52 protein-coding genes and 2 tRNA genes are annotated in these 57671 nt (G+C 54.2%); 23 read left to right on the plus strand and 31 right to left on the minus strand.

The window, feature by feature from the left end; translation table 11 throughout:
• The 5 genes from tssI to HOY33_RS17095 all read left to right on the plus strand — a co-directional run.
• On the plus strand, positions 1-1082 hold a 1082-nt coding region (gene tssI, locus HOY33_RS17075; RefSeq protein ID WP_172291346.1), incomplete at its 5' end, for a type VI secretion system tip protein TssI/VgrG.
• On the plus strand, positions 1079-1978 hold the full coding sequence (locus HOY33_RS17080) for a DUF4123 domain-containing protein (protein WP_172291347.1): 900 nt from the start codon (positions 1079-1081) through the stop codon (positions 1976-1978). The genes tssI and HOY33_RS17080, both read left to right, overlap by 4 nt.
• An 11-nt stretch (positions 1979-1989) precedes the next feature.
• On the plus strand, positions 1990-3501 hold the full coding sequence (locus HOY33_RS17085) for a hypothetical protein (RefSeq protein ID WP_172291348.1): 1512 nt from the start codon (positions 1990-1992) through the stop codon (positions 3499-3501).
• 50 nt (positions 3502-3551) lie between these two features.
• Positions 3552-4574: a hypothetical protein gene (locus HOY33_RS17090; RefSeq protein WP_172291349.1), complete on the plus strand. Its 1023-nt coding sequence runs from the start codon at positions 3552-3554 to the stop codon at positions 4572-4574.
• A 204-nt stretch (positions 4575-4778) separates the two neighbouring features.
• The gene (locus HOY33_RS17095) at positions 4779-5045 is read left to right on the plus strand and encodes a type VI secretion system PAAR protein (RefSeq protein ID WP_172291350.1); all 267 of its coding nucleotides are present in this window, start codon (positions 4779-4781) and stop codon (positions 5043-5045) included.
• Positions 5046-5151: 106 nt separating this feature from the next.
• On the opposite strand, the gene nikR is transcribed toward HOY33_RS17095, so the two are convergent.
• Both nikR and asd read right to left on the minus strand, forming a co-directional pair.
• The gene (gene nikR / locus HOY33_RS17100; protein ID WP_172291351.1) at positions 5152-5550 is read right to left on the minus strand and encodes a nickel-responsive transcriptional regulator NikR; all 399 of its coding nucleotides are present in this window, start codon (positions 5548-5550) and stop codon (positions 5152-5154) included.
• Positions 5551-5656: 106 nt separating this feature from the next.
• Positions 5657-6760 carry an aspartate-semialdehyde dehydrogenase gene (gene asd / locus HOY33_RS17105; protein WP_172291352.1) on the minus strand — a complete coding sequence of 368 codons (1104 nt, stop codon included), beginning with the start codon at positions 6758-6760 and terminating at the stop codon, positions 5657-5659.
• A 375-nt stretch (positions 6761-7135) separates the two neighbouring features.
• Here asd and HOY33_RS17110 point away from each other — a divergent pair, with 375 nt between their 5' ends.
• Entirely contained in the window at positions 7136-7729 is a 594-nt protein-coding gene (locus HOY33_RS17110) for a YhgN family NAAT transporter (RefSeq protein ID WP_172291353.1), read from the plus strand.
• 47 nt (positions 7730-7776) lie between these two features.
• On the opposite strand, the gene HOY33_RS17115 is transcribed toward HOY33_RS17110, so the two are convergent.
• Complete coding sequence (locus tag HOY33_RS17115; protein ID WP_172291354.1) at positions 7777-9153, minus strand: GntP family permease; 1377 nt, start codon at positions 9151-9153, stop codon at positions 7777-7779.
• 158 nt (positions 9154-9311) lie between these two features.
• Here HOY33_RS17115 and HOY33_RS17120 point away from each other — a divergent pair, with 158 nt between their 5' ends.
• Positions 9312-9830, plus strand: a complete 519-nt coding sequence (locus HOY33_RS17120) for a gluconokinase (protein WP_172291355.1) — start codon at positions 9312-9314, stop codon at positions 9828-9830.
• 39 nt (positions 9831-9869) lie between these two features.
• On the opposite strand, the gene gntR is transcribed toward HOY33_RS17120, so the two are convergent.
• The 5 genes from gntR to glpA form a co-directional block, all read right to left on the minus strand.
• Positions 9870-10865, minus strand: coding sequence for a gluconate operon transcriptional repressor GntR (gene gntR / locus HOY33_RS17125; RefSeq protein WP_172291433.1), 996 nt, complete (start codon positions 10863-10865; stop codon positions 9870-9872).
• A gap of 189 nt (positions 10866-11054) precedes the next feature.
• Positions 11055-11750 (minus strand): pirin family protein, encoded by a 696-nt coding sequence (locus HOY33_RS17130; RefSeq protein WP_172291356.1) that lies wholly within the window; start codon positions 11748-11750, stop codon positions 11055-11057.
• 409 nt (positions 11751-12159) lie between these two features.
• The gene (gene glpC, locus HOY33_RS17135) at positions 12160-13368 is read right to left on the minus strand and encodes an anaerobic glycerol-3-phosphate dehydrogenase subunit GlpC (RefSeq protein WP_172291357.1); all 1209 of its coding nucleotides are present in this window, start codon (positions 13366-13368) and stop codon (positions 12160-12162) included.
• Positions 13365-14627 carry a glycerol-3-phosphate dehydrogenase subunit GlpB gene (gene glpB / locus HOY33_RS17140; protein ID WP_172291358.1) on the minus strand — a complete coding sequence of 421 codons (1263 nt, stop codon included), beginning with the start codon at positions 14625-14627 and terminating at the stop codon, positions 13365-13367. The genes glpC and glpB overlap by 4 nt, the downstream gene beginning before the upstream one ends.
• Positions 14617-16284, minus strand: coding sequence for an anaerobic glycerol-3-phosphate dehydrogenase subunit A (glpA, locus tag HOY33_RS17145; RefSeq protein ID WP_172291359.1), 1668 nt, complete (start codon positions 16282-16284; stop codon positions 14617-14619). The genes glpB and glpA overlap by 11 nt, the downstream gene beginning before the upstream one ends.
• Positions 16285-16595: 311 nt before the next feature.
• On the opposite strand from glpA, the gene glpT reads away from it, so the two are divergent.
• Complete coding sequence (glpT, locus tag HOY33_RS17150) at positions 16596-17945, plus strand: glycerol-3-phosphate transporter (RefSeq protein WP_172291360.1); 1350 nt, start codon at positions 16596-16598, stop codon at positions 17943-17945.
• Between the two features lie 125 nt (positions 17946-18070).
• Here glpT and yigL read toward each other — a convergent pair whose 3' ends face one another.
• Positions 18071-18871 carry a sugar/pyridoxal phosphate phosphatase YigL gene (gene yigL / locus HOY33_RS17155; protein WP_172291434.1) on the minus strand — a complete coding sequence of 267 codons (801 nt, stop codon included), beginning with the start codon at positions 18869-18871 and terminating at the stop codon, positions 18071-18073.
• A gap of 51 nt (positions 18872-18922) precedes the next feature.
• Positions 18923-19915, minus strand: coding sequence for a lysophospholipase L2 (pldB, locus tag HOY33_RS17160; protein ID WP_172291361.1), 993 nt, complete (start codon positions 19913-19915; stop codon positions 18923-18925).
• A gap of 351 nt (positions 19916-20266) precedes the next feature.
• Here pldB and rhtB point away from each other — a divergent pair, with 351 nt between their 5' ends.
• Positions 20267-20887 carry a homoserine/homoserine lactone efflux protein gene (gene rhtB, locus HOY33_RS17165; protein WP_172291362.1) on the plus strand — a complete coding sequence of 207 codons (621 nt, stop codon included), beginning with the start codon at positions 20267-20269 and terminating at the stop codon, positions 20885-20887.
• A 77-nt stretch (positions 20888-20964) separates the two neighbouring features.
• Here the strand turns inward: rhtB and rhtC are convergent, their stop codons facing one another.
• The 3 genes from rhtC to pldA all read right to left on the minus strand — a co-directional run bounded on the left by rhtC (position 20965) and on the right by pldA (position 24525).
• The gene (rhtC, locus tag HOY33_RS17170; protein ID WP_172291363.1) at positions 20965-21588 is read right to left on the minus strand and encodes a threonine export protein RhtC; all 624 of its coding nucleotides are present in this window, start codon (positions 21586-21588) and stop codon (positions 20965-20967) included.
• Positions 21589-21639: 51 nt separating this feature from the next.
• Positions 21640-23466 (minus strand): ATP-dependent DNA helicase RecQ, encoded by a 1827-nt coding sequence (gene recQ / locus HOY33_RS17175; RefSeq protein WP_172291364.1) that lies wholly within the window; start codon positions 23464-23466, stop codon positions 21640-21642.
• A 192-nt stretch (positions 23467-23658) separates the two neighbouring features.
• On the minus strand, positions 23659-24525 hold the full coding sequence (gene pldA, locus HOY33_RS17180) for a phospholipase A (protein WP_172291365.1): 867 nt from the start codon (positions 24523-24525) through the stop codon (positions 23659-23661).
• A 208-nt stretch (positions 24526-24733) separates the two neighbouring features.
• Here pldA and HOY33_RS17185 point away from each other — a divergent pair, with 208 nt between their 5' ends.
• Positions 24734-25222 carry a thioesterase family protein gene (locus tag HOY33_RS17185; protein WP_172291366.1) on the plus strand — a complete coding sequence of 163 codons (489 nt, stop codon included), beginning with the start codon at positions 24734-24736 and terminating at the stop codon, positions 25220-25222.
• A 70-nt stretch (positions 25223-25292) separates the two neighbouring features.
• The gene (rarD, locus tag HOY33_RS17190) at positions 25293-26231 is read left to right on the plus strand and encodes an EamA family transporter RarD (RefSeq protein WP_172291367.1); all 939 of its coding nucleotides are present in this window, start codon (positions 25293-25295) and stop codon (positions 26229-26231) included.
• Between the two features lie 91 nt (positions 26232-26322).
• Here rarD and corA read toward each other — a convergent pair whose 3' ends face one another.
• The 7 genes from corA to HOY33_RS17225 all read right to left on the minus strand — a co-directional run bounded on the left by corA (position 26323) and on the right by HOY33_RS17225 (position 33322).
• Positions 26323-27273: a magnesium/cobalt transporter CorA gene (corA, locus tag HOY33_RS17195; protein ID WP_172291368.1), complete on the minus strand. Its 951-nt coding sequence runs from the start codon at positions 27271-27273 to the stop codon at positions 26323-26325.
• A 396-nt stretch (positions 27274-27669) separates the two neighbouring features.
• Positions 27670-29832 (minus strand): DNA helicase II, encoded by a 2163-nt coding sequence (uvrD, locus tag HOY33_RS17200; RefSeq protein ID WP_172291369.1) that lies wholly within the window; start codon positions 29830-29832, stop codon positions 27670-27672.
• Positions 29833-29909: 77 nt separating this feature from the next.
• Positions 29910-30626 (minus strand): 5-amino-6-(5-phospho-D-ribitylamino)uracil phosphatase YigB, encoded by a 717-nt coding sequence (yigB, locus tag HOY33_RS17205; RefSeq protein WP_172291370.1) that lies wholly within the window; start codon positions 30624-30626, stop codon positions 29910-29912.
• Positions 30626-31555 carry a tyrosine recombinase XerC gene (gene xerC / locus HOY33_RS17210; protein ID WP_172291371.1) on the minus strand — a complete coding sequence of 310 codons (930 nt, stop codon included), beginning with the start codon at positions 31553-31555 and terminating at the stop codon, positions 30626-30628. The genes yigB and xerC overlap by 1 nt, the downstream gene beginning before the upstream one ends.
• Positions 31552-32259: a DUF484 domain-containing protein gene (locus tag HOY33_RS17215; RefSeq protein ID WP_172291372.1), complete on the minus strand. Its 708-nt coding sequence runs from the start codon at positions 32257-32259 to the stop codon at positions 31552-31554. Before HOY33_RS17215 ends, xerC begins: the two co-directional genes overlap by 4 nt.
• Positions 32256-33080: a diaminopimelate epimerase gene (gene dapF / locus HOY33_RS17220; protein WP_172291373.1), complete on the minus strand. Its 825-nt coding sequence runs from the start codon at positions 33078-33080 to the stop codon at positions 32256-32258. Before dapF ends, HOY33_RS17215 begins: the two co-directional genes overlap by 4 nt.
• 74 nt (positions 33081-33154) lie before the next feature.
• Positions 33155-33322, minus strand: a complete 168-nt coding sequence (locus HOY33_RS17225) for a lipoprotein (RefSeq protein ID WP_216660559.1) — start codon at positions 33320-33322, stop codon at positions 33155-33157.
• Between the two features lie 77 nt (positions 33323-33399).
• Between HOY33_RS17225 and cyaY the strand changes: the two genes are divergently transcribed.
• Positions 33400-33720, plus strand: a complete 321-nt coding sequence (gene cyaY / locus HOY33_RS17230; RefSeq protein ID WP_172291374.1) for an iron donor protein CyaY — start codon at positions 33400-33402, stop codon at positions 33718-33720.
• A 26-nt stretch (positions 33721-33746) separates the two neighbouring features.
• Here cyaY and HOY33_RS17235 read toward each other — a convergent pair whose 3' ends face one another.
• Together HOY33_RS17235 and HOY33_RS17240 are read right to left on the minus strand one after the other, a co-directional pair.
• Positions 33747-34919 (minus strand): MFS transporter, encoded by a 1173-nt coding sequence (locus HOY33_RS17235; RefSeq protein ID WP_172291375.1) that lies wholly within the window; start codon positions 34917-34919, stop codon positions 33747-33749.
• A gap of 36 nt (positions 34920-34955) precedes the next feature.
• Positions 34956-37505, minus strand: a complete 2550-nt coding sequence (locus HOY33_RS17240; RefSeq protein ID WP_172291376.1) for a class I adenylate cyclase — start codon at positions 37503-37505, stop codon at positions 34956-34958.
• A gap of 333 nt (positions 37506-37838) precedes the next feature.
• Between HOY33_RS17240 and hemC the strand changes: the two genes are divergently transcribed.
• The 4 genes from hemC to hemY are packed head-to-tail and all read left to right on the plus strand — an operon-like array spanning position 37839 to position 41882.
• Entirely contained in the window at positions 37839-38780 is a 942-nt protein-coding gene (hemC, locus tag HOY33_RS17245) for a hydroxymethylbilane synthase (RefSeq protein ID WP_172291377.1), read from the plus strand.
• Positions 38777-39517 (plus strand): uroporphyrinogen-III synthase, encoded by a 741-nt coding sequence (gene hemD / locus HOY33_RS17250; protein ID WP_172291378.1) that lies wholly within the window; start codon positions 38777-38779, stop codon positions 39515-39517. The genes hemC and hemD overlap by 4 nt, the downstream gene beginning before the upstream one ends.
• 23 nt (positions 39518-39540) lie before the next feature.
• Positions 39541-40668, plus strand: a complete 1128-nt coding sequence (gene hemX / locus HOY33_RS17255) for a uroporphyrinogen-III C-methyltransferase (protein ID WP_172291379.1) — start codon at positions 39541-39543, stop codon at positions 40666-40668.
• Positions 40669-40670: 2 nt separating this feature from the next.
• On the plus strand, positions 40671-41882 hold the full coding sequence (hemY, locus tag HOY33_RS17260; protein WP_172291380.1) for a protoheme IX biogenesis protein HemY: 1212 nt from the start codon (positions 40671-40673) through the stop codon (positions 41880-41882).
• A gap of 528 nt (positions 41883-42410) precedes the next feature.
• Here the strand turns inward: hemY and HOY33_RS17265 are convergent.
• Positions 42411-43064 (minus strand): GntR family transcriptional regulator, encoded by a 654-nt coding sequence (locus HOY33_RS17265; protein ID WP_172291381.1) that lies wholly within the window; start codon positions 43062-43064, stop codon positions 42411-42413.
• Positions 43065-43409: 345 nt separating this feature from the next.
• Here HOY33_RS17265 and HOY33_RS17270 point away from each other — a divergent pair, with 345 nt between their 5' ends.
• The 7 genes from HOY33_RS17270 (at position 43410) to HOY33_RS17300 (ending at position 51585) form a co-directional block, all read left to right on the plus strand.
• A complete protein-coding gene (locus tag HOY33_RS17270; RefSeq protein WP_172291382.1) occupies positions 43410-44768 on the plus strand; it encodes an MmgE/PrpD family protein in 1359 nt (452 codons plus the stop codon).
• A gap of 93 nt (positions 44769-44861) precedes the next feature.
• Complete coding sequence (locus tag HOY33_RS17275; RefSeq protein ID WP_172291383.1) at positions 44862-46187, plus strand: MmgE/PrpD family protein; 1326 nt, start codon at positions 44862-44864, stop codon at positions 46185-46187.
• 102 nt (positions 46188-46289) lie between these two features.
• Positions 46290-47045: a sulfite exporter TauE/SafE family protein gene (locus tag HOY33_RS17280; RefSeq protein ID WP_172291384.1), complete on the plus strand. Its 756-nt coding sequence runs from the start codon at positions 46290-46292 to the stop codon at positions 47043-47045.
• A 264-nt stretch (positions 47046-47309) separates the two neighbouring features.
• Positions 47310-48359 (plus strand): amino acid ABC transporter substrate-binding protein, encoded by a 1050-nt coding sequence (locus HOY33_RS17285; protein WP_172291385.1) that lies wholly within the window; start codon positions 47310-47312, stop codon positions 48357-48359.
• 205 nt (positions 48360-48564) lie between these two features.
• Positions 48565-49701, plus strand: a complete 1137-nt coding sequence (locus HOY33_RS17290) for an ABC transporter permease subunit (RefSeq protein ID WP_330528068.1) — start codon at positions 48565-48567, stop codon at positions 49699-49701.
• Between the two features lie 10 nt (positions 49702-49711).
• A complete protein-coding gene (locus HOY33_RS17295; RefSeq protein ID WP_172291386.1) occupies positions 49712-50833 on the plus strand; it encodes an amino acid ABC transporter permease in 1122 nt (373 codons plus the stop codon).
• Positions 50830-51585 (plus strand): amino acid ABC transporter ATP-binding protein, encoded by a 756-nt coding sequence (locus HOY33_RS17300; protein WP_172291387.1) that lies wholly within the window; start codon positions 50830-50832, stop codon positions 51583-51585. Before HOY33_RS17295 ends, HOY33_RS17300 begins: the two co-directional genes overlap by 4 nt.
• A gap of 173 nt (positions 51586-51758) precedes the next feature.
• Here HOY33_RS17300 and HOY33_RS17305 read toward each other — a convergent pair whose 3' ends face one another.
• The 8 genes from HOY33_RS17305 to HOY33_RS17340 form a co-directional block, all read right to left on the minus strand.
• A complete protein-coding gene (locus HOY33_RS17305; protein WP_172291388.1) occupies positions 51759-52916 on the minus strand; it encodes a M20 peptidase aminoacylase family protein in 1158 nt (385 codons plus the stop codon).
• Positions 52917-52996: 80 nt separating this feature from the next.
• The gene (locus HOY33_RS17310; RefSeq protein WP_172291389.1) at positions 52997-53758 is read right to left on the minus strand and encodes an amino acid ABC transporter ATP-binding protein; all 762 of its coding nucleotides are present in this window, start codon (positions 53756-53758) and stop codon (positions 52997-52999) included.
• A 9-nt stretch (positions 53759-53767) separates the two neighbouring features.
• Positions 53768-54439 carry an amino acid ABC transporter permease gene (locus tag HOY33_RS17315; protein ID WP_172291390.1) on the minus strand — a complete coding sequence of 224 codons (672 nt, stop codon included), beginning with the start codon at positions 54437-54439 and terminating at the stop codon, positions 53768-53770.
• A 78-nt stretch (positions 54440-54517) separates the two neighbouring features.
• Positions 54518-55315: an amino acid ABC transporter substrate-binding protein gene (locus HOY33_RS17320; protein ID WP_172291391.1), complete on the minus strand. Its 798-nt coding sequence runs from the start codon at positions 55313-55315 to the stop codon at positions 54518-54520.
• An 11-nt stretch (positions 55316-55326) separates the two neighbouring features.
• Entirely contained in the window at positions 55327-55854 is a 528-nt protein-coding gene (locus HOY33_RS17325; RefSeq protein ID WP_172291392.1) for a GNAT family N-acetyltransferase, read from the minus strand.
• A gap of 13 nt (positions 55855-55867) precedes the next feature.
• On the minus strand, positions 55868-57232 hold the full coding sequence (gene purB, locus HOY33_RS17330; RefSeq protein ID WP_172291393.1) for an adenylosuccinate lyase: 1365 nt from the start codon (positions 57230-57232) through the stop codon (positions 55868-55870).
• Positions 57233-57442: 210 nt separating this feature from the next.
• A tRNA-Pro gene (locus tag HOY33_RS17335) sits at positions 57443-57519 on the minus strand.
• A gap of 46 nt (positions 57520-57565) precedes the next feature.
• A tRNA-Leu gene (locus HOY33_RS17340) sits at positions 57566-57652 on the minus strand.
• Between the last annotated feature and the right edge of the window lie 19 nt (positions 57653-57671).

Raw genomic sequence — 57671 nt, forward strand, 5'->3', positions numbered from 1 at the left:
CGGGGCTGATGCCGGGCAGCACGTTTCAGATGACGGAGCACCCGAACCCGGCGCTGAATATCGCCTGGCAGATAGTGGGGGTGACGCACAGCGGGCAACAGCCGCAGGCGCTGGAAGAGGAGAGCGGGGGCGAGCCGACGACGCTGAGCAACGGTTTCAGGGTGGTGAAAGGCAAAACCACCTGGCGGAGCGAGATGCCGTACAAGCCGAAGGTGGACGGCCCGCAGATAGCGACGGTGACAGGCCCGGCGGGGGAAGAGATTTATTGCGACCAGTATGGTCGGGTGAAAGTGCAGTTTCCGTGGGACAGGTACGGCGCCAACAATGACCAGAGCTCGTGCTGGGTACGGGTGAGTCAGGGCTGGGCGGGCGGCCAGTACGGGATGGTGGCGATACCGCGCATCGGACATGAGGTAATCGTGAGTTTTCTGGAGGGCGACCCGGACCAGCCGATAGTGACCGGGCGGACGTATCATGCCACCAATCTGTCGCCGTACCCGCTGCCGGCGCATAAGACCCGCACCACCCTGCGTTCCAAAACCCATAAGGGAAAAGGCTTTAACGAACTCAGTTTTGAGGATGCGACCGATAACGAAGAGATTTTCATCCACGCGCAGAAGAATATGGCCGTGCGGGTGCTCAATTCCAAAGACGAGCGTGTGGACTATAACCGCACCACCAGTATCGGCCATGATGAAGAGATCGTGATCGCCAACGATCGCAAGGTCACGGTGGAAGGCAATCAGGATCACAAGATCACCGGCAACAGCCTGTCGCTGACGGAAGGGGATCGGGGAATACAGGTAAAGGGCGATCTGGCGCAGAAAATCAGCGGCGCCTTCAGCGTGGACAGCAACGGCGATTTGACGTTGCAAAGCGGCAGCAAACTGACATTGCGGGTTGGCGGCAGCTTTGTCGTGTTACACGCAGGCGGCGTGGATATCAAAGGGCCGGTTATTAACCTGAACTCCGGGGGCAGCCCGGGCGATCTGGCGTTGCCGGCGGATCCGGCGATTTTGAAGGCGGCCGCGGCTCAGGGGACGATGTTCGTGGCTCATTGTCCGAAGGAAGAAAAAGCATGAGTGGATCGGTGCAATATGCCGTTATCGACGGAGCCGTTGAAGAGGGGCTACTGGATTTTCTGGCTGAACACAATCCGCCGCATTGTTGCTTATATGCAGAGCCGCTACAGCACGAATTAGCCCCTCTGGCACCTTATCTGGTCGAAGTAACCAGTGAAGTGTCATCATGGCTGATTAATAAAACCACGCCGTGGGGCATTTACTTGTTTACCTCGGCAGTAATGAAAGATTTACGACACCATTTGCGCAAGTATTTGCAGATTATTATTCCCTCGGAAGAGAAACCGGTATTTTTTCGCTTTTATGATCCACGGAATATTTGGGGTTTTTGCCAAGTCCTGACAGCATGGGAACTACACTGTTTTATGGGGCCAATTGAAAAAATGGTGACTGCCTACGATGGAATAATATGGGAGGAGCACTTTCAATCAGTTCGCGAACCGTTTCCAAAAATAGTTCAGAACAGAATGAAGCTCTTCAAAATTAATCAGTTCCAACTTAACGCAATTAATCAATGCGCTGAAGAAAGGTATATCGATGGGCTTATTTCTCAAATCAGATCGCAATACGCAGAAATAATACAACCTGTCTTAACTGATGAACGTCAATGGAAAATAAATCAGGAACATTATTTTTATAAAGAGTCATCAGATAATAACCCTGCCGATTTCTCGGCTGAAAGTATTGTCAAAGATTGTTATTATTTCTGTAAAATGAAGGGTATTGAAGATGACCGTTCCATTCGTGGATTACTTCATTTATTGATAGAAAAAAATATTTATTCATTTAAAAAAATCCCAGAATTATGGCGAAAAACATTAAGTAATGAAAGTCTGCCTGGTTATTTTCGTGTTGAATGTTTGCTCAAAGAAACCCTGGGATATATTCCCCGCTAAAGGAAACACCTATGTCTGAAGGAAAAATCTCACTCACAGCAGGAAGTGCCTGCGCGAAATGCAATAATCCAGATCCATGCCTGCATCAGATAACACTGGACGCATTCGATGATAAAACGCACATCTGGCCTGTTGAACAGAAAATTAATTTGAAAGTGTTGGATGACGGAACAGGATGTAAGGGAACCATTACGGTAGAAGGGAAATGCGATAAACCAACCTGCCCACAGGCTGCACTGGAAAGTGAGAATGAGAAAATAGCGATAAATAATGGAATAGCGGATCCTGTTACGCTGTATTATAAAAAGCAGTCGGATAAAACCAACACTGACTTTCAGATGAAATCAATATGGGCACATCTTAATAGTCTCATTTTACCCTCTGATGCAATTAATGCGCCTCATCGTTATCAACTGGTCACTCAAGGCTGTATGGGCAAAGCCGTTTATGCGCAAATTGACGTCTATCCCACGGTCGAATTACGGGCGGTAATCGGTTTCAGCTATGACCTGAAAGGGAAAGAGCGTTCTTGGAAAGAGCGGCGCAATGAACAGATTGCCGCAAGAAAAAAGATGGAGGATACCCAGCCTAAAAACGGCAATAAGTTGCGCAACGGCTGGACGTTCCAGACAGACCGGTTTCAAATCACGCAAGAGCAGGCGCTGAATATTGAGTATGGTCTTAAAATCTGTGATACCGAATATTCGAGCCAGTTTGCTGAGGTTACCCGTAAAGTCAGAACGGTCAAAACGCTGGAGCAGATCGGTAACGTTGAGCGTTTTGTGGCGAATATCAATAAATATCTCCTGCCTGATCCGGATAAAAAAGGATCGACCCGTCAATACCGCGTATTTGATTACTCCGTTGAACCGATTAATATGGGAATATCATACGCCTATCAGTGTCTGGACGGTGTTGATGAGACAACGCATTTTATGGGGCTTTATGCTGCTCCGTTCCTGAGCATGAAGATGAAAATTGACCTGATACAACTGCTGGCTGCGTATTGTAAAATTGAGCGCATAGCCGCTAAGTGCCGGGAGTATATCGCCAAAGGCGGTGATTCCATCGAATGCTATATACAATTAACGACGGCACTGCATTTGTCCATCGGCGCCGCCTATAAACAAGAAGTGTGGACATTCAGCGCAGGCGAAGACAATAAGCTGGGTTTCACGCTGGAGGGGGTGGTCAGCGTAGCATTTAAAACAGAAGTATTATTTGTTGAAGTCTCGTTGGAAGCGTCGGGAAGCATGAAAACTAAAGCGGGCTTTAAACTTGATCAGCATGATGATGGTATAGATTTGGTCGGGTATCATGATGGGATTGTGGCTGATGTGGCAGTGGTGGCTGATGCCCAGTGGGAGAAAAAAAAAGGTGGGGCTAAAGATTTAAACCATCAATACCAATACCAATCAACTACAGAACTGGCTGCACCATTAAAATCGGATAAATCAGCAATGAGGATTAATTTATTCGGTAAAGAGAGAGTCATCACTAAGCCAAAAATGATACCTGCGTAGCCCTGGGCGATTGGTTACAACACGCAACATTGATAATCCAAGGAAAGTCTATGATTGGTAAACTTGTTAAATGGAAATATGTGATCCTTTCAGGAGCAATAATGATGTCTACAGCAAATGCCGCTAATGATCCGTTAAAAATTCGTAGCATATTTGACATTCACTCCGCATTTTGCGCCATTAAGACTAACGGCGTTATCGGTATGGATAACCGTGATTCGGCGGTGGCTGGAAGAGGATTTGGCTCATCCAGCACCAACGCGTTGCTTTTTCTAGCAAATGGCGAAAATAGTATTACTGTTGAAATAGGGGCTCTAGGGTGGTTCTCACAGGAAAAAATCAGCGATGAAGCGAGAAAGACCTTTAAACCGGATGCGAGCTGTAAAGTTTCCTTAACCGCATTTAAAGGCAAACAGTCGAAAGTGTTGAGTCAGATGACTATTGGTATCGGTAAAGACGGTATTCCCTTTGCGCAATTTGTCGGAGAAGCTGGCTCTACTCAAGTTGAAAAGGTGATGCCACAGAAAATAACTGCACCGCAGGTTGAAAAGGGGCATATTCCTGATAATTATTTTTCTGATAATTATTTCCCAGTTGGTATGGAACTCTATCAGTTTACGCAAAAAGTCTATCTTAAAGGGCTTCCCGAGTGGAAATGGAGAAATGCCGTTCCTTTCTCTGGCAAACCGCAACAGATCCAAGCGCTACAGCTAGCCTATCTTGATCTCTGGCAACTTTTCGCAGAAAGAAACAATGCGGCCATAAAATCTTATCTTAGTGAGTCATTACAAGCGTGGGCAATTACTACCGGAGAGAGTACTGATAATATATATAGCAATACAAATTTTTCTGCAGATCTTAAAGATCCTTCATTCAAGATGATCCCCATTAACTGGAGCGATTATGAAATTAAGGTAATGAATAACCAAAGAATGCTTCGTCTTGTCAATAAATCCGACCCTACCTTTTCTCCCATTTCTTATTTTACAGATGATGAAAGCGGAGAGAAACTAATTGGAACTTTTTCTCCCATATTCTCTTTTATCGATGGTAGGTTTATCCCTGTCATCTAAACATAAATAAAGGATAAGTTATAAGGGAAAGATATAATAAATGGAAATGCATGGATTTCTTTGGGTTAAGCATAATGTCTGCGGCCACTGACGCCGATGAACGGTTTGATTTTCTTAGATTAGTATGGTGATTATTAATGATGACAATCTTATAATTCATTTATCACAATACGTAAACGCACAAAGTAGAAAGAGACTAAAAATATGGGTAATGCCGTTAAATTAGGGAATTCCGATACCGGCCACGGCAGTCATCCGCCTACGTCGGTCATTGCCGGCTCTCCAACCGTTAACGTGGATGGTCTGCCGCTCGCCCGGCAAGGCGATCCTCTGGCTCCTCATGGTCATAGCCGAAGCATCAGCGGCGGCTCATCCAGCGTGTTCATTGATGGTAAACCGGCGGCGCGTAGCGGTGATGCCGTTAGCTGCGGTGGGGTGTTGATCGGCGGCGGCAGCGTAAATATAGGATGAGGTTTTAAGCCATCCGGAGCTACGCTTTGGGGCGATAACCGACATGGAAGGCGTTGCCTGGTTGCTGCTGCTCGACATCCTGATAGCGCGCCGGCACAGTGGCCTTTTATAGCGGGATCAGATTCAACCGTCCGTGCCGTACGCCCGTTTGCGCCATGACGGATTCGGCGAAATGCTCAACCTGTGACGCCGTACCGCGCAAAATAATCGTTTCCACACACTCTTCATGGCTCAAATGCGTGTGCATGGTGGAAACCGTTAGATCATGATGGTCGTGTTGCATTTCCGCCAGCCTGCTGGAGAGCTGACGTTCGTGATGATCGTAGACGTAGCTCAGCACCGCCACGCATGCCCCATTTTTATCCGTTTCAAGCGTCATTTCGCCCAGTTCACGGCGCAGCATATCGCGGAAGGCTTCAGAACGGTTGGCATAACCCTTACGCCGCATCAGTTCATCAAAGTCCTGCGCCAGTCGATCATCCATTGAAATCGTCAGTCTTTGCATCAAAAGCCTCGTGGAAAATGGCAGGGGTCATGGCGTCGACAGGAAAATACCAGCGGTAAAACCATGCTGGCGCGCCCCATAAAGGAATGGCGCCAGCGCGGCAAGGTTACAGTAGGATACGCAACATACGGCGCAGCGGTTCAGCGGCCCCCCACAACAGTTGATCGCCTACCGTAAAGGCGGACAGATATTCCGGCCCCATATTCAGTTTACGCAGACGGCCAACCGGCGTGGACAGCGTACCGGTTACCGCGGCCGGCGTCAGTTCGCGCATCGTGACGTCACGATCGTTGGGCACGACTTTTACCCAGTCGTTATGGGTTGCCAGCATTTGTTCAATTTCCGGCAACGCCACATCTTTTTTCAACTTGATGGTAAATGCCTGACTATGGCAGCGCAGCGCGCCCACGCGCACGCACAGACCGTCAACCGGGATCACACGGCTACCGCCGAGGATCTTGTTGGTTTCCGCCTGCCCTTTCCACTCTTCGCGGCTCTGGCCGTTATCCAACTGCTTGTCGATCCACGGGATCAGGCTGCCAGCCAACGGCACGCCGAAATTATCGGTCGGCAACGTGCCGCTGCGGGTCAGCGCGGTCACTTTACGTTCGATATCCAGGATGGCTGAAGCCGGATCCTGAAGTTCTTTCGCCACGTCGCCATGCAACATACCCATCTGCACCAGCAGTTCGCGCATATGCCGCGCGCCGCCGCCGGAAGCCGCCTGATAAGTGGCGACGGACACCCAGTCCACCAGATCGTTGGCGAACAGACCGCCCAGCGACATCAACATCAGGCTGACGGTACAGTTGCCGCCGACAAACGTCTTAACGCCATTGTCCAGCCCCTGCTTAATCACCGCATGGTTGACCGGATCCAGAATAATAATCGCCTCATCCTGCATGCGCAGCGAGGAGGCGGCGTCGATCCAAAAACCCTGCCAGCCGCTTGCACGCAGCTTAGGATAGACTTCAGTCGTATAATCGCCACCCTGACAAGTGATAATGATATCCAGCGCGCGCAACGCGTCCAGATTGTAGGCGTCCTGCAACACGCCTTGCTGACCGCCCAACGCCGGCGCCGGTTCACCGTGCTGAGAAGTGGAAAAGAATACCGGGCGGATCATATCGAAATCGCGTTCTTCCACCATGCGCTGCATGAGAACCGAACCGACCATACCGCGCCAGCCAATAAAACCAACATTTTTCATGGTAACTGTCCTGCCTTGGGGGTGACAAAAAGAATTCTGACTACTGTCTTTTACTCGTCATACTTCAAGTTGCATGTGCGTTGGCTGGTCAAATTCGTTCCAAACGAATTTGACCTTCGTTTGCCGCCTTCCTGCAACTCGAATTATTTAGAGTATCTATACCCAATAGATTTCAAGCTCGTGGGTATTGCGTGATAAACAAGTCTTTCCACCATACAAAATGTACACAAAGTCGCAAGTGAATTTATTCGATGCCGCCGCGCTTTTTAACAGTCATTCTAATATCATCACCCTGATATAGAATGACGCACGACATCTATTTGTTTAATTACCCGTCGATTTCAGGAAATTGGGTTTCAGGAGCTAACGACCACCATGACAGAAATGATCTCGGCAACCGTGCTGTTGCTGTTAATTATGGATCCTCTCGGCAACCTGCCTATTTTTATGTCGGTGCTGAAACACCTCGATCCCAAACGCCGACGCGTGGTGCTGGTCCGTGAGATGCTTATCGCGTTGGGTCTGATGCTGATCTTTCTGTTTGCCGGCGAGCGGATCCTGGCCTTTCTTAATCTACGCACCGAAACGGTATCGATTTCCGGCGGCATCATCCTTTTCCTGATCGCTATCCGCATGATCTTTCCCTCACGGGAAGGCAACAGTACCGGCCTGCCCGCCGGGGAAGAACCGTTTCTGGTGCCGCTGGCCATTCCGCTGGTCGCCGGTCCGTCGATTCTGGCAGCGCTGATGCTGCTGTCGCATCAATATCCCAATCAACTGTCGTCCCTGACGCTGGCCTTATTTATTGCCTGGGCGATCTCGTTCATCATCCTGTTAATGTCGGATCTGTTTTTACGACTGCTGGGGGAGAAAGGCGTCAGCGCGCTGGAAAAACTGATGGGGTTGATTCTGGTTATGCTGTCGACGCAGATGTTTCTGGACGGCATTCGGGCATATATGTCGCTGTAAAAAAACAGGGGTTCGCCGCATCGCGGCCAAACCCCGTCTTATCATTATTAGAGAAACACGCTGCCTATGGCGGCGATCAGGAACGCAATGGTGCCGATCAGCGTTTCCATTACCGTCCAGGTTTTCAGCGTGGTTTTCTCGTCCATTTCAAGGAAACGCCCGACCAGCCAGAAGCCGGAGTCGTTCACGTGCGACAGCACCGTCGCGCCGCCGGCGATGGCGATCACAATAAAGCACAGATCGAACTGACTCAATCCGGTGGTCGCCGCCACGGCTGGCGCCATCAATGCCGCAGTGGTGGTCAACGCCACGGTGGCCGACCCCTGAGCGATACGCAATGCGGCGGAGACGACAAACGCGGCGACAATCACCGGCATACCGGTATCAGACAACATATCGGCCAACGCCGTACCGATGCCGCTGGCGCGTAATACGCCGCCAAACATACCGCCGGCCCCGGTGACCAGAATAATGGAACACACCGGCCCCAGCGCCCCTTCACAGGCTTTATCAAGATGGCGGCGGCTGTGTTGCCCGCTGAACATGATCAGAGAAAACAGGACGGTGATCAGCAGAGCCACCGGGGTTTTCCCCAGCATTCTCAGGAATTGCACCACGCCGCTGTCGCCGTTGATCACCCCCATGACGGTCAGCGTATTCAGTCCGGTATCAAGAAAGATCAACACCAGCGGCAGCAACAGTACGCTCAACACCACTAAAAACGACGGCGGCGTATGTTGGGGATCGGCTTTTACTTCTTCCAGGAAGGTCGAAGGCAGCGGTAGATGGAATTTCTTACCCGCCCACAGGCCAAACAGATAACTGCCCAAATACCAGGTCGGAAAAGCAATAATCAGACCGACAATCACCAGCAGACCAATATTGGCGCCGAGCAGTTCACTCGCGGCAACCGGCCCCGGATGAGGCGGCAATAGCGCATGCATGACCGCAAATGCCCCGGCGGCGGGCAGCGCATAGGTCAGGGTTGAACCGCCAAAACGCTTCGCCACGCTGAAAATGATCGGCAGCATAACGATCAAGCCCGCGTCAAAAAAGATCGGGAAACCAAACAGCAGCGATGCGATACCTAACGCGAACGGCGCATGGCGTTTGCCAAATTTAATGATCAACGTGTCGGCCAATACGTTGGCGCCACCGGTGATCTCCAGCAAACGCCCGATCATCGCCCCCAGGCCGACCAGCAACGCGACCGAGGCCAGCGTACTGCCAAAACCACTCAGTAACGTCGGTACGATATTTTCATAAGGCGTTTTTGTTACGAGCGCGGTTACCAAACTGACTAATACAAGCGCCAGAAAAGCGTGGATTTTAAAACGCATGATCAGCACGAGCAACAGTGCTACCGCGCCTACGGCGATGAGTAGTAGCACACTGGCACTATAAGCGGATGATATTTCTGTCATAGTCGTAATCTCGTTTCAGTCACCTGATGTGGACTGGTTAATTGTTTGTGAGATACATCACATCATCATTTGATACCGGTAACATGATACGGGTAACATGTTAAAGTTAGGAACTAGTAAGTTTCATTTAATTTACATTTTGGGATGGAGATCAAATTATGCCGGGTCAAAGCGTTATTCTTATGGGCGTGTCGGGTAGCGGGAAATCGTCGGTAGGGGCCGCGCTTGCCCGGGCGATCCATGCAAAATTCATTGACGGCGACGATCTGCATCCGCGTGCCAACATCCAGAAAATGGCCGGCGGCACGCCGCTGAATGACGAAGATCGCGCGCCCTGGCTGGATCGTCTGAACGACGCGGCCTACAGCCTGTATCACAAAAACGAAACCGGCATCATCGTCTGCTCGGCATTAAAGAAACGCTATCGCGACCGCTTACGCCGCGACAATGAAGGGATGACCTTTCTCTATCTGAAAGGCAGTTTTGATCTCATTCTGGCGCGCCATAAAGCCCGGGCCGGACATTTCATGCCGACGGAACTGTTAAAAAGCCAGTTTGACGCTCTGGAAGAGCCAGGCAGCGATGAACCGGACGTACTGACCGTCGACATCGACGGCAGTATGGAAGAGGTGGTTAGCCGCTGCGTTGAGGCGTTGCGCCGCTCCCGCCAAGCGTGACGTAGTGCCGGTAGGGCGGCGATGGCAACACATAATCGGCTAAAGGCTATTGCCGTCCAGCAAGGTAAAGCCCACATCGATCATCGCCGGCTTCACTGGCTCACCTCGCAAACGCGCCAGCAAGAATTCCGCGCCAATCTGCCCCATGCGCTCGCGTGGGGTAAGAACGCTGGCCAGCTTCGGCACCATCGCCTGACCGATATCGTGACCATGAAAACCAGCGATCCCCATGTCTTTCGGCACCTGTAATCCCTGACGCTGACACTCAAACATCGCGCCAACCGCCAGGTCGTCGTTAGTACAGAAAATACTGTCGATTTGCGGGTGCTCGGCCTGTGCCTGTCGCAATAGCTCGCCCCCCAGAGAATAGGAGGAAGCGTGTTCACTCATCACGCAGTAGCTCGTCAGCCCATTATCCCGCATGGCCTGTTCATAGCCGCGACACTTTATGATCGTCCGTTCATCCTGCCGCGCGCCGAGATAAACAACATGGCGGCGCCCCAGTGAAATCATATGCTGGGTCATCTGCCGGGCCGCCTCAAAATTATCGAATCCCACGGCCATATCCAGACAAGGAGACACCGAATCCATCAGTTCGACAACGGGAATGCCCGCGACGTCAATCATCTGACGGGTGCGATCCGTATGCGAACGCTCAGCCAGAATTAAGCCATCGATGTTATAGGCCAGCAACGACATCAGCCGCTGCTCTTCCTTTTCGGGGTGATAGCCATAATGCGCCAACATGGTCTGATAACCCTGCGCTTCCGTGACTCGTTCAATACCGCGCAGCACTTCGGCAAACACCTGATTGGTCAACGACGGCAACAGAACGCCGATCGCCCGGCTGGTGGCGCTGGCAAGCATATTGGGAGCATGATTGGGGATATAGCCCAGTTCATCGAGCGCGATAGCGATCTTTTCCTGCAATGCCGCAGAAACCTGGGCCGGGTTGCGTAAATAACGGCTCACCGTCATTTTCGTCACGCCAACCCGATCGGCAACATTCTGGAGAACCGGTCTTTTTTTCTTCATCATCCACGGAGAGCGCCTGAAAATATTGAGCGGAAGTCTAACAAAAAAAGCGCGCAAGGAATATGCAGAGTCAGCGTTTTGACATCGGAACAAGGTATAAAGAAAAAACCGTGAACACATCCACGGATTACCGGCAGAAATCAACGCGATTAACAGATAATCGCGGCGGTTGGCGTTACCGAATCACGCTTATACCGGAGGCAAATCAAACAACAGGATCTCACTCTCTTTGCTGGCGTGCACCGACAGCGTTTCTTCATCCCAAATGGCGAAAGCATCGCCGGTTTGTGCCGGATAGCCGTTGATTTCCACGCTGCCGCGCACAACCTGGATCCAGATCCGGCGCGCCGCCTGTACCTGATAGATCGACTGCTCCTGCGCTTTCAGCGCCCAGCGCCACAACGTCATATCCTGAAAAATCTTCAGCGAACCGTCACGAGCATCCGGCGACAGCACCAACTGGCGTCCCTGCGGGATATCAAAGCGCTTTTGTTCGTAGCGCGGCGTCAGCCCGTTTTTTTCCGGGATAATCCAAATCTGATACAGGTGAAGTAAATCATCGCTACTGGCGTTGTATTCCGAGTGACGGATCCCGGTGCCGGCGCTCATGATCTGAAACTCGCCGGTCTGGATTTGCGCTTTATTTCCCATGCTGTCCTGATGTTCCACCGTACCGTCCAGCACATAGGTCAGGATTTCCATATCTTTATGCGGGTGCGTACCGAACCCTCGCCCGCCTTCAATCCGGTCTTCATTGATAACACGCAGCGCCGAGAAACCCATGAATTCCGGTTCGTAATAATCCGCAAATGAGAAAGTATGCCAGCTATCAAGCCAGCCGTGATTTGCATGTCCGCGCTGTTGCGCTTGACGTAAATAGATCATGTCAGTTTCTCCCGCGTTTTCGATGAATAAAGTCTAACGGGTCGCTAAGAATAAGATAGCGCAAAAAACTTAACGCGCTGTTCAAAAAATCAGAACGGAGACGTAGGCGGATACCCGCAAAAATGGAGGTTAAATCATGGACAAAAAACGCCCGGAGCGTTTTTCAGCGTTGCGGAGCAACGGCTTTAAGGGGGCGGCAAGGATAGGTGGCGGGCATAAAAAAAAAAGCCAGCACCCGAGCTGGCTAAAAAAATACTGGAAGCAATGTGAGCAATGTCGTGCCTTCGCGGTAAAACCGTCATGGTTATGTGAATCTTACCCACATGAACACGAGTCGGTCTCCCCGGAACGCATGACAATAATAATCATTATCATTCTCGTCTGTAAAGTATTTTTTTCGGTTGTCCGTTTAATCCTGAATCAGCGCCCGGGCCAGCAGGGTTATCGGGTGTTCGCACGGCTTGCTGGTGGACATTTCGATTTGCCATTTGCAGGTCTCGCAGTCAGTTATCACCAGATCGGCCCCGCTTTCCTCTATCTGGCGAAACAGCGATGCGCCAATCCCCTGCGAGGTCGGGTAATTTTCCTTTTTGAAACCGTAGGTTCCGGCAATCCCGCAGCACTGCGAATCCAGCACGATCAGCTCAAGCCCGGGAATGCGTTGCAGCAGCGACAGGGTATAAGCGGTCCACCCCATTTTTTCCAGATGACAGGGCGTGTGATACGCTACCCGCAGCGGCAGGGGACGTAACGGCAATGTGCGCCCTTCTTCTTCCAGCAACCGGTACAATTGGCGGGTCGCCAGTTCAATGCCGTCGCGCACATGATCCGTATCGACGCCAAGCACATGCGGATACTCATCGCGCAGCATGAAAGTACAGCTGGAGGATGTCGCCACCACCGGCATGGAACGGCTGTTGATGGCCTCATCCAGCGATTTGATATTGACTCGCGCCTGCTTTCTTGCCCGATCGTGAAAACCATTGGCGACCAGCGGCACGCCGCAACACTTCTCCTTGCTCAACAGTTGCACGCCGATATCCATCGCGTTGAACACCCGGATAAGATCTTTCCCCAACTGAGGATGGTTATAGTTAACGTAACAACCATGAAAGTAGGCGACCTGGTCGCGGTAACGCAGTTGCTCTTGCGCCTGCTGGCGATACCAGCGGCGAAACGTGCCGAAAGAATATTTCGGCAACTGGCGGCGATGGTCGATTTTTAATGCCTTATCCAGTAGCTGACGCACCGGTTTCAGCCCGGTTGCGGTATTCACCAGCGGAGCGAATGGGGTGGCAATGGCGCCCATCAGATCGGTATGACTGAGAATGGCATCGCGCAACGTGGGCTTATGGGCGCTGTAGCTGGCTTTCGCCCGTTGGATAATATCGCCGATTTTGACGTCGGACGGACAGGCGACTTCGCAACGTTTACAGTTGGTACAATATTTCAGCGCCTCATCATACAAGGCAGGATCTTTACGCCGCAAACGTTCGCCATCCGGCCCGGCCTGTTTCGGCCCCGGATACAGAGGATTAACCCGCGATACCGGGCAATAGGTGGTGCAAACCGTACATTTGATACAGTCTTCAAAGCTGTTATCGGTTAGCAGGCTCATTGATTGCCCTCCTTCAGGATCTGCTCGGCGACATACAGCGCGCTGAGCATCGATACGCCCGCTCCGCACCCCTGGGCAATGGGATCGAACCCGGCCAGGACGGCGCCGATGGCATACAGGTTATCCGCCGTTTCGCCCCCGATAGCGGGACGCAGCGTCTCATCGGTTATCACGCCGAATTGCATATAGGGTTGGGCGGCGAACGCGTCCTGACGACTCCACGCGTCCCGCTGCGGCGCAAAGCGTACATCCAGCCCGAAGACGGGTTCAGTCACCCGATCAAATTGCGCAATCAGACCATTACTGAAGAAACTGCCGCTGGCCAGCACAACCTGATTCGCCCGCAGCGGAATATCGTGGTGATTACGGGTGTAGAGCGCCGTCTCCTGCGGTTCCAGTATGGCGCGCTCCACCCTGTCGCCCGGCATGACGATGCCCCCCTGCTGACGAAAACGGCGCAATAATGCCTGATGCAAACGCAGACCCGGCACTGAGGGCGGCAATGTCGGCAACAGCAATACCGGCTTGCCAAGCGCCTCGCGCAGCCCGGTCAGCGCCGAAGCCGCTTCCAGCCCCAGACAGGCGGGCATGATCACCGCATCATTACCACTGGCTAATAACCTCAGCTCTTCCGTCAGCTCCGCCAGATTCTCCGGCAGGTCGAGCACACGGGAGATATTCACCGCGCGGAATTCGCTGGGATTACGACGCAGCCGGTCCAGCACCGGCAGTTTCAAATCATCACTGCGGGCGGCGATCCCCTGCGCCTGAAGCGTTCCAGCCACAATACGGGACTGAAAGTCCAGAAAACCTTCAATACCGGCAATCAGCGGATTTTCCCAACGATCGGCGACCGCCAGACCACGGGTAACGCTGTCCGGCTGACTAAGCCAGCAGGGGCGGAATTTACCTAACGGCGTCATGCGCAGATGATTTTGCCGATAGTCGCCCAGCATAGACATATCGCAACGCGTCAGCAGCGCCTGAATCTGCGGCAACAACGCCGAGATCCGCTCGGCGCCCATCAGCGAATAGGGATGATGGGGCGCCTGTCGGGCCAACTCATCCAGCGCGCTTAACGGCTGGTCGATCGGCCGGCCATCCGGCAGACAGGCGAGCAGATCCAGCGCCCCGGAGGAAAAGTGCAAGGCGCTTTGCCCGGCGCTGACGATAGCGCAACGTTTTCCCTGTTCCGCCAGCCGAATGCCGCAGGTTAACCCCGCCAGCCCGCCGCCGATAATCACCACGTCATAGCGCATGCTGTTCCTCCCGAACGTCATCGGCCGTCAAGCCGCATAAGCCCTGATATACCCAACTGGTAAACTCGCTTTCGCGCAGGGTATTGCCCCAGGCCACCGGGCGAATGCCTTTCCAGCGTTCATTCAGAAACTGGCTTAGCTGGGTAATCGACTGCTTCGGCGTCGACTGTCCGAACCGGCACAGTAACCCCGCGGCCCGGCAGGCGCACAGTTCACCCTGACAGGTGCCCATTCCGACGCGGGTACGCCGACGCAAATCAATCAGGTTATTCACCTGTAGCGATTCCACCGCATAACGCACTTCACCGGCGGTGACGGCTTCGCACTCGCATACCAGGCTGCTATCGAGACGCTCGCCGGATAACAGGCGTCCGGCGCGATCGCCATGTCGATAAATAGCCGAGCCGCGCAATGGCGCGGACAGCGGCTTGTCATCAGGGCGTTTTACCGTGAAGTGAGCCGATGAGTTTCGCTCTGCGGTTGCCTCGGAACCCGGCAACGCTCTCTGGGCAGTGGTACAGGCCACGTTGTGCCCCAGCTTTTCACAAATTTTATCCGTCACCCATTCCGCCATCAGCCGGTAGGTCATCAGTTTACCGCCGGTGATGGTGATAAAGCCTTCCAGACCATCGCGGCTGGCATGGTCGAGCAGCACAATGCCGCGGCTGACGCTGCGCCCGCTTGGGTCGCTGTCATTCGCCACCAGCGGACGGACGCCGGCATAAGCACGTAGAATGCGCGTAGCCGCCAGCTGCGGCGCCAATTTGCTGCCTTCACGCATCAGCGTTTCCACTTCGGCGGGGGTGACCGTCATATTATCTATCTGATCGTAATCGATATGGGTTGAGGTGGTGCCAATCAACGAGATGGTGTCGCCCGGCACCAGAATGTCGGCATCGGCCGGTTTACGGCAGCGATTAATCACCATGTTGTTAATGCGATGCCCCAAAATCAGCAGCGCCCCTTTTGCCGGGAACATGCGTACGCGCAGATCGGCGTACTCGGCAATATGCTGCCCCCAGATCCCTGCGGCATTCACCACCACCTGCGCGTAGATTTCGCCTTCAATGGCATGTTTATGATCGAAAACGCGTACCCCGGTGATGCGATCGCCCTGACGGATCAAGCCGATGACCTCATGGTAGGTCAATACCTCGGCGCCATGCTCCTCAGCATCGATCATATTGGCCGAAGTCAAACGGAAAGGATCGATGGTGCCGTCCGGCACCCGCACCGCGCCGATCAACGTCGGATTCGCCGCAGGCTCCAGACGCAGCGCCTCCTGCGGATCAATCGCCCGCGCATCGATACCCGCCTGTTGACAGGCGGCGATAAACTGGGACTGATAGGCGAGATCATCTTCCGGCAGCGTCAGAAACAGTCCGTCGGTTGGTTCGACGCAATGACGGGCGATACGTTTGAGAATCTGGTTTTCTTCAATACACTCACGTGCCGATTCGCCGTCCGTCACCGCATAACGCGATCCGCTATGCAGCAAACCATGGTTGCGCCCGGTGGCGCCGGTAGCCATGTCATGACGTTCGAGCAACAGGCAGCGTAACCCACGCAGCGCACAATCCCGCGCGGTTCCCGCGCCCGTCGCGCCGCCGCCAATCACAATGACATCGGTTTCCCGGTATGACCCGTTATTTTGCATATGCCCTCGCCCCAACCGGATCGTTATAAGGGGCTATTGGGACACAAACAATAGGGATAATGTTTGATAAAGAACAAAAACGAGCATAAAACGAAAATAATTCGGTAATTAAAAGTTATAAATGTGATAAGAGTCACTAAACTTAATCATGGAGTTAAACTCATTCTGTTAACATGAGCGCAAAGAATGTCACAGCGTTATAAAAACATAACATTTGGGTGATGAATCACAGTTAATTATTCGCCTATTCCCTACAATCACGTTCGTAATAGAACAATAAATTGTCGTTTTCTTTCGCATTGGAGATATCTATGCTGAGTATTTTTAAACCTGCAGCTCATCAGCCGCGAATAGCAAAAGATCAAATCGATCCTGTCTATCGCCGCTTGCGCTGGCAGATTTTCATGGGGATATTTTTTGGCTACGCCGCTTACTATCTGGTACGTAAAAACTTCACGCTGGCAATGCCTTATCTGATCGAACAAGGCTTTTCCCGCGGCGACCTCGGTTTCGCGCTATCCGGTATTTCAATCGCCTACGGTTTTTCCAAGTTCATCATGGGCTCGGTATCCGACCGTTCCAATCCGCGCGTGTTCCTGGCTGCCGGTTTGATCCTATCGGCCGCCGTCATGCTGTTCATGGGCTTCGTTCCCTGGGCGACGTCAAGTATTGCGGTAATGTTCGTACTGCTGTTCTTATGCGGCTGGTTTCAGGGAATGGGTTGGCCTCCGTGCGGGCGCACCATGGTTCACTGGTGGTCCCAGAAAGAGCGCGGCGGTATCGTTTCTATCTGGAACTGCGCGCACAACGTCGGGGGCGGTCTGCCGCCGCTGTTGTTCCTGCTGGGCATGGCCTGGTTTAACGATTGGAAAGCCGCGTTATACATGCCGGCGTTTGCCGCCATTCTGGTTGCGCTGATCGCCTTTGCGCTGATGCGCGATACGCCTCAATCCTGCGGCCTGCCGCCGATTGAAGAGTATAAAGACGACTACCCGGTTGATTACAGTGAAAAAGCGGAACAAGAGCTCACCGCCAAGCAAATCTTCATGCAATACGTGTTCCCCAACAAACTGCTGTGGTACATCGCTATTGCCAACGTCTTCGTCTACCTGCTGCGTTACGGTATTCTTGACTGGTCGCCAACCTATTTGAAAGAAGTGAAACATTTCGCACTGGATAAATCATCCTGGGCGTACTTCCTCTACGAATATGCGGGTATCCCCGGCACGCTGCTGTGCGGCTGGATGTCGGACAAGGTATTCAGAGGCAACCGCGGCGCGACGGGCGTGTTCTTTATGACGTTAGTCACCATCGCCACGGTCGTGTACTGGATGAACCCGGCGGGTAATCCCCACGTCGACATGGCCTGTATGATTATCATCGGCTTCCTGATTTACGGCCCGGTCATGCTCATCGGTCTGCACGCACTGGAGTTGGCGCCGAAGAAAGCCGCAGGTACGGCGGCGGGCTTTACCGGTCTGTTCGGCTATCTTGGCGGTTCCGTTGCGGCGAGCGCCATCGTCGGTTATACCGTTGACTTCTTCGGCTGGGACGGCGGCTTCATGGTGATGATCGGCGGTAGTATCATATCGGTGATATTGCTGATTGTGGTCATGTTCAGCGAGAAAAAACATAAAGCCGAATTAGCAGCACGGTCATAATTCCGGTATATAACTCGCATCCCTCTGGCGGCGTCTATTCGACGCCGCCTTTCTATCAACAGAAAGAGGTTTGACGGCATGAACGCTCAGTGTCAGAGATCCTCACGCCAACCCGCCCGCCGCCGTTACTTCAGAAACAGATCCCGCAGGTAGTTCGGCACCGCATTTTCCACGTTGCTGCCGATCACCTCCAGTTCAGGCAACAAATTCTTTAAACGCTGATGGGCATTTTGCATGATGCAGCCTTTACCGGCCATCGACAGCATTTCGTAATCGTTCATGCCGTCGCCAAAGGCAATACACTCTTTCAGTGAGAATCCGATGATTTTCGCCACCTGCTCCAGCGCATGCCCTTTGGACACGCCTCCGGCCATCACTTCCAGGCAGGTCAGCGTCGAAAAGCTTACGTTAACGCGATCGCCCCAGCGCGCGTTGATCGCCTCTTCCAACGGCAGCAGTTGCTCATGAGAATCACAGGTGAAAAAGATCTTGCTGACGCCGTCGGTTTCCAGCAAGGCGGGTTCGAACAGTTTATATTTAAACACCGACTCTTTAAAAAACCGCTCTTCTTCCGGCCGCTGACGGTTCATAAACCACTCATCATTACGATATACATGCGTCAGCATATCCGGGTTATTGTGCACCACGCTGTAAAGATCGCGGGCAATGTCCGGATCCAGATTATGGCTGAAGATCAGATCGCCTTGCGTATTGTGCACCCGTGCGCCGTTGGAGGTGATCATAAACGCGCTGATGCCAAGACCGTCACGGATTTGCGCGACGTCCATATGGTGCCGTCCGGTGGCGAAGACAAAATGAATTCCCTTTTCGGTCAGCGACCGGAGGATCTCTTTCGCATACGGGGATAAGGTATGGTCGGCTGATAATAGGGTGCCATCTAAATCGGAAGCTACGACATGGTACATCACGGTGAGATCTAACCTCTGGTGGTGTTGTGGCGGCACTCGCCGCAAAATTTAATGATAATGAGCAAAATGCTCCAGGATCAGCGCCAATGCCTGAGCGCGAATTTTATCTTTCTCAAACAGAATTTCATGCCGCGCCCCTTTAATAACCTGAGGCCCGCCGCCCGCACAGGGATGGCCATGCCGCGCCAACGCCTGACAAAATGCATCCTGGCTGCGGTTATCCACCACCCGATCTTCTTCAGCCTGCAACAACAGGATAGGCGTGGTGATATCAGCGGCCTGCGCCAGCAATTGCTTACCCACGATTATGGCTTCGCGCACCCAATGATAGGTCGGCCCGCCAACACGCAAATCCGGGGAATCGGCATAAAATCTCACGCTGCGCTGATAACGCTCGCGGCTGTGGGTCAGCATGTTGACCATGTAAGGCAGCGGCCGCCATTGCCCGGTGCCAATCGCATAATAATCACGCACCGACGGATGCCGTTCCGCCCAGTCAACAATACGCCAGGCCAGCCAGCCAGGCATCGGCAGATGGATGCCGCACATCGGCGCGCAGAGCGCCGCCGCATCAAAGGTATCCGGCTGACGGGCCAGAAACTGCGCCAAAATGGCGCCGCCCATAGAGTGAGCCAACGCAAACCGGCGAGCATAGGCGTAAGGGGCAAGCTGCTGTTGCCACAACAGCTCGACATCGTCCACATAATCGCTAAAACGCAATACGTGCCCGCGATGACCATCTTCGAGCAACCGGCCGGATCGCCCCTGTCCCCGGTGATCCATCATCAACACATCATAGCCATTACTGAACAGATCGTAAGCGACTTCGCCGTATTTTACATAGCTCTCGATACGACCGGAAAAGACCACGACGATTTTATCGTGCTGAGGCGACGTAAAACGCACAAAGCGGATCGGCACGTTATCCACGCCGATAAACTCCCCCTCTTCGCGCTTACGCCAAAAGTCCAACAGTTCTCCGGTAGCAAACGCAGAAAACTGCGCTTCTCGCGTTAACAGGCTATCGTGATACGAAGTCATCACACATCTCCGGTGCAGGCCCGTAAAGCTATCGGAACAATTTTGCGAGCGTTTACCCAATAAATTTCAACGTTGCGGCAGACGGCAACCGAAAGATCCCCTGAGCCTGGATAACCCTGCGACCGGAACGCGGCCACCGCGGTAACCTGAAAGATGGCGGGCATATAGTACAAAGAAAACAACCGGTGTATTGTGACATAAAAAATTTCCGGGAGAAATAAACGCCGGGAGCGTTTTTTGACCATGTCAGGCATGGGTTCGTCAGGGTGGAAGCAGGCCGCCTTGCATGAGTTTTTAACGTCGCGGGCGTCCTGTCCGCCATAACAAACCGTATTCAGGGAACATTCATCGATGACCTTAAACTGGTGGCTAACCTATCTACTCACCACGCTGATACTCAGCCTTTCCCCCGGTTCAGGCGCGATAAACACCATGAGCACCGGCATCAGCCACGGATACCGCGGCGCCGTCGCCTCGATCGGCGGCTTGCAGGTTGGCTTAACGATACATATCGTGTTGGTCGGCATTGGGCTGGGTACGTTGCTGTCACAATCCCTGCTGGCCTTCGAAATCCTCAAATGGCTGGGAGCGGCTTACCTGATTTGGCTGGGTATCCAACAATGGCGCGCGGCCGGCGCCTTGGATCTGCAAGCGTTGGCAAGCGCCATGCCGCGGCGCAGGCTATTTAAACGCGCCATTCTGGTTAACCTCACCAACCCGAAAAGCATCGTATTTTTAGCCGCGCTGTTTCCGCAATTCATCATCCCCCATCAGCCTCAGGCGGCGCAATATCTGGTGCTGGGCGTCACCACCGTGGCGGTCGATATTATGGTGATGATTGGCTACGCCACGCTGGCGACACACATTGCCGGTTGGTTGAAAGGGCCGCGACAGATGCAAACGCTAAACCGGATTTTCGGTTCGCTGTTTGTATTGGTCGGCGCGCTGCTCGCCACCGCCAGAAAAGTCTAGCCACGGAGTGAGCTTGCGGGCTCCCCCACCGGCGGCAAGCGCAATCGGCGGGGGAGAACGACCGGCGTCATTAACCGTTAGCGGGAAAAAATCAGATGCAGACCGAAAGCGGTAAACAGCACGCCCGCAACGCCATCCACCCACTTGGCCAACCGCTGATAGCCACGGCGCATGGCGGGTAACGCAAACACCAGTACGACCAGGCTGAACCACAGCAGGGTTTCCACCGCAATCAACACGAACAGCCCCCAGCGCGCGCCGCTGCCGACGCTGTCGCCGACAAATAGCGAAAACACGCTGCCGAAATACACCAGCGCTTTTGGGTTCGCCAGGTTGGTCAGCAGGCCGCGCATAAAGGTTTTACCCCGCCGAGGCAGCGTAATCGCCGCCTCCTGCGTAGTTTCCAACTGCGCTTTACTGCGCGCCGAGCGCAGCATCTGCCAGCCCATCCAGCACAGGTAAGCGCCGCCGGCGAGCGTAATCGCGCGGTGTAACCAGGCCATCTGCTGCAATAACAGGTGTAACCCCAACAGCGCAATGGCCGCCCAGATGACCACCCCCAGCGAAATACCCAGCACGCCCATCATCGCTTCGCGGCGGGAACGGCTGGCCGCCGTTTGGGAAACGAAAAAGAAGTCGGGGCCGGGACTCATCAGCGCGATGAAATGAACCAGCGCAACCGTCAGAAACAGCATTAACATGATTATTTTCCTATCGCTTGAACAAACGTCGGCGCTGAAGATGAATGGCGATCATTCGTCGTCGTCATCAACATGATCGCGAATCATGGTCATAAAAGGAGAGCCGAAACGTTCAAGTTTGCGCTGCCCCACGCCATTAATATTCAACAACTCCGCGGCGGTAATCGGCATCAGTTCGGCCATCTCCAGCAGCGTCGCATCGCTGAACACCACATAGGGCGGAATATTCGCCTCATCGGCAATGGATTTGCGCAGCTTGCGCAGCTTGGCGAACAGTTTGCGATCATAATTGCCGCCGTAAGATTTCTGGCTGGCGCGCGGCTTCAGATTAATCACGCGCGGTACGGCGAGCTGCAACGGCACCTCGCCGCGCAGCACCGGGCGCGCCGACTCGGTGAGCTGTAGCGCGGAATGCATGGCGATATTCTGATTCAGCAGACCCAGGTGGATCAGTTGGCGCAGCACGCTCACCCAATGCTCTTGCGATTTATCCCGACCGATGCCATACACCGGCAGCTTATCGTGACCGAATTCGCGGATACGCTGGTTGTTCGCGCCGCGCAGCACTTCAACGACATAGCCCATGCCAAAGCGCTGCCCCACGCGATAGACGCAGGAAAGCGCTTTTTGCGCCTCTACCAGAGCGTCATAACGCTTGGGCGGATCGAGACAAATATCGCAGTTGCCGCACGACTGCTGGCGACCTTCGCCAAAATAGTTGAGCAATACCAGACGGCGGCAGGTTTGCGCTTCGGCAAACGCGCCCATGGCATTCAGCTTATGGCGTTCAATATCCAACTGTTGTCCGGCGGGTTTCTCTTCCAGACAGCGCCGCAGCCACGCCATATCCGCCGGATCGTAAAACAATGCGGCCTCTGCCGCCAAACCGTCCCGTCCGGCGCGTCCCGTTTCCTGATAGTAGGATTCAATATTGCGTGGAATATCGAAATGCACCACAAACCGGACGTTAGGTTTGTTAATCCCCATGCCAAAGGCGACGGTCGCGACCACCACCTGAAGGTCGTCGCGCTGGAAGGCTTCCTGTACCTGCGCCCGACGCTGGTTATCCAGCCCGGCGTGGTAGGCCGCCACGCTCAGCCCGCGGCTTTGCAGCCGAGCGCTGATATCTTCCACCTTCGCCCGGCTGTTACAGTAAATGATACCGCTTTTGCCGCGCTGGCCCTGCACAAACATCCACAGTTGATCGAGCGGTTTGAATTTTTCAACCAGCGTATAGCGGATATTCGGCCGGTCAAAACTGCTGACCTGAATCAGCGGAGCGCGCAGATCAAGCAGACGAACGATATCCTGTCGGGTGGTTTCATCGGCGGTGGCGGTCAACGCAATTACCGGCAAGCCGGGAAAGTGCTGTTTGATCTGCCCCAGCGCCCGGTACTCGGGACGAAAATCATGGCCCCACTGGGAAATACAGTGCGCCTCGTCCACCGCGATCAGTGACGGTCGCCATTGGATAAGATGGTCGAGGAAGCTGTCGGTGGTCAGACGCTCAGGCGCGATGTACAGCAGTTTGATCTGCCCGCTGCGGCAGCCGGCCATCACCTCAAGCTGTTGCTCGCGCGTTTGGGTCGAATTGAGGCATGCCGCCGAGACGCCGGAAGCCTGTAGTTGATCGACCTGATCCTTCATCAGCGAAATAAGCGGGGAAACCACCAGCGTCAGGCCGTCCATCACCAGCGCAGGGATCTGATAGCACAAGGATTTCCCGCCGCCGGTCGGCATGATCACCAGACAGTCCTGCCCGCCGATGGTCGCGTTGATGATTTCCTGCTGACCCGGTCGGAATTGCTGGTAGCCGAACGTATCGCGTAATACCTGAACCGCCAGCGCTTCCTTATTTAATACTTCCGCCGTAGACACGCCTTCCCCAATCCGATGAAATCCAACAGACGCTATTTTCAGCGCCGAACGGTAAAACTGCAATGTTTTAAATCGCGACGCGCCACGTTATCGCCATACTTGCGAACATCGCCGAAAAAATTTTTCGGTTGCCGTCGGTTTGCATCGGAACGCGCGAGCGGACAACGCGTCCCGGCGCCATTCCGACTAGAACTAGAACATATCGTTCAACGTCACCCCAATCCCGAAACGGGTCTGGCGGTGATTATAGTCAATCAGCGACTCACCATAGCCGCTGAATACTTTGGTATAAAAGCGTACATGGTCGGTAAGCGGATAGCTCCAGCCAAGTTCGCCGCCGCCGTAACCGCTGTTCCAGTTATAACGCCCTTCGGCGCTGAATATGCTGTCGCCCCAGACGTAGCCGACGCGCAGGCGGTAGTGCCCCATATATTTGGTGATATCCGGGTTATCGTCCTGACTATCGGATAAACGAATCCACGGCTTGAGGTCTAATTGCCAGTTGCCGTTTTGCGCCATCAGACGAACATAGGCGCGATCCCAACTGCGTGATGTCGGTTCGGAACGCCCGTTCGACTGATGATTGAACCCGACTTCAACATCCCGCAGCGTCCAACCGGCGAACGTGTAATCGGTCGCCCAGCCGAGAAAAACCTGCGGCTCGTAATCCGTTTCACGGAAGGGGGAAGATTCGCTTTTATTGGATAACTGCCACCAGGAACGCTGCGTATACGATGCGCCCAGCAACGAACTGTCGCCGAAAATACCGCGCCAAATCGGGAAACCGAGGCTGAGCTGGAAATTGACCTCATCCTTGCGTGCTTCGTCCGCCCAGTTATAGCTCTGTATCGCAGTTTTATTTATATTACTGGTGTAGGTATACAGCAGATAATTGCTCTCATACGGATAGAGAATAAACGGACTATCATGTTTCTGTAACAGACTGGCGATAATACTGCCGCGCACCGCAGGTTTGTCATGCACTGGCTCTATTTTTGCTTCTTCCGCCTGCACTTGTGTCGCCAGCAGCATAACCAACATGCCAACTATTTTACGCATTCACTTTCTCTCCTGAGCGATCATAATCACTACCTCAACCTAAGCCCGCCATTTTACACAGTTCGACGGCATTTGAATCAACGTTCGATGGTTTCTCAGTCTTTTCTGGAAAGAAACAAAATCAACGCATAAAATAAACAATTAATTAACACTTGGAGCAGCATTTAGCTCCGTCTGCTTCCGGCATTCACTCCATAGGAAGGCAACTATGCCTAACACGTCATTAACCCAAGGCGCGGTGTTGACCCGGGACACCGTTCGACAACTGGTTGCCGATATCTTTATCTATAAAATGCCGTTCAATAGTGAATTGGGCCTGGAGCTACAGCATTTTGACACCGATCGGGCAACGTTGACTTTCACGCGGCAGGACAAGCTGATCGGTAACGCCTTACAGAAAATCCTGCATGGCGGGGTGATTGCCGCAGGGTTGGATGTGGCGGCGGGTTTAGTTTGCGTGGGTAATACGCTGCTGCGTCATGAAACCATCAGCGAGCAAGAATTCCGCCAGCGTCTTTCCCGCATGGGCACCATTGATATGCGGGTCGACTACCTGCGGCCGGGACACGGGGAATATTTCACCATCACCAGTCAACTGCTGCGCGGCGGCAATAAAATCGCCGTCGCACGGGCTGAATTGCACAATCAACAGGGATCACATATCGCCAGCGCAACGGCGACTTACATTGTTGGCTAATAGTAAGGGTGAAAGCGAACGCCGTTTTGGGTAAACTTCCCTTTTCCCGCCGTTTTTTATCGAGTCATCAATGGATGCACAACAAACTCGTCAGGGTATTGTCTTCGCCCTGGGCGCCTATTTCATTTGGGGCATAGCGCCGGTGTACTTTAAGCTGCTAGAGCATGTACCGCCGAATGAAATACTGACGCATCGTATTATCTGGTCGTTTTTCTTTATGCTGATCCTGCTGACGCTCAGCCGGAAATGGCGCCAGGTGCGTTATGCCTGCCGCAATGTCAAACACCTGTTATTGCTGGCGTTGACGGCGGTACTCATCGGCGGCAACTGGTTATTGTATATCTGGGCGGTAAATAATCACCACATGCTGGAGGCCAGCCTCGGTTACTTTATTAACCCGCTGGTGAACGTCATGCTGGGGATGCTGTTTCTGGGCGAGCGCTTTCGCCGCCTGCAATGGTTCGCCGTTTTACTGGCCGTCGTCGGGGTGCTGGTACAGCTATGGACCTTTGGCTCACTGCCTGTCATCGCGCTCGGGCTGGCATTCAGCTTTGCCTTGTATGGTTTGCTGCGCAAGAAAATCGGTATTGACGGTCAGACCGGCATGATGATTGAAACGCTGTGGATGTTACCGATGGCGGTTATCTATCTGTTTTTTATTGCCGATACCCCGAGCAGCCATATGACGGAAAACGCCTGGTCGTTAAACCTGCTGTTGATCTTCGCCGGCATTATCACCACCGTACCGCTACTGCTTTTCACCGCCGCGGCCCTGCGCCTGCGCCTTTCCACCTTAGGTTTTTTCCAGTACCTCGGCCCCACCATGGTGTTTCTGCTGGCGGTTACCTTTTATGACGAAACCTTTGGTGACGATAAGTTGATTACGTTTGCCTTTATCTGGAGTGCGCTGGCGCTGTTTATTCTCGATGCGCTGTATACCCAGCGTAAACTACGGCGCGCTCGGATTACGAACCCTGAGGGCAACGCGGCCAACACACGGGCAACGTGAAGTATGACGGGGATAAACCGAGTCGTCGGATAATCTAATAGGGAAATGAATAACGTCCCGCGCGCCCATTTTCACGGCGCGCGGCGCGCTTTCAGAGCCAGTTTTTGCGTTTGAAATACAGATAAGGGGCCAGCCCGGCCAGAATCATCAATACAATCGCGCCCGGATAACCGAAAGACCATTTCAGTTCAGGCATAAATTCAAAGTTCATCCCGTAGCTGGACGCCACCAGCGTCGGCGGCAGGAATACCACCGAGACCACCGAGAAGATCTTGATGATCCGGCTCTGCTCGATATTGATGAAACCCATCGCCGCCTGCATCAGGAAGTTGACCTTCTGGAACAGCGATTCGTTGTGCGGCAACAGGGATTCGATATCGCGCAGGATTTCGCGCGCCTGTTCCAACTGGCCGGAAGGCAAGCGGGCTTTACGCACCAAAAAATTCAACGCCCGCTGGGTATCCATCAAGCACAGACGAACCTTCCAGCCCACATCCTCCAGTTCCGCCAGCGTGGAAAGCGCATCATCGTATTCGTCTCCCTGACGCCCTTCCATAATGATGCGGCTCAGCGATTCCAGATCGCTGTAGATATTTTCGATTTCATCGGCCAACTGTTCGATTTTGGTTTCAAATAGATCGAGCAGCAGTTCATAGGCATTGCCATCAACCAGCGTCTGACTGCGGGCGCGCATGCGGTAAAGGCGAAACGCGGGCAGCTCGCGCTCACGCAGCGTATACAGACGACCATCGCGAATGGTAAATGCCACCGTGGCATTGCCGGCATGATCTTCAGCGTCTTCAAAAAAGAAGAAGGAGTGAATGTGCAGCCCGTCTTCATCTTCAAAGAAACGCGCGGATGCCTCAATGTCTTCCAGTTCCGGCCGGGTCGCCAGACTCTGTCCCAGCTCCTGTTGTACTTTTTCGCGCTCGCCGTCTTCCGGCTCGATTAAATCGACCCAGACAGACGAGGTCAGATCGTCGGCATCATCCAGTTCCAGACGGGATAGACGACAATTGTCCAGTTTAAATGCACTCAGCATAGGCCATAGCTCCCTTTTCAGTAGCAGAGATGGACAACGCGATAGAAGCACAGAAACAGAGGTGAAAACGTCACCGGCAGGTTTCAGTCCGTTCGACGGATCTGACTCGTAGCGATATGAATAGCATCGCTGACAACCACGAAGGCTATCAGCAGTGGAGAGATAGCCTTAGAAGTTGTACCTAATGAGCAGGTTATTGAGCCAGTATCGACTGGGTGCGTCCAAGGCGTAGGCCCTCCGGGAATAATGATGCGCGCATGTTACGCCGAGATGAAAAAGGCTGTCAACTTTAAAACCCATTGCAACGCGCTGTCGTCAATTGAATAAATGGCCGGTCTTTTGTAACAGAGCCTGTGCAATTTGATCCGGCGTCATTTTTCTCTCGTATTTTATGTTTCACACGGTTTCCAGCCGGGCATAGGCGGCCACCAGCCATTTAATGCCCTGCCCCTGAAACGCCACCTGAATGCGGCAATGGTCGCCGCTGCCTTCCAGATTGACGATGGTGCCGTCGCCGAATTTGGCATGGCGAACCCGCTGACCCAGACGATAGCCGCTGTCGTTCTGAGCGATCGGGGTGCCGAGACGCTGATGATTGACCGGACGGGTAACGCTGGCGCGCAACCTCACCTCTTCAACACATTCCGCCGGCAGCTCGCCCACAAAACGCGAAGGACGGTGATACGCCTCTTTACCGTATAACCGCCGGGTTTCCGCATACGTCAGCGTCAGCTTCCGCATGGCGCGCGTCACACCCACATAAGCCAGACGGCGTTCCTCTTCCAGCCGCCCGCCTTCGTCGAGCGACATCTGGCTGGGGAACATCCCCTCTTCCATCCCGACGATAAACACTTGCGGAAACTCCAGGCCTTTGGCCGAGTGCAGCGTCATCAGTTGCACCGCGTCCTGATAGGCATCCGCCTGCCCTTCGCCCGCCTCCAGCGCCGCATGCGACAAAAACGCCTGAAGCGGCATCAGATCCTGATCTTCATCCTGATAGCTGTACTGCCGCGTCGCGGTGACCAGTTCTTCCAGGTTTTCTATCCGCGCCTGGCCCTTCTCGCCTTTTTCCTGCTCGTACATGCTCCACAGGCCCGAATCTTTGATCACCCGGTCGGTTTGCACATGCAGCGGCAGTTCGGCGGTTTCATACGCCAACGCATCCACCAGTTCCACAAAACGTTGCAGCGCGGAGGCTGCGCGCCCCGCCAGCGCTTTTTCCTGCAACAGCACACGGGTGGACTGCCACAGCGTCAACTGCCGGTCACGGGCCGTCTGACGCACCACATCAAGCGTTCTGTCGCCAATGCCGCGCGTCGGTGTATTGACCACGCGTTCAAACGCGGCATCGTCATTGCGGTTGGCAATCAACCGCAGGTAAGACAGCGCGTCTTTGATTTCCTGCCGTTCGAAAAATCGCATGCCGCCATAAATGCGGTACGGCATATTCTGTTGCAGCAGCGCCTCTTCCAGCACGCGCGACTGGGCATTGCTGCGGTATAAAATGGCGTTATCATTCAGCGCGCCGCCATTTTCCTGCCAGACTTTAATCCGGTTGACCACAAACCGCGCCTCGTCCAGCTCGTTAAACGCGCAGTACAGTGAAATCGGCTCGCCCTCCGCGCCGTCCGTCCACAAATTTTTGCCTAATCGCCCGCCGTTATGGGCGATCAGGGCGTTGGCGGCATTCAGGATATTGCTGGTGGAACGGTAATTCTGCTCCAGCCGGATGGTCTGCGCGCCGGCGAAATCGTGCAGAAACAGCTGAATATTTTCCACCTGCGCGCCGCGCCAGCCGTAAATGGACTGATCGTCATCGCCGACGATCATCACATTGGCGCTGTCGCCCGCCAGCATGCGGATCCAGGCGTATTGAATCCGGTTGGTATCCTGAAACTCATCCACCAGAAGATTGGTGAAGCGCTCACGATAATGGTTCAGGATCTGCGGCTTATTCAGCCACAACTCATGCGCCCGCAGCAGCAATTCGGCGAAATCCACCAGCCCGGCGCGATCGCAGGCCTCCTGATAGGCCTGATAAACCCGCTGCCAGGTCTGTTCTATCGGATTGCCATAGCTTTCAATATGCTGAGGACGCAGCCCCTCATCTTTTTTGCCGTTGATGTACCACATCGCCTGACGCGGCGGCCACTGCTTCTCATCCAGATTCAACGCCCGTATCAGGCGTTTGAGCAGACGCAACTGATCTTCGCTGTCCAGAATCTGGAAATCCTGCGGCAATCCGGCATCCAGATGGTGAGCGCGCAGCAGGCGATGGGCCAATCCATGAAACGTGCCGATCCACATCCCGCCCTGACTGGTGCCGATCAGATGATCGATACGGTGGCGCATTTCCGCCGCCGCTTTGTTGGTGAACGTCACCGCCATAATGGAATACGGCGAACAGTTTTCGACAGACAGCAGCCAGGCAATACGATGCACCAGCACCCGCGTCTTGCCGCTGCCGGCCCCGGCCAACACCAATACATTGCCGCGTGGCGCGGCTACCGCATCACGTTGTTTGTCGTTGAGGCCATCAAGCAGATCAGAAACGTCCATAGATACCGGTTTTCCGTTAGCGGGAAACGGCGTCGTCGCCAGGGAGACGCCTTTCCACTGAGTATTTATCCAGGTAATTATAACAACGCTGTCAGCGATGCCAACCGGGAAATTTCAATATGCGGCAGCAAGCGGGTGTCATCGATGCGCAATAGGTTGCCTTCACGCAGGTTAATCCAGCAAGACTGCATACCGCAACGAATCGCCCCGGCGACGTCGGCGGTGAGATCGTCGCCCACATGTAAAATCCGCCGCGGCGGCAGACCGAGTTTTTCCGCGGCCAGACGATACATGTCGGCGAACGGCTTGGCGCGGCCATGCGGACCGGCACGCAGAATAAACGCAAAGTAGCGATCCAGACCAAACAGATGCGGTTGCGCGTTGCCGTTGGTGATCGCCGCCAACGGCATACGTTCGGCCAGCGTCGCCAGCGTACGGTGCGTCTCTTCCGACACGTTGATTTGGCTGCGCCAGTGGGCGAAATTGTCCATCGCTTCCCGAGCGCCCCGGGCCGCGTCGTCGGCGCTCAGGCCAATGTTAATCATCGCCTGTTCCACCGCGCGGCGTCGCCATTCGGTCACATCATGATAGATTTCCGGCTCCCGAACCCGAAGTTCAGCGCGCAGGCGCTGGAAATCCGCCGACTGAAAATCCCGCAAACCCGGATGGTATTGTTGCAGAAAGCTTACCGACTCCCGTTCGGTGCGCCGTATCACCTCATGGTTATCGTACAGCGTGTCATCCAGATCGAAGGTAAGCGCGCTGACAGTGCCCAATGGTCGGTAAAAATGCATCAGGCTTTTCCCCGTTTGGCGCGTGGATGCGCGGCATCGTACACAGACGCTAAATGTTGAAAATCCAGATGGGTATAAATCTGCGTGGTGGAAAGGTTGGCGTGACCGAGTAACTCCTGCACCGCCCGCAAATCGCCGCTGGATTCCAGCATATGGGTGGCGAACGAGTGGCGCAGTTTATGCGGGTGAACGTGGCTGTTTACCCCCTGCTTCACCCCCCATTCGGCAAAGCGCTTCTGCACATTGCGCATCGAAATACGTCGCCCCTGATTGGAAACAAAAACCGCATCGTCTTCCGGCCCGAACAGTTCACGCAGCCCCAGCCAATGCTCAAGCCAGATTACCGCCGTTTTTCCAATAGGCAACCTGCGCTCTTTGCTGCCTTTCCCCACCACCCAGACTTCGCCGCTCGCCAGATCGACGTGCCGGCAATCCATCCCCACCAGTTCAGCCAGACGCAAACCCGCGCCATACATCACTTCCAGCATGGCGCGATCGCGCACCGCCAGCGGATCGTCGAGATCGATATCCAGCAGGCGGTTCATCTCATCCACGTCCATATTCTTGGGCAAATGGCGTCCGGCCCGTGGCGTAGACACCCCTTTCGCCGGGTTAGCGCTCAGCGCGCCCCGCGAGACCATCCAGTCCAGAAAACTGCGCAGAGCGGACAAACGCAACGCCAGACTGGCCGCGTGCAGTCCATCCCGCTTACTGCGGGAAGCCACCGCGCGGACGCCGGCCGCATCCAGCATTTGCCAATCACTCAGTCCCGCGGCCGACGCTATCGCAATAATCGCCGCCAACTGACGGGCATAGCTGATTTGCGTCAGTGGGCTGAGTTGACGTTCAACCTTCAGGTAACGCAAAAATTCATCAACCTGATGTTGCAGGGATGCGATACCCGGTGCCGGTGCGGCGGGCTGGCTCATATCCGCTCAACCCAGCGCTCCAGCATGGCGGGCAGCATGGTCGTCGCCAGCTGTTGCAATAGCACGGTACCCATACCATCCTGATAGTGGTGACTGTCACGGCTGGTGAAGATAAGCAACCCCAGGTCGTGTTTTTCACCCATCATCGATAAGGCGACCGAGCCGACCTGCTTCGCCTGCGGCAACAGCAACAGCAGTTCAGGGCCATTCAGGCTGCCGAGATAATGGTTGGCCTGACCAAGACGCTGAATGCGTAAAGGTTCAAACAAGGAGCGATTCAGAGAGAGATGGGTAAAATCGGAGGGCGCGCCGATGCGCCATTTGTCGCTGAACAGACGAACCGACGCCCCCGCCAGCCCCAGCTTGCGCGCCCAGCGCTGAAGCCGGTCCAGCATATCCAGCAGGCTATCCGCCGAAGCCAGTTCCGTTTGCAGCTTCAGTAGCCGGTTAAACAGCAATTCGTTAGCCCCGGCCTGTTCCATCAACAGCGTGATTTCTTCCTCCAGTTGGGTGATGTGGTTACGCTGGCGCGCCAGTTGCCACTCCACCAGCGAGACCGTGCCCCTGACGGGATGCGGTATCCGCATCTGCTCGATTTGCCGAGCATTGCGGATAAAAAAATCGGCATTCTGTTGCAGGAACTGCAAAACCATATCGTCACTGAGTGCGATCTGGCGCTCGGCCTGCTCCTCGACATTCTTCATAAATGAATAAATCCATCGTAAACATGCGTAGCAGGACCGGTCATAAATAACGGATGCCCCGGCCCATCCCAGTGGATATCCAACTCTCCGCCCGGCAGCGACACCCGGACCTGTGCAGACAACAGCGCCTGTTGAATACCTACGGCCACGGCGGCACAGGCGCCGCTACCGCAGGCCTGAGTTTCGCCCGCGCCGCGTTCGTAAACACGCAGGGCGATCGTATTGCGATCGATGACTTGCATAAAACCGATATTAGCACGTTCGGGAAAACGTTCATGGCTTTCCAGCAACGGCCCCAGCGACTCGACGTTGGCGGTCGCCACATCCTCGACCTGAATAACACAGTGAGGATTGCCCATTGATACCACGCCGCACAATACCGTGTGCTCTTCGGCGCGCATAATGTAGGTTTTTTCCGCTTTTATGGCGCGAAAAGGGATCTGCTGCGGATCAAAATTAGGTTCCCCCATGTTCACCCGAACCAGATCATCGTCGGTGACGCTGAGAACCATCCTCCCCGTTTGGGTACTGACCGCGATATCGCGTTTGCTGGTTAATCCTTTCAGACGCACAAAACGGGCGAAGCAGCGCGCGCCATTGCCGCATTGGGCTACTTCGCTGCCATCGGCATTGAAAATACGGTAATGGAAATCCAGTTCAGGATCGTACGGCGGTTCCACCACCAGAAGTTGATCGAAGCCGACGCCGCAATGCCGATCCGACAAACGGCGGATCAGCTCGGGTGAAAAATAAACATTCTGCGTTACGGCATCAACAACCATGAAATCATTGCCTAATCCGTGCATTTTAGCGAACTGCATTATCCTGACTCCGCTGGCTTAACCGGGCGCGGTAAAAACGCTATCGTGACCTGTTATAAAAATATTATCGCCATCTACTGCTGCGCAGACGATGGTTGTTGTGCGCGATCCGTATCCTGTTGCTGAGCGGTTGGCGCGGCTGATTGCGGCTCCGGCGGAAAGTAAAGCGGCCCTTTTAAGCCGCATCCGAACAGACTAAGCAACGATAACGCCAGAAAAAACTGACGAAATACCTTTTTCATAACATTAAAACCTGTAATTCATACATGTATGCTCTCTATAATCGCAGGTGGATCATGAAAATCAATAGGAATCGAAAATGAACGATAGCGAGTTCCATCAATTAGCCGACAAATTGATGCTTCAGTTGGAAGAAACGTTGGATAATTTTGACGGTGATGCCGATATCGATTACGAAACCAACGGCGGCGTGATGACGCTAAGCTTCGAAAACGGCAGCAAAATTGTGATTAACCGTCAGGAGCCGCTGCACCAAATCTGGCTGGCGACCAAAGCCGGCGGTTATCATTTTAATTATCAGGACAACCGCTGGATATGCGATCGCGGCGGCGATGATTTTATGGCGCTGCTGTCCGGCGCCTGCTCAACGCAGGCCGGAGAAACGATTCACTTCAGTTGACTTGCGTTCCCGCCATACGCCGGAACTTACCGGCGTCTGATGAGTACCATCATCAATACCGTTGCCAGCAGGATCGCCACGCTCAGCATATTCAGCAGCGGCCAGCCGCGGCCGAATGCCATCATGCTGCCCGCCGAAAGCGAAGCCAGCGCGTTGGGCAGGCTGATAACCAGCGAGTTGATTCCCTGTAGCCGGGCTTTATGCACCGAATGGGAAAACGCGTTCAACATAAACGTACCGCCGTTGAACATGAAGGCCCAGCCAACGCCGAACATGATGAGCGCGGAAAGGAAGTGCCAAAAGGTCAGGCCGCTTAGCGCCAGCGCGATCCCGATCAGGTTACAGATAATCCCCGTCACCACCACCGCCGTGGCGCTCAATCTTTTTGCCAACACCACCAGCAACAGCGCCGGAGCATACATGGCGACAAAATGCCACTGCAACACCGTCGCGCTGTGGCTGACGGAAAAATGGTGCTGATGCATCGCCAGCGGGGCGGCGTTCATCAATAGCGTCATCACCACAAAACCAACGGTACAACTGGCGGTGCCGAGCACAAACGCCCGGCTTTTGAGAATGGAAGGCAGCGGCTCATCATGCTGCCCGGCCTGAACGCCGGCCGCCGCCGGCGGCAAATTCAGGCCAAGCAACAGTAAAGCCGTCACCATGCAGATCAGCGCCGCGGCAAGAAAACTGCCGAGAAACGGATACACCGGCCAGAGATCGGAAGATTGGCTGGCGGCAAAAGGCCCGAGAAAACCACCGAGGATCCCGCCGCTGATCACCCAGGCGATGGCGCTGTTCTTCTGCTGGTTGTCACTGAACACCTCGGCGGCGGCGAAACGGTAATACTGATTAAAAGCGCAGGACATGCCCAGCACAAACGTCGAGAACACAAACAGAGGGAAACTTTTCTGCACAATCGCCGCGGCCGCCAGCAGCGATCCCGCGATGCCCAGCAGGGTTCCGATAATAAAGGCGTTTTTTCTGCCGTATTTCGCCATCAGCGACGAGACGGAGTAAATCATCAGCGTGGCGCCGCATACGGTGGCGGTAATCGGCAGCGTGGCCAGTAACGGGATCGGCGCCATCAGGATACCCACCAGGGTGGACGATAAGGTCATCAGCGAAATAATACTGCCCGTCAAACCTTGTCCCAGCGCCAGTAACACCAGATTTCTACGTTGCAACGCGTCCATAGCAAGTCCCTTTCTAAAGGCGCCGAAAAGAAAAAATCAGAATATTTGTAAACGCTGCGGCATGGCTCTTGAGGCATCGCCAGCCACGGGGGTGATACACAGGTGGGAAAGCGCGCTACTGCGGAATGGGATCACCTGGGTACGACCATCCAGTTGAACGATCTGATAGAACTGCGGCAGGTTGAAATTGATAAAGCTGGAGCCATAGGTAAAGCGGTCGTGAGACGACGAGTAGAAACGGCTGACGTCACGCACCAGTTCCTCTTTGCTGCCCTCGCAGTGTTGATACACTTCAACCCGGTTGGACTCATCCAGAATATAAATATTAAACCCTTGATTGTCATCCACATCTTCAAAGAAGAACTGGATAATGCCTTCACTGGCGACGCCGTCAATAACCGGGGGCAAGTGGATATGGTTGGTTTCAACCTGCACCCCTTGCAGCTTGTTATTGGAAATCGCGCCATAGAATTCTACGGCATTTTCCAGCTTCTGCACCGAAACGCTCAGCCGCTCAAAAAACAGTCCCCAGGTTTGCCCGGCCACTTTCACCGCTTTAAAACGCCCCGGCTCCTGACGCGTGCTGGTCAGCCGTGACTCAATGCATTCAGAGACCAGTTGCTGCACGCGGGTGCGAATAAGCCCGCGCAAATGCTGGCTGTAGCAGAACACTTCCAGCGACTCCGGCAACGCGGCATCCTGATGCATTTTGCCCAGAATGGTTTTCAGGGCTTCCAGCACCGCCTGCTCGCCGCTGAAATGCAGCGTACGCACCTCATTCCAGGAGTTGCGGTACAGCAAATCAATGCTGCCCACCAGACATTGCTGCTGCTGTCCAAAGCTGAAAACGTCCATCTGCCGGAAATCAAAATGCACGATCTGATTGCGGAAAGCGGCGGTCGGATCGTGCTCCAGATTGACAATGATCGCTAAATGACGAATCTCACACGGGCTGTACAACGCTTTCGGCGTCGGCGCGGACAGACGCAGCGGGAAATGGCTCGAGACATCGGCCACCAGTTCCTGTAGACGGGTGATATCGCACAGCTCGTTGCCTTTAATGTGCAGATGCGTACTCGGCGTCAGCAGGCCGTTAAAATAGGCCCAGGCGACCAGCTTATTCAGGTAGCGGTTATATTCCAGCGGCTGATGGCTGATGATGGCGTCCATCGAGGGCGCCTGATTGTACAAATACCAGCCGGTACGATTGGCGCGCCCCGCCGGAACATAAATAAAGGTTAAATTCGGCTCCGACAAATCGGGGGAAATCTGCGGATTGAGCAGCGTTACCTTGCCCGGCAGCGCTTCGAACGCGGCATACAGCTTACGGGTCAATACGCCGATATCCTGCGGACTGGCGCTGACGCTCAGATTATTACGGCGGGCGAAACGGATCAGGTTACGATAGGTTTGCATCATCGCATCCAGCAGTTCGTTATGCGCTTCACGTACCCGTTCGATTTTCCAGTTTGCCCGATTGTCCAACATCGCCAGATGCTCGTCGCTCCAGCCCCATTCCTTCACCAGTTGCCTCAAAATCTGATTCCGCCAGCCTACGCAGGCATGCTCGCGCGAAAGTTTTTCACAGACTTTTAAATAGAAACATCGGCGCACCAGATCCAGACGAGTCAGATCGTTTATCTGCGTCAGATAATTCGTCACCCGCTCCAGCATCATGCAATAAGGATCCAGACCGAAAGAGACGATCTCGCCTTTATGCAGGCGTTTTTTGATATCCATCGACAACAGTTGCGTATCGGGATACTCCCAGGAATAGGTTTCCAGCAGCAGCGTTTTCAATACGGCTTTGTAAGGGGAGTCGATGCTTTTATAGAGCTGCCACAGGCTGGCGCCGAAATACTCTTCCGCCGAAAGCGTGCTCAGCCCGCCCAGATCCAGCCACTCGTTCGGCGCCAGCACCCCCTGCGCATACAGCGACAGGACATACTCATCGTAATGCGGCTCTTCTTCCACCGGCACCATGTTCCACAGAATACGTTTGCCCGCCATGCGGACAGCCGTGCGGTAGAATTCATCAAGCAACAGAATATGCTGAGTAGAACCGCAGTCTTCACCGCCCAGACTGCCGCTCTCATTGTGGCGGAAACGGTTTTCATCCATCAGGAAGAAGCTGACGTCCACGCCCTGCGAGGCCGCCCACTGCTCCAGCAGGGTACATTTTTTCTGTAACCGCTGACGCTCTTCGTTATCCAGCCAGGATTGATGGCACACCCAGATATCCAGATCGGAGCTACAGCTTTGGCCGATGGATGAGGTGCTGCCCATGGAATAGACGCCGGTAATCGGCAACTCGCCTTGTTCGTGCGAATCGGCAAACGAGCCCCATTTCAGTTCGATGTTATCCAGATAGTGTTGTTGCTTTTCATCAGGCGCGTAGAAGCAAATGCCGTGAGGAACCTTGCCCTCGACGTAGCCCGGCATGAGTGGATGATGATGATGTAATAAAATCGGCACAAGACTGTAAACCTGCTGAAAAGCGGGTTTCATTGCTGCCAGAGCACGATCAACACGCAGTTGATTGATCGCATCCAGTCTTTGCTTCAAAGTCTCGATATAGAAGTACAAGACGTTTCGCCTGATTGTCCCAGTGCTTAGAAGAACCCCATATTCCCAGCTCGCCAGAAGTAAAATTTAGAGGAATGACTGGCAAAACAGTGCTGGAAACGTGATCAATTTAACACCTTGCTGATTAAGCGTAAAGAAAGTAAAGAAAGTTAGACTTATCCTCCTTGCTTTCATTACGTTTTTAGTTACTGCTCGGCCAATCTAATTTGTTGCCTCTCTTTTCGATACCCTTTTCCCCCTTGGTTTAAAAACCAGTGCCAATGTCCGCAACCTGACACCGGCGCACCATCAGTGATACGATGGCGAAAGAAAATGATAAAAACGGTATCAAGCATGTTAGACAATATTATTAGAATTGCCACCCGGCAAAGTCCGCTTGCGCTGTGGCAAGCACGATATGTTCAGCAGCAGTTGAACCGTTACCATCCGGGACTTCAGGTCGAACTGATACCCATGGTGACCCGCGGTGATATTATTCTCGATACCCCATTGGCTAAAGTCGGCGGTAAAGGATTGTTTGTTAAGGAACTGGAATTAGCGCTGCTGGAAGGCCGCGCCGATATCGCCGTTCACTCGATGAAAGATGTGCCCGCTGAATTCCCTGAAAGACTTGGTCTGGCGATCGTCTGCGAACGCGACGACCCCCGCGACGCCTTTGTTTCCAACCGCTATGCCAACCTTGAGCAGCTTCCGGCCGGCGGTTGCGTAGGCACTTCCAGCCTGCGTCGTCAGTGCCAATTGCGCGCCCGGCGTCCCGATCTCATCATCCGTGATTTGCGAGGCAACGTAGGGACGCGGTTAGCCAAGCTGGACGCCGGCGAATATGACGCGATCATTCTGGCGGCGGCGGGGTTAAAACGTCTGCAACTGGAAGAGCGTATTCGTTGCCCGTTAAGTCCGGAAGAATCGCTGCCCGCAGTCGGACAAGGCGCGATCGGCATTGAATGCCGGTTGGACGATCAACGCACCCGCCAGCTTCTTGCCCCGCTGAATCATGCCGATACCGCCTCTCGCGTACTGGCTGAACGGGCCATGAACCTGCGCCTTGAAGGAGGATGCCAGGTTCCTATCGGCAGCTATGCCGAACTGGATGGCGATACGCTGTGGTTACGCGCCCTGGTTGGCTCGCCCGATGGCAAGCAAATCATTACCGCGGAGCGTAAAGGCAATACGTCGGATGCGGAGCGGATTGGCATTGCGCTGGCGGAAGAGCTGTTGGCAAAAGGCGCCCGGGAAATTCTTCAGGCGGTTTATCAGGAAATCCCTTCATCATGACAATTCTGGTTACCCGTCCGTCACCGGCTGGTGAGCAACTGGTGACCCGTTTGAGAAAGCGTGGCTATAGCGCTTATCACAGCCCGCTAATTGAATTTTCGCCGGGCGATGAGCTGGCGCAATTGCCCGCTCGGCTGGCGGCCTTACGCCCCGGCGATCTGATTTTCGCCCTTTCGCAACATGCCATAGACTATGCGGATCCCCTGCTGGCGCGAACCGGCGCAGGCTGGCCGCAAACGCCGGCCTATTACGCCATTGGCCGCGCCACCGCCCTGGCGCTGCATAAAGTCAGCGCCAGGCATGTCGCCTACCCTGAGGGTCGTGAAACCAGCGAAACTTTACTGCAATTACCCGAACTCCAGCATATTAATGGCAAACAGGCACTATTATTACGGGGTAACGGCGGACGGGAATTACTGGGCGCGATACTGGCGGAACGCGGAGCGCAAGTCAGCTACTGCGAATGCTATCGACGCAGCCCCGTTTATTATGACGGACTGGAACAAAGCCGCCACTGGCAGCAGGCGGGGATCGACAGGCTGGTGATCACCAGCGGAGAAATGCTACAACAGATCTATACTTTAGTTCCTGATTACTATCGGGCTTCCTGGTTACTGGGTTGCCAGTTGATAGTGGTGAGCGAACGTCTGGCTGCCCAGGCTCGCCAGTTAGGCTGGCATAACATTCGGGTAGCCGATAATGCCGACAACGATGCGCTCATGCGCGCACTACAATAAACCTGATCATGGGATGTACCATTATGACGGAACACAATACCCCCACAACCCCATCCGAAGAGGTTGCAGAACGGGTTGAACCCGCGCATCAGCAGCAGGAACCCACATCGCAGCCAGCCAAACGCAGCGGTACGGTGCTGGGGGTTATCGCGATTGTGATTGCACTGGTGCTGAGCGGCGGACTTTATTACTACACGCATCAACAGGCCCAGCATGAATCTGTCGCGATTGCGGGTCTGGCGTCTCAGTTAGATACGCTGCAACAACAATACAAGCAGGAACAACAGCAGTGGCGGGACACACAGCAACAGCACGCCAAAGCACAGGATGCCGCCGAGCAGCGCCTTAATGCGCTGACCCGCCAGTCTGATGAAATGCGCGAAAAGCTGGCCGCCTTGTCCGATAACGACACCAGCACCTGGTTGCTGGCGCAGGCGGATTTTCTGGTGAAACTGGCGGGCCGCAAGTTGTGGAGCGATAAAGACGTCACCACGGCGGGCGCATTGCTGAAAAGCGCTGACGCCAGTCTGGCGCAAATGAACGATCCCAGTCTGATTGAAATCCGTCGCGCGCTCACCAGCGACATCAGCGCGCTGGCAGGCGTCAGCCAGATAGATTTTGACGGCATCATCCTGAAAGTGAACCAACTGACCGATCAGGTGGATAACCTGCGTCTGGCCGACAATGATACCGATGAAGCGCCAATGGATGAAAACAGCACCGAGCTATCCGCCTCGCTCAGCGAATGGCGGCAAAACCTCAGCAAAAGCTGGCATAACTTTCTGGCGGAGTTCATCTCCATCCGCCGCCGCGATAGCGCCGCCGAACCGTTGTTAGCGCCCAATCAGGACGTTTATCTGCGCGAGAACATCCGCTCGCGTCTGCTGGTTGCCGCACAGGCCATTCCGCGTCATCAGAATGAAACCTATAAACAATCGCTGGAAACCGCCTCTACCTGGGTCAGAGCTTACTTCGACACCAGCGATCCCAACACCCAGGCATTTCTGGATCAGCTTGATGAATTGAGTCAGCAATCCGTGTCGATGGATGTCCCCAGCGAACTGCAAAGTCAGCCATTACTGGAAAAACTGATGCAGACACGGGTGCGTAACTTACTGGCGCAGACGCCAGCGACTCAACAGGAGGGCTGAGCATGCTAAGGATCTTGTTGCTGTTTCTTATCCTGATCGCCGGCGTGGTGGTTGGCCCGATGGTGGCCGGTCATCAGGGATACGTGCTGATTCAAACGGACAACTACAATATTGAAACCAGCGTCACCGGTCTGGCGATCATGCTGGTGCTGCTGTTTCTCGCTCTGCTGATCGTTGAATGGGCGATCCGCCGTATTTTCCGTACCGGCGCCCGAACCCGCGGCTGGTTCCTGGGCCGCAAACGCAGCCGCGCCAGAAAACAGACCAAGGCGGCGCTGCTCAAGCTGGCGGAAGGCGATTATCGCCAGGTGGAAAAGCTGATGACCCGCAATGCCGATCATGCCGAGCAGCCCGTGGTTAACTATCTGCTGGCGGCCGAAGCGGCGCAACAACGCGGGGATGATTTTCGAACCAAACAATATCTGGAGCGCGCCGCGGAAATTGCCGATACCGACCAACTGCCGGTCGATATTACCCGGGTACGTATCCAACTGGCTCGTCATGAAGATCACGCGGCCCGTCACGGCGTCGACCGCTTGTTAGAGGTCGCGCCCCGCCATCCGGAAGTGCTGCGTCTGGCCGAGCAGGCTTTTTTGCGCACCAGCGCCTACAGCGCGCTGCTGGATATTCTTCCCGCGATGCGCAAAACGCATTTGCATGATGAAGAACGCTTGCTGGAACTGCAACAGCAGGCTTATATCGGCCTGATGAATCAGGCGATGGCGGACGGCGGCAGTGAAGGACTGAAACAATGGTGGAGCAATCAGAGTCGTAAAGTGCGTCATGAAGTGCCGTTGCAGGTCGCCATGGCCGAGCACCTTATCGAATGCGACGATCACGATACCGCCCAGCAAATCATTGTTGATGGACTCAAGCGCCAGTATGACGATCGCCTGATTCTATTAATGCCGCGCCTTAAGGCAGGCGATCCCGATCGGCTGGAGAAAATGTTGCACCAGCAGATCAAGCAGCAGGGCGCGACGCCCTTACTCAACAGCACCCTGGGTCAATTGTTGATGAAGCATGGCGAGTGGCAGCAAGCCAGCGATGCCTTTCAGGCGGCGCTGGATCAGCGCCCTGACGCGTACGACTATGCCTGGCGGGCCGATGCCCTCGATCGCCTTCATCTGCCTGACGAAGCGGCGCAAATGCGGCAAAAAGGCCTTATGCTCACCCTGCAACCGGCTGTCGAGCCTCCCAAACAAGACACCTGACCGGCGTCTTCAAGCCAAAAAAAACGCTTACCGGTTAAACCGGTAAGCGTTGAAAAAATCAGGTCTGTAAGACAACAGTGTGGTGCCTCACTCAACGTTATGTCCGAAAAATCCGATGGAGATGCAACATCTTCATCTGGAGTTGGACCATAGGCACCTTAAATTGGCTCTGCGTCATTCCCAGGATTATGAAGCCGAAGCAAACATAGAAGGTGGAATGAGCATCTACGCTTAATATTATGCATTTTTCACGCCATATTTTCAACACCGGCACAAAATAGACAAAGAAAACTGATTACCCACTGAAAAATAATATAATTATTTTTTATAGGTACGCTATCCAACTTGACGACGGTCGCAAGAATCAGACCTGGCTCACACTATTGTCGCCATTCAGAGACGGATTAAACCGGAAAATAATCTATTATTATTTATCAATAGGTTAAATGTCTCCATTTTGAGACACTCAGCACCTCTTCTGTCGTCAAATACCAACACCCGCCGCAGCCAGGGCGAATACGTTATCCGTTAAAAATCCCGCTGGCTCAGTATCGCCAAACGGGCGCGATAGCCATTTCTGATATGCTGACAGGCCGATTCCTGCGCGGCTTCCCGATCGCGCCGCACCAGAGCATCAACAATCATCTGATGCTCTTTTTTGGCTTCGGCGCACCGCTCAGACAAGTCATAGGTGGTTCCGCGCAGCAGCGACAGATGAATGCGTAAATTATCCAGCATCTCATTCAGATAGGGATTGTGGGTGGCGCGATAAATCTGGCGATGGAACAAACGATTGTGATCGTGCAACTGCTTACCATCGACGATGTTCTCTTCCACGTTGACCATATTCTGCAACAGAGCGATCTCTTCGTCTGACGCCGACGCGACGGCAAGCTCCATCGCCAGCCGCTCCAATCCCTCACGTACGGCAAATAGCTGGCGCAGACGTTCATAGCTGATTTGCGCGATCATCAGACCGCGCTGCGGCCCCGGCTCGACCAGTCCCAACGTTTCCAGCCGGTGCAACGCTTCACGGATCGGCGTGCGGCTCAGCCCGAATTGCTTTGCCAGCCGGGCTTCCTGTAAACGTTCCCCAGGCAATAGCTCACCCCTTTCAATAGCGGCTATCAGGGTATCAAACGGCGATAAAGCCGCCTCACGATCGGTTAGTTTTAGATTCATAATCCATCAATTAGTGATTTAACAATAAAACAGGCCACCGGCATGGACAGGAAAACCGCCTCTCTGGTGCCTGTGCGGATCGCCCACTGGAGGGTGAGCGCCAGTTAAGTTGAAAACTTTTCAATGTTTGCCCGCCGCAATACGGTTAGCAATATCTTGTATTGCTTATTTTGTTCTTAACTTAGCTAAAAAGCATCTTTGCAGCGATTAACCCTATTGCTATCCTGTTCAGCCACAATGGTATACAAATGAATGCAGAAAAATAAATACCTAATCCGCCTGCCCTCAGGCACCAGACCACCTTCATCGTTAACATCATAGCATTGCGCTTAAGGAGTCACCGCGATGACCACTACTCCCGCGATCCCTCGCGGAGAACAGCTTAGCCAGTTTATCAGCCATGCGCCTCGGCTTCCGATCCCTGCGGCTGTCCTGCACGAAGCCAAACGCGCGCTGATCGATTACCTTGCCGTCGCGCTGGGCGCCGTCAACGATCATGCCGTGCAGAGCGTGCGCCAGGTGGTTAAACGCTGGAATTCCCAGGGCGATGCGCAAATCTTTCTCGGCGGCAAAACCACGCCCGCGCTGGCGGCTCTGATTAACGGCACCATGGCGCATGCCGCCGATTACGATGATACCCATCCGGCTGGCGCCGGACATCCAAGCGCCCCTTGCTGGTCCACCGCGCTGGCGATGGCGCAAGCCTATCAGGCCAATGAACAAGCCGCCTTGATCGCCTTTATTACCGGTTTTGAAGTCATGGCCAAACTGGGCGGCGGCTGGGTGCCTGGCGTGGGCCGCAATCTGCAACGCCGCGGATTCCATCCCACGTCAATCGTCGGCCGGGCGGGCGCCGCCGCCACTGCCGCCTCGATTCTGCAACTGAATCCGCAGCAAATCGCCAACGCGCTTGGTGCGGCGGCCACCATGATGGGCGGGCTTCAGAAATCCTCCGGCACGCACGGCAAACCGTTCCATGCGGGCAAAGCCGCGATGGACGGCATCATGGCCGCGGAACTGGCGGCGGAAGGGTTCACCGCCGCGCATCACTTCTATGAAACCGACGGTTGGGTGAAAATATTTATTCAGGATGGCAGCGCGGAAATTCCTGCGTTGGATTTCGGCCACAGTTGGGAACTGCTCGGCAACGGCTACAAACTGTATGCCAGTTGCCGGGGCACCCACGCCTCAATCGAAGCCGCGCGGTCGCTATATCCGCAGCTTAACGGCCGAAAAATTACGCGCATCCACGCCAAAGTCCACCCGATGGGCATGGTTAACGCCGGGATTGCCAATCCGAAAACGCCGCTGGAAAGCAAATTCAGCATCCCCCACTGCATTACGCTGGCGCTAAGCGGCTACGCATTGACCGATACCGATTTCACGCAGCAAACCGTTGACGATCCGCGTCCCCGCCAGTTGCTGCCGTCGCTGGATATCGAGGCCGTTGACGGTCAGTCCGCCAGCGCCGCCTTTATCGATATCTGGTTGGAAGATGGCGAGCGGCTGCACGGTGAAACCCAGGTCTATCGCGGTCATCCGCAAAACCCGCTCTCCGAGGCGGAACTCCGGGCGAAGTTCGATACCCTGACCGTACCGGTCTTGGGCACGGCTAACAGCGGCAGACTGTATCAGGCGGCGATCAATTTTGAACAGCCCGGCTCCCTTGCCGTCATCACCGAGATTCTGGCCGGACGTCCATAGCGTCTGCGGCGTCAACCATAACCATGTCGTCCCAATTGGCCGCGATCCCGCCGCTTTTCGGGACTTATCGCAAGATTTGTACAGGAATGTTTTATGACCATTGCCCGCCAGTTTGCCCACAACCTGCTGGAATTTTCCCGCCAGATCTTTCCCGCCGAGGCACTGGCTCACGCCAGAACCGCCATTATTGATACGCTTGGCGTGACGCTGGCCGGCGGTATTCAGGATGGCGCGGAAAAGCTCCGCGCGGTAATCACGCCGTCGGCGGCGGCAGGCCGGAGTCGCGTGTTCGGCACCCAGTTGCGTCTCAACGCGCTGGACGCCGCCTTGCTGAATGGCACGTCCGCCCATTTACTGGATTTTGATGATTCCAACTCCTGGCTACACGGCCACATTTCGGTCGTGGTGCTCCCGGCCCTGCTGGCGCTGGCGGATGAACATCAATCCAGCGGCGCGCAGATATTACGCGCCTACCTGTCCGGTTACGAAGCCGCGGTACGGATGGGAAAGACCGTTAGCCCGTTTCAGTATCGCCACGGCTGGCACCCCACTACCTCGGTTGGCGTCTTTGCCGGTGTGGCGGCCAGTGCCGTCCTGCTCGATCTCACCGAAGAAGAAACCGCGACCGCACTGTCGATTACCGCCTCGCTGGCTTCCGGCATCAAATCCAACTTTGGCAGTCAGACCAAATCGCTGGCGGTAGGCCAAGCCAACCGCAACGCGGTGATGGCCGTGTTGCTCGCGCGTCAGGGATATAGCACCGGACAAACCGCTTTTGAACACCACCACGGCTACTTCAACGTCTACAATCAAGGGCCGGAAAACTATGACTCCACGCCGCTCACCGAAACATGGGATGCGCCCTCTCATATCCTCGATCCGGTAAAAGGCAATACCTTCAAGGCATTTCCCTGCTGCTACGCCATCCTGTCGCCGCTGGATGCCCTGCTGACGCTACGCGAAGAAACGGCGCTGCCAGCCGACCAGATCGCACGGATTCAGGTCGCCATTCATCCGATCCGTTTCCCGCACATCAATACGCCAAAACCGGAAACGCCGCTGGCGGGGAAATTCAGCCTGCATTACTGTCTTGCCCGCGCCTGGGTCAGTGGTCAGTTGACGCTGGACGACTTTATTGATGAAGCCGCCTTTAGCGATCCCCTCACCAATGATCTGATGGGAAAAGTGGAACTAAGCTGTCACGATGAAAGCACCACGCACAGCGCCCGGGTAACCCTGATTAGCCGGGACGGCCAGCATTTCACCCGCCATGTGGCGGGAGCGCCTGGCTCAAGCGCAGACAATCCGTTGCCGAAAAACCTGATAGAGCAGAAGTTCCTCGAGTGCGCCAGTAAGGTGATGACGCGCGAGGACGCTCAGGCGTGGTATCAGCGTCTGCTTCAGGATGACTTTGACTAAACGGCCCGATCGGTCGTCAATAACCGCCGCTCCCGCCGGCAAACGTTGTACGAGTCGGGGGGAACTGGCCGCTTCTCATCGCGTTACCACGGGATCGTTATTATGCTTGAACTGATTCCGCCAGAGATATCGCCGCTGTTTGCCGGCATTCTGGTGTTTTGCAGTTTTCTCACTTCGGCCCTTACCGCCGCGCTGGGACTGGGAGGCGGCGTAACGCTGCTGGCGATAATGGGATTAGGTATGCCCGTCAGCAGCCTGTTGCCGGTACACGGCATCGTCCAGCTTGGCTCAAACATGAGCCGTACCCTGATTCAGCGTAGGCATGTGGTATGGCCGCTGGTGCTATGGTTTTTTATCGGCAGCGTCGCGGGCATCACGCTTGGCGCGCCGGTCGCGGTATGGATACCGGACAGCATCGCCAAAATCGCCCTGGCGCTGTTTATCCTGTGGTCGGTGTTTCATCAGCGCACGCCGCCCAAAAAGGTGAACCGGCTGTATTTTATTCTCGGCGGGGCGATAACCAGCCTCGGGACCATGATTGTCGGCGCAACCGGACCGTTGGTCGCCGGACTGATCGGCTCGCAAGGGCTGACCAAACAACCGCTGATCGCCACCCACGCCACCTGTATGGTGCTGCAACATGGTCTGAAAATCCTGGCTTTCGGCCTGTTGGGTTTTGCCTACGCCAGTTGGATGCCAATGCTGATCGCCATGATTGCCAGCGGCGTGCTGGGCACCTGGCTCGGCACCCGACTGCTGGATAACCTGCCCGAAAGACTGTTTCGCACCGCGTTTCGTCTGACCATGTTTATCCTCAGCACCCAGCTTATCTGGCAGGGTATAAAAGGATGGCTGTAATTCGGGAAGAAAATAACCAAAAAATAGATGGGATATAAATAAAAAATCTATTTTTTATCGAGTTATCTTCATTGAAGTCAGTTAAAAACACATGCCTCCGCAAGGGCTTTTTCCTTTATCCAATATTCTTCTTTATATATTGAAATTTGCTATTTGCCATTTAGATTCCAGCTTGAGAACATTGGTATACAAAAGAATGCAGTTGATAACTTTTATATAATTTACAACAACTTAACCATATTATTGCTTATCTCAAGGGTTCTTATGTTGAATAAAATATTCGCTTTTACGGCAGTAATGCTGCTAACACTGGGGAATTCACTGCTACCGGCCCACGCGCAAACCGCCGCGACGGGTCATGGTGAAACGTTAAAAAAAATCAAGGCCCGAGGGGAGCTGGTGTGCGGCGTGCATCCCGCCCGACATGGTTTTTCCTCTATCGACAGCAAAGGACAGTGGACCGGTCTGGATATCGACTATTGCCGCGCGCTGGCGGCGGCCATTTTCGGCGATGCCGGTAAAGTTCGCTTTTCCGCCTTGTCTACCGCACAACGCTTTCCGGCCATTCAATCCGGCGAAGTGGATGTGTTATCCCGCAACATCACCGCTTCGTTATCCCGCGACTCTTCACTGGGACTTAACTTCGCCCCGCCAACCTTCTATACCGGCACCGGTTTCATGGTTCGTGCGGATGCCGGCGTGAAGAAAATCGAGGATCTGGATGGCGCAACGATATGTATCACACCGGGCAGCAGCACTGAACATAACGTAGCCCAAATTTTTGCCTCACGTAACCTGCGCTATACGCCGGTGGTGATCGAAAACAACAAAGAGTATGTCGCCGCCTATCTGTCCGGCCGTTGTGATGTGCTGGCCCGCGATAAAGTCGCGCTGCCGGGCGTGCGTGCTTTTGATGCGGAAAATGCCGCCGATCATGTGATTTTACCGAGCATTTACTCCAAAGAACCGTTGGCGATGGCCGTACGTCAGGGCGACGATCAGTGGTACGACATTGTTAAATGGGTGGTTTACACCACGTTTAACGCCGAGGAAATGGATATCACTCAGCAGAATGTGGACAGTAAATTGCAGTCCATCGATCCCGACGTGCAGGCGTTACTGGGCCTGACCGGCGACTACGGTCAAAAACTGGGGCTGGACAATAAGTGGGCCTATAACATCGTCAAGCAGGTCGGTAACTACGGTGATATCTATAACCGCTACTTCGGCCCGGACACACCGGCGCCGCTGGATCGCGATCTGAACAATCTGTGGAACAAGGGTGGCTTGCTGTACGGTTTACCCAACCGTTAATCCCGTTCGTCGCGGCGTAAACGAAGGCCGGGCCTTCGTTTACGCCGCGATATTAAGCAGGGAAAGTCAGGTAATTAAGAGGATGGTTTTTTTGACCGAAATAAAAGAAACACCGATGATGAAGCAGCCAAAAAAGAGCATTAAACCATCCGCTTTTCCGTTATTTTCGGAAAAGTTTTTTGTCTATAAAAATATCGCTATCATCGTGAGTAATAAATCATTCCGCGCATGGTTTTATCAAATCCTGCTTGGCGTACTGATTATTTTATTCAGCTACTGGCTGTATAGCAACGTGGTGGGTAATTTACGATCGCAGAATATTGCGACCGGCTTTGGCTTTCTGCACCATACCGCGCAATTTGAAATTGGCGAAAAACTCATCAGTTACACGGCGCGCGACAGCTATACCCGCGCGCTGGCGGTCGGGCTGTTGAATACGCTGTATGTCTCGCTATGGGGGATCGTACTGGCCACCGTACTGGGCTTTTCCATCGGGATTGCCCGGGTATCAAAAAACTGGCTGTTGGCACGCATTGCCGGGTGTTACGTTGAGTTGCTGCGCAATGTGCCGGTGATTTTACAGGTGATTTTCTGGTCGGTGGTGATCCGCAATCTACCCAGCCCGCGCGCCGCCATTGAACTCGGTAGTCTGGGCTTTCTCACCAATCGCGGCCTCGCCTTCGCCCTGCCCGCGGCCCATTCCGGCTGGCTGTGGTGCGCTATCGCCCTGTTCACGGCATTGATTATCAGCGCCGTATTGAAACGAGTGGGGCGTCGCCTGCGTGAACATCATGGCCGCATCCTGCCGGTCGGACGGATTGCGCTGGCGCTGATTATCGGCCTGCCGCTGCTGGCATGGTGGCTATCCGGCAGCCCGCATCAGCTCAATCGCCCGGTGTTGAGCGGGTTTAACTTTCGCGGCGGCTTCACCATCAGCCCGGAGTTTACCGCGCTGCTGCTGGGGATTTCCCTCTACGCTTCCGCGTTTATCGCTGAAATTGTCCGGGCGGGCATTCAGTCGATTCCGAAAGGGCAACTGGAAGCCGCGCGTTCGCTGTCTCTATCTCCCTGGCAGATAATGCGCAACATCATTATCCCGCAGGCCATGCGGGTCATCGTCCCGCCGCTGACCAGCCAATTTGTCAGCCTGTCCAAAAACAGCTCTATTGCCGTCGTCGTCGGCTATCCCGAGTTGGCCAATATCGGCAATACCCTGATGAACCAAACCGGCCAGGCGCTGGAAGTGATCGCGATTATGATGGTGGTCTACCTGACGATCAGCAGCGTGACGTCGCTGTTGATGAATATTTTTAACCGCACCGTTGCCATCAAAGAACGCTGAGGAGAGCATCATGTCGTTCCCTGCTTTTTCACTCCCCGCGGCGGCACCCCGGTGGTTCACCGTCTGGCGCTGGATGAAACGTAATCTGTTCAGCAGTCTACCGCAGACTATCCTGACGCTGCTGTTGGCCGCGTTGTTACTGACCATCGGCGACAAACTGCTGCGCTGGGGCATCATTGACGCCGTCTGGCGCACCACCGATCCAGAAGTGTGCCGGGTTGCCGCCGGCGCCTGCTGGGCGGTGATTAGTGAAAAACATCGGCCGATCTTGTTTGGTCTCTATCCTTACGACCAGCACTGGAGACTGGTCATTGCCATGCTGATCTGGTTTTTGACCCTCGGTCTGTCGCTGATGCCGCGTTTCTGGCATTCGCGCATTTTGCTGCCGTTATGGGTCGTATCAGTCGCTATCATGGCGGTTCTGATGAGCGGCGGTGTATTGGGGCTGCCCCGCGTTCCCTCATCCGAATGGGGCGGGCTGCCGCTCACCATCCTGCTGTTTAGCGGCACCGTCGTCATCGGCATGCCGTTTTCGGTGCTGCTGGCGCTTGGCCGCCGCTCGCCGCTGCCTTTCCTGCGCGGCCTGTCGGTGATCTTTATCGAGAGCCTGCGCGGCGTACCGTTGATTACTATCCTGTTTGTCGCCGTTAATGTCTTTCCGCTGTTTCTGCCTGCCGGGATGGAAGTGAACAAATTGCTGCGCATTATCGTCGGCATCGCGTTGTTTTTTGCCTGCTATCAGGCGGAAGTGATCCGCGGCGGTTTGCAATCCGTGCCGCGCGGGCAGTATGAAGCCGCCGCCGCGCTCAATCTGGGGTACTGGCACACCACCACCAAAATTATTCTGCCGCAGGCGCTGCGTATTTGTTTGCCTGCCATGACCAATCACATTATCGCCGCGATGAAGAACACCTCGTTCGTCATCATTATCGGGCTGTTCGATATTCTCACCGCCACCAGTTCGGTTATGCAGGATCCACTCTGGCGCCGCTATTACCTTGAGACCTATCTTTTTATTTCGGCCATCTATCTGCTGTTTGGCTTTTTGCTTTCGCGCTATGCGCTGTGGGTGGAAAAACGCATCGATGCCAGCCGTAACCCTGAAACATTTAACCACGGAGCTTTGTCATGAGTAGTTCACTTTCCACTGAGCCGGTGATTGAAATCAAATCCGTCAGCAAATGGTACGGCGAGTTTCAGGCGCTGAACAATGTCACGCTGAACGTGGCGAAAGGGGAACGCGTGGTGATCTGCGGCCCCTCCGGTTCGGGCAAATCCACGCTGATCCGCTGCATTAACCGGCTGGAAGAACATCATCAGGGACAGATCCTGGTCAATGGCATCGAAATGAACGACAACATCAGGAATATCAACCGCATCCGCCTGAGCATCGGCATGCTGTTCCAGCAGTTCAACCTGTTTCCGCACCTGAGCGTACTGGATAACCTGATTATCGGCCCGACGCTGGTCAGGCAGATGAAAAAGCAACAGGCGATCGAACTGGCGATGCGTTATCTGGAAAAAGTGCATATTGCCAACCAGGCGCACAAATTTCCGCTTCAGCTATCCGGTGGGCAACAGCAGCGCGTAGCGATTGCACGCGCGCTATGTATGCAGCCGGAAATTATGCTGTTCGACGAACCGACATCGGCGCTGGATCCGGAGATGATTAAAGAAGTGCTGGACGTGATGCTCGATCTGGCTGAAAGCGGCATGACCATGATCGTGGTCACTCATGAAATGGGCTTTGCCAAAACGGTGGCGGACAAGGTGATCCTGATGGCTGATGGCGGCGTGATCGAATCCGCGCCGCCACAAACCTTTTTCAACGCCCCGTCGCACCCGCGTACGCGCCAGTTCCTGGACCAGATACTCAGCCATTAACGGCGCTACGGCCTGTCGCCTGTCGCCTGTCGCCTGTCGCCTGTCGCCTGTCGCCTGTCGGAGACAAAATCAGGATAGAGGGATTAATTTATTGTATATCAATAAAAAAGATGTCTCTGTCTCACGACAGAATAGCAATCAATGCCGGCCGAATACCGGCATTGCTTGTCAACTCAACGGGACGCCAGCTGTTCCAGACTTTGCTTCGCTATCTGGTACAGGTAGTGCGCAGTTGGGAACAGCGCCCGATCGTCCACCCGGAATTTGGGATGATGCAGCGCATAAGGGCCGCCAGAACCCACCATCATAAAAGTGCCCGGCAGCTTCTGCTGATAAAAGGCGAAATCTTCGCCGATAGGGCTGGCTTCAATGCGCCGCGCTTCAAATCCTTCTTCCGCCGCCACGTTCAGCGCAAAGTCGACCCACTCTGCCGTATTCACCACCGAGGGCGGCCCGGCGTGCCAGAGAAACTCGATTTCAGCGCCAAAGGTGCCGGCGATACCGGCGACGATTTGGCGGAAACGCTGTTCAATCAGCTCGCGCACCTCCTGACTGAAGGTTCTTACCGTTCCTTCTACATAGGCGGTATCGGGGATCACGTTCCAGGTACTGCCGCTGTGCACCTGAGTAATCGACACCACGGCGTTGTTATCAGACGGCACGGTACGGCTGATAATGGTTTGAACCGCAGAAATCAGCTGGCCGAGAATAATAATCGGATCATTTCCTTCATGCGGTTTCGCCGCATGGCAGCCTTTTGCCGCGATTTTGATTTCAAAGCGATCGACCCCCGCCGTCAGCGCGCCCTCTTTGCCGCCGATCACGCCAACCGGCAGCGTCGGATCGTTATGAATGCCAAAGATCGCCGCCGCGTTGTCCAGCGCCCCGGTGGCGATGACTTCCGGCGCGCCCAGCCCGGTCTCTTCCGCCGCCTGAAACAGAATACGCACCGTACCTTTTAGTTCCGGTTCAATCTTCTTCAGCAAAATAGCCGCGCCCAGAGCGGCGGAGGAATGGAAATCGTGCCCACAGGCATGCATGACGCCTTTACTGCTTGAGGTGAATTCAACCCCGGACTCTTCTTCAATCGGCAGGGCATCGATATCCGATCGCACCACCACCAGCGGCCCGTCCTGTTGCCCGCCGACTTCGGCCACCAGACCGGTTTTCAGCGGCAAATCGAGTACGCGGATCCCTTCCTTTTCCAATACTTCCCTGATTTTCCTGGTGGTTTCAAATTCCTGATTCGATAACTCAGGATGCCGGTGCAGATCGTGCCGGAATGCCTGGATAAACTGCGCCAGAGGCGCATGCTGAGGTGCTATTTTCATTAATGCTGACTCCACATTATCCGCCCTGATGAACAGAGCTGCCCATTTAACGGGCGTGCAGGTATTTTTTATTTTCCCGGTCAAATATCGTATTCAACCGGCTCGGGTATCTTGGTAAGCTGCCGCAAGAAGCGCTGCGTTTGCGGGTTGTCGGAAAAACTGATCACTTTTTCCGCCGGCCCTTCTTCAACAATGTGACCGTCCGCCATGAAGATCACCCGATCCGCCACTTCCTGAGCGAATTGCATCTCATGCGTGACGATCACCATGGTGGTGTGGTTCTTCGCCAGCTTCTGGATCACCTGTAGCACTTCATGCACGCGTTCCGGATCCAGCGCCGACGTCGGCTCATCGAACAGAATGGCTTTCGGATCCACCGCCAGCGCCCGGGCAATGCTCACGCGCTGCTGCTGCCCGCCCGATAGCGTTACCGGATATTGCGCCGCTTGAGGCAACAGGCCAACCTGCTCCAATAGCGCAAGTCCAATCTCATTGGCCTGTTTTTTCGGCATTTTCTTCACCACAATCAGCGCTTCGGTGATATTTTCCAACGCCGTCTTATTCTTGAACAGGTTGTAGTTCTGAAACACCATGGCGGTCTGCCGACGCAGCGCATACGCTTCTTTACTCGAATAATGGCGCGTGTCCAGCAACTGCTCGCCGATCTCAATCGTCCCGGCCTCCGGCGTTTCCAACAGGTTCAGACAACGCAGCAAGGTCGATTTTCCTGAGCCAGACGGCCCGATAATCGCGACGACTTCGCCTTTGGCGATATCCAGACTGATATCATTCAATACCACCTGATTACCAAAGCTTTTGGTGAGATTCTTTACACTGATCATTTCAGCCCCTTATCGCTGCAACGAGTGATTCAGTTTCTTTTCCAGTTGCTTCTGCAACCAGGCATAAACAATGATCACCAGCCAGTAAATCAGACCAACAACCAGGAAGGTCTCAAAGAAACGTAACGATTCTGCGGCAATCATCTTGCCTTCCGCAAACAGTTCGGACACACCCAGCGCAAACGCGACCGAGGTATCTTTAATCAGCGAGATGAACGTGTTGCCCGTTGCCGGCAACGCATTCAGCATGGCCTGAGGCAGCACAATCCGACGATAAATCTGCGCCTTGTTCATGCCAATCGATAAACCGGCTTCCGTTTGCCCGAAATCAACCGACGCCAGCGCCGCGCGGAATATTTCCGCCATGTAAGCCGAAGTTTTCAGACTGAAGCCAATAATCGCCGCCGACATGGCGCTGAGATCGGATAAGGCGGGGAAAAGCTGCGGCAACCCGAAATAGATGATAAACAGTTGCACCAGCGAAGGGATGCCGCGGAACAGCGAGATATACAGCTCGACCAGTTTGACGACCGGCGTGATCTTGCTTTCCCTGACCAACGCCAGCACCAGGCCGATAATCATGGCGAAAAACATAGAAACGATCGCCAGCAACAGCGTCATGGGCAAATAGAGCAATACCTGGGGAAAGACTTTCAACAGGTAGGCAAGATCGATATTCATGATTAATACCATTGATACCGCCATCGGGCGCGGCACACCGCGCCGATGGCATTAAGATTGTCAGGAAGCGGTCACGTATTAATGAACAGCCGGCGGCGTCGTGATATCCTCGCCAAAATATTTGATCGACAGTTCTTTCAGACGCCCGTCGTCGCGCATTTTGCTCAACTCTTCGTCAAACTGTTTACGCAATGCATCGCCCTGCTCATTCTTGTGGAACGGAAAGCTGACTTCCTCGATAACCAACGGATCGCCCACCAGCTTAAACGCCAGGTTGCGTTTGTTGATTTCGGCCAGCAGGATCGGACGCGAGTTCACGTAACCTTCAACACGTTTGGAAAGCGCATCGTTCATCGCCCCGTCACGCGTTTCATAAGTACGGATATTCACGCTGCCGTCAGCAAACGCCTGCTTCAGATTGTTGATGTGATTCGACCCCAACACACCCGCCACCGTTTTGCCTTTCAGATCGTCCAGCGTATTGATGTCGGCATTATCTTTGTGGGTCACGATCTGGCTGCCGTAATAGCTGTACGGCTGGGCGAAGTTGTACTTTTCCTGACGGACGGGCGTAATAGCCACCACGTTGGCGACCGTATCCAGCTTGCCGGCTTCCAACTGCCCCATCAGGCCGCTAAAATCGGCGGTTACCCACTCGACCTTGTAGTTCAGATCCTTGGCGATAGTTTCCGTAACCTCAACATCGAAACCGACCAGCTTATTATCCTGCTTGAAGCCGCTCGGATAGCTCTGGCCGGTGGAACCCACTTTCAACACTTTCTGCCCCTGCGCGGCGTTATCCTGGGAATCGCAGCCGGCCACAAGAAAGGCAGTCGTCAACGCTAAAGCGGACAGGGTTAATTTTTTCATTATCATTTTCGTGCCTCTCATTTTGAGTTTCTCTTTTTCCACTGGTTATATAATTGGGCATCAAGGATTTTTTCCATCCAAATCGTCAGGTGTCCTTTGCCCAAATCGGTTTGCCCGACTTCTCTAAAACCATAATGTTTATACATCTCAATCAGCCAGGGATGGTTCTGTGCCGTCCCTAACGACACCGCCGGCGCCTTGAGCTGGTCGATGAGAATAGTCTGCTCAAGCCAGGCCATCATTTGCTTACCCAGGCCTTGTTTTTTATGCTCAGGATGCGTGGCGAACCACCCCAGGTGCGGCAAACCATACGGGCCAGGCTCTGGCCCCCAGGGGTAACGGATGGTGAAGGACGAGACCATTTTCCCTTCCTTTTCCATCACATACACGCCATGGGAAGCAATGTGGTTACGCACCATCTCAATGTCGGCGTGTGCCGCGGAGAAATTGATCCCCAACTGACGTATCGGCTCAAAAGCCGCCAACGCCAAAGCCAGAAACGCCTCGTCATCCTCCAGCGTAACCTGGCGAAATACCGTACTCATGATTCCACCTTATTTACGCTGGCAACAGACCCGAGTTATCCGCATAGCGGATCACGTCATCCACTTTCTGTGGCGCGCTGCCCAGATAATTGGCCGGATTCAACCACCCATCCAGTTCGTCCGATGTTAACTGAGCAGACAGCACGGGGTGTTCCAGCAACACGGATTTAAACGACTGGTTGTTTTCGAATGCCTGCATCGAGCACTCATAAACCAGATGATGCGCAGTCTGTTTGCCCAAACGTTTGCCAATCTCAAACATCACTTTTTCGGACAATAACAAACCGTTTTGCAACTCCAGATTAGCCCGCATCTGTTTTTCATTCACCGACATGCCGCGTAAAATACCCAACGCATTCTGGAGCTGGGCGGACAGATAGATGTTTATTTCCGGTAAAGCGATCCATTCCGCGCGCCAGCTCATCGCATCACGCTCATGTTCCACCTTCATGGATTCATGGATCAGCGCCGCGCTTTTGAACACCGGCGAGGTCAGGCTTGCCAACCCCTCAAGCGCCGCCGGATTACGTTTGTGCGGCATCGTCGTCGAACCGATTTTACCTTCCGAGAACGGCTCCTCGATTTCGTTAATTTCAGTGCGCATCAGGTTGTACAATTCGTTGCCGATCTTGCCTAACGTACCACTGATCAGCACCACCACCGAGGCATATTCGGAAAAACGATCGCGGGCGGACTGCCAGCCGATATTCGGCGTGTTCAGGCCCAGCTTATCCAGCGTCAAACGCTCGATTGCCGGCCCTTGTTCGCCAAAGGAAGCATAGGTGCCGATGGCGCCGTTGATATTGCCAACCAGCACGCGCTGTTTGATTTCGCTCAGGCGCTCAAGATGGCGGACAAACTCATCCAGCCAGACCGCCAGCTTGAAGCCGAAAGTGGTGGGTAACGCCTGCATGCCGTGGGTACGGCCCGTCATCAGCGTATATTGATATTTTTTCGACAGGCGTTTCAGCTCAACCGCCAACAGTTGGGTGTCCCTGATCACGATGTCAAATGACTGTTTTAATTGTAATACCGTGGCCGTATCGACGATATCCTGCGTGGTCACGCCATAGTGGATAAACTCGCCGGCGGCGCCGCACTGTCTCTGAATCGCGGCTATCGTCGGCATCAGGGAATGCTTCATCCGGGCCGCATCCTTGGCGATCTCTTCCACATCCAGCGCGCCGGCGTCGGCTTTTTCAGCAATCGTTTTTGCCGCGTCCTGCGGGATGACGCCAAGCTCTCCTTCGGCCAGCGCCAGCGCCACTTCTACTTCAACTTGCTTGGTCAGGCGGTTATGTTCCGACCACACGCCGCGCATTTCGGGCGTGCCAAAATTATTCCCTATAAGAAGAAAATCAATAAGATGTGATGCCATAATTTACTCGTTAGTGTTGGATTTACAGGCGGGATTTATATCGTTATTTTAGTCTGCGAAAATATAACATGCGGTAATTAGGCGACTTATATCTTCGGGATCTATTATAGATCAGAAAGTTTGATCGGAGAGATTATGCCGACAAGCCGGCTCGACTTAAAACACAGGCAAAAAAAAAGCACACCTTTCGATGTGCTTTTCTTTGAAAAATGGTCGGCGAGAGAGGATTCGAACCTCCGACCCACTGGTCCCAAACCAGTTGCGCTACCAAGCTGCGCTACTCGCCGAATCTACTGCCGTATTACTTAAGCATCGTCAATGCTTTCGTCTGTGTGGTGCGAAGAGAGGGACTTGAACCCTCACGTCCGTTAAGACACTAACACCTGAAGCTAGCGCGTCTACCAATTCCGCCACCTTCGCATAACTCACAAACGTCTAA

Source organism: Brenneria sp. hezel4-2-4 (genome assembly GCF_013155275.1).
GTDB lineage: Bacteria > Pseudomonadota > Gammaproteobacteria > Enterobacterales > Enterobacteriaceae > Brenneria.

Coding starts and splice junctions, on each gene's coding strand:
- HOY33_RS17080 (WP_172291347.1), top strand. CDS start 1,079: ATGAGTGGATCGGTGCAATATGCCGTTATCGACGGAGCCGTTGAAGAG.
- HOY33_RS17085 (WP_172291348.1), top strand. CDS start 1,990: ATGTCTGAAGGAAAAATCTCACTCACAGCAGGAAGTGCCTGCGCGAAA.
- HOY33_RS17090 (WP_172291349.1), top strand. CDS start 3,552: ATGATTGGTAAACTTGTTAAATGGAAATATGTGATCCTTTCAGGAGCA.
- HOY33_RS17095 (WP_172291350.1), top strand. CDS start 4,779: ATGGGTAATGCCGTTAAATTAGGGAATTCCGATACCGGCCACGGCAGT.
- nikR (WP_172291351.1), bottom strand. CDS start 5,550: ATGCAAAGACTGACGATTTCAATGGATGATCGACTGGCGCAGGACTTT.
- asd (WP_172291352.1), bottom strand. CDS start 6,760: ATGAAAAATGTTGGTTTTATTGGCTGGCGCGGTATGGTCGGTTCGGTT.
- HOY33_RS17110 (WP_172291353.1), top strand. CDS start 7,136: ATGACAGAAATGATCTCGGCAACCGTGCTGTTGCTGTTAATTATGGAT.
- HOY33_RS17115 (WP_172291354.1), bottom strand. CDS start 9,153: ATGACAGAAATATCATCCGCTTATAGTGCCAGTGTGCTACTACTCATC.
- HOY33_RS17120 (WP_172291355.1), top strand. CDS start 9,312: ATGCCGGGTCAAAGCGTTATTCTTATGGGCGTGTCGGGTAGCGGGAAA.
- gntR (WP_172291433.1), bottom strand. CDS start 10,865: ATGAAGAAAAAAAGACCGGTTCTCCAGAATGTTGCCGATCGGGTTGGC.
- HOY33_RS17130 (WP_172291356.1), bottom strand. CDS start 11,750: ATGATCTATTTACGTCAAGCGCAACAGCGCGGACATGCAAATCACGGC.
- glpC (WP_172291357.1), bottom strand. CDS start 13,368: ATGAGCCTGCTAACCGATAACAGCTTTGAAGACTGTATCAAATGTACG.
- glpB (WP_172291358.1), bottom strand. CDS start 14,627: ATGCGCTATGACGTGGTGATTATCGGCGGCGGGCTGGCGGGGTTAACC.
- glpA (WP_172291359.1), bottom strand. CDS start 16,284: ATGCAAAATAACGGGTCATACCGGGAAACCGATGTCATTGTGATTGGC.
- glpT (WP_172291360.1), top strand. CDS start 16,596: ATGCTGAGTATTTTTAAACCTGCAGCTCATCAGCCGCGAATAGCAAAA.
- yigL (WP_172291434.1), bottom strand. CDS start 18,871: ATGTACCATGTCGTAGCTTCCGATTTAGATGGCACCCTATTATCAGCC.
- pldB (WP_172291361.1), bottom strand. CDS start 19,915: ATGACTTCGTATCACGATAGCCTGTTAACGCGAGAAGCGCAGTTTTCT.
- rhtB (WP_172291362.1), top strand. CDS start 20,267: ATGACCTTAAACTGGTGGCTAACCTATCTACTCACCACGCTGATACTC.
- rhtC (WP_172291363.1), bottom strand. CDS start 21,588: ATGTTAATGCTGTTTCTGACGGTTGCGCTGGTTCATTTCATCGCGCTG.
- pldA (WP_172291365.1), bottom strand. CDS start 24,525: ATGCGTAAAATAGTTGGCATGTTGGTTATGCTGCTGGCGACACAAGTG.
- HOY33_RS17185 (WP_172291366.1), top strand. CDS start 24,734: ATGCCTAACACGTCATTAACCCAAGGCGCGGTGTTGACCCGGGACACC.
- rarD (WP_172291367.1), top strand. CDS start 25,293: ATGGATGCACAACAAACTCGTCAGGGTATTGTCTTCGCCCTGGGCGCC.
- corA (WP_172291368.1), bottom strand. CDS start 27,273: ATGCTGAGTGCATTTAAACTGGACAATTGTCGTCTATCCCGTCTGGAA.
- uvrD (WP_172291369.1), bottom strand. CDS start 29,832: ATGGACGTTTCTGATCTGCTTGATGGCCTCAACGACAAACAACGTGAT.
- yigB (WP_172291370.1), bottom strand. CDS start 30,626: ATGCATTTTTACCGACCATTGGGCACTGTCAGCGCGCTTACCTTCGAT.
- xerC (WP_172291371.1), bottom strand. CDS start 31,555: ATGAGCCAGCCCGCCGCACCGGCACCGGGTATCGCATCCCTGCAACAT.
- HOY33_RS17215 (WP_172291372.1), bottom strand. CDS start 32,259: ATGAAGAATGTCGAGGAGCAGGCCGAGCGCCAGATCGCACTCAGTGAC.
- dapF (WP_172291373.1), bottom strand. CDS start 33,080: ATGCAGTTCGCTAAAATGCACGGATTAGGCAATGATTTCATGGTTGTT.
- HOY33_RS17225 (WP_216660559.1), bottom strand. CDS start 33,322: ATGAAAAAGGTATTTCGTCAGTTTTTTCTGGCGTTATCGTTGCTTAGT.
- cyaY (WP_172291374.1), top strand. CDS start 33,400: ATGAACGATAGCGAGTTCCATCAATTAGCCGACAAATTGATGCTTCAG.
- HOY33_RS17235 (WP_172291375.1), bottom strand. CDS start 34,919: ATGGACGCGTTGCAACGTAGAAATCTGGTGTTACTGGCGCTGGGACAA.
- hemC (WP_172291377.1), top strand. CDS start 37,839: ATGTTAGACAATATTATTAGAATTGCCACCCGGCAAAGTCCGCTTGCG.
- hemD (WP_172291378.1), top strand. CDS start 38,777: ATGACAATTCTGGTTACCCGTCCGTCACCGGCTGGTGAGCAACTGGTG.
- hemX (WP_172291379.1), top strand. CDS start 39,541: ATGACGGAACACAATACCCCCACAACCCCATCCGAAGAGGTTGCAGAA.
- hemY (WP_172291380.1), top strand. CDS start 40,671: ATGCTAAGGATCTTGTTGCTGTTTCTTATCCTGATCGCCGGCGTGGTG.
- HOY33_RS17265 (WP_172291381.1), bottom strand. CDS start 43,064: ATGAATCTAAAACTAACCGATCGTGAGGCGGCTTTATCGCCGTTTGAT.
- HOY33_RS17270 (WP_172291382.1), top strand. CDS start 43,410: ATGACCACTACTCCCGCGATCCCTCGCGGAGAACAGCTTAGCCAGTTT.
- HOY33_RS17275 (WP_172291383.1), top strand. CDS start 44,862: ATGACCATTGCCCGCCAGTTTGCCCACAACCTGCTGGAATTTTCCCGC.
- HOY33_RS17280 (WP_172291384.1), top strand. CDS start 46,290: ATGCTTGAACTGATTCCGCCAGAGATATCGCCGCTGTTTGCCGGCATT.
- HOY33_RS17285 (WP_172291385.1), top strand. CDS start 47,310: ATGTTGAATAAAATATTCGCTTTTACGGCAGTAATGCTGCTAACACTG.
- HOY33_RS17295 (WP_172291386.1), top strand. CDS start 49,712: ATGTCGTTCCCTGCTTTTTCACTCCCCGCGGCGGCACCCCGGTGGTTC.
- HOY33_RS17300 (WP_172291387.1), top strand. CDS start 50,830: ATGAGTAGTTCACTTTCCACTGAGCCGGTGATTGAAATCAAATCCGTC.
- HOY33_RS17305 (WP_172291388.1), bottom strand. CDS start 52,916: ATGAAAATAGCACCTCAGCATGCGCCTCTGGCGCAGTTTATCCAGGCA.
- HOY33_RS17310 (WP_172291389.1), bottom strand. CDS start 53,758: ATGATCAGTGTAAAGAATCTCACCAAAAGCTTTGGTAATCAGGTGGTA.
- HOY33_RS17315 (WP_172291390.1), bottom strand. CDS start 54,439: ATGAATATCGATCTTGCCTACCTGTTGAAAGTCTTTCCCCAGGTATTG.
- HOY33_RS17320 (WP_172291391.1), bottom strand. CDS start 55,315: ATGATAATGAAAAAATTAACCCTGTCCGCTTTAGCGTTGACGACTGCC.
- HOY33_RS17325 (WP_172291392.1), bottom strand. CDS start 55,854: ATGAGTACGGTATTTCGCCAGGTTACGCTGGAGGATGACGAGGCGTTT.
- purB (WP_172291393.1), bottom strand. CDS start 57,232: ATGGCATCACATCTTATTGATTTTCTTCTTATAGGGAATAATTTTGGC.